At 62.3% G+C, this 55774-nt stretch carries 52 protein-coding genes (2 of these 52 only partly in view); 25 read left to right on the top strand and 27 right to left on the bottom strand.

Going from position 1 to position 55774, the window contains the following annotated elements; translation table 11 throughout:
- The 7 genes from ACYVL5_RS08610 to ACYVL5_RS08580 form a co-directional block, all read right to left on the bottom strand.
- On the bottom strand, window positions 1-246 hold the 5' portion of the coding sequence (locus ACYVL5_RS08610; protein WP_460595150.1) for a type II toxin-antitoxin system RelB/DinJ family antitoxin. The gene continues 39 nt to the left of window position 1, outside the view; 246 of the gene's 285 nt are visible here — the first part of the coding sequence; it begins with the start codon at window positions 244-246; the stop codon falls past the left edge of the window.
- 328 nt (window positions 247-574) lie between these two features.
- Window positions 575-2629, bottom strand: coding sequence for a bacteriohemerythrin (locus ACYVL5_RS08605; RefSeq protein ID WP_460595149.1), 2055 nt, complete (start codon window positions 2627-2629; stop codon window positions 575-577).
- A gap of 225 nt (window positions 2630-2854) precedes the next feature.
- Window positions 2855-3541, bottom strand: coding sequence for a cytochrome c biogenesis CcdA family protein (locus ACYVL5_RS08600; protein ID WP_460595148.1), 687 nt, complete (start codon window positions 3539-3541; stop codon window positions 2855-2857).
- Window positions 3538-3921: a thioredoxin family protein gene (locus ACYVL5_RS08595; protein ID WP_460595147.1), complete on the bottom strand. Its 384-nt coding sequence runs from the start codon at window positions 3919-3921 to the stop codon at window positions 3538-3540. Before ACYVL5_RS08595 ends, ACYVL5_RS08600 begins: the two co-directional genes overlap by 4 nt.
- 32 nt (window positions 3922-3953) lie before the next feature.
- Window positions 3954-4181: a thioredoxin family protein gene (locus tag ACYVL5_RS08590; RefSeq protein ID WP_460595146.1), complete on the bottom strand. Its 228-nt coding sequence runs from the start codon at window positions 4179-4181 to the stop codon at window positions 3954-3956.
- 84 nt (window positions 4182-4265) lie between these two features.
- The gene (locus ACYVL5_RS08585; RefSeq protein ID WP_460595145.1) at window positions 4266-5213 is read right to left on the bottom strand and encodes a permease; all 948 of its coding nucleotides are present in this window, start codon (window positions 5211-5213) and stop codon (window positions 4266-4268) included.
- Window positions 5214-5246: 33 nt separating this feature from the next.
- Window positions 5247-5561 (bottom strand): ArsR/SmtB family transcription factor, encoded by a 315-nt coding sequence (locus ACYVL5_RS08580; RefSeq protein ID WP_460595144.1) that lies wholly within the window; start codon window positions 5559-5561, stop codon window positions 5247-5249.
- Between the two features lie 399 nt (window positions 5562-5960).
- On the opposite strand from ACYVL5_RS08580, the gene ACYVL5_RS08575 reads away from it, so the two are divergent.
- The 4 genes from ACYVL5_RS08575 to ACYVL5_RS08560 all read left to right on the top strand — a co-directional run bounded on the left by ACYVL5_RS08575 (window position 5961) and on the right by ACYVL5_RS08560 (window position 11667).
- Complete coding sequence (locus ACYVL5_RS08575) at window positions 5961-6563, top strand: helix-turn-helix transcriptional regulator (RefSeq protein ID WP_460595143.1); 603 nt, start codon at window positions 5961-5963, stop codon at window positions 6561-6563.
- 555 nt (window positions 6564-7118) lie between these two features.
- Entirely contained in the window at window positions 7119-7562 is a 444-nt protein-coding gene (locus tag ACYVL5_RS08570; protein WP_460595142.1) for a hypothetical protein, read from the top strand.
- Window positions 7563-7797: 235 nt separating this feature from the next.
- Window positions 7798-8496: a hypothetical protein gene (locus tag ACYVL5_RS08565; RefSeq protein WP_460595141.1), complete on the top strand. Its 699-nt coding sequence runs from the start codon at window positions 7798-7800 to the stop codon at window positions 8494-8496.
- An 87-nt stretch (window positions 8497-8583) separates the two neighbouring features.
- The gene (locus tag ACYVL5_RS08560) at window positions 8584-11667 is read left to right on the top strand and encodes a hypothetical protein (protein WP_460595140.1); all 3084 of its coding nucleotides are present in this window, start codon (window positions 8584-8586) and stop codon (window positions 11665-11667) included.
- 314 nt (window positions 11668-11981) lie between these two features.
- Here the strand turns inward: ACYVL5_RS08560 and ACYVL5_RS08555 are convergent, their stop codons facing one another.
- A complete protein-coding gene (locus ACYVL5_RS08555; RefSeq protein ID WP_460595139.1) occupies window positions 11982-13355 on the bottom strand; it encodes a sigma-54-dependent transcriptional regulator in 1374 nt (457 codons plus the stop codon).
- A 405-nt stretch (window positions 13356-13760) separates the two neighbouring features.
- Between ACYVL5_RS08555 and ACYVL5_RS08550 the strand changes: the two genes are divergently transcribed.
- Window positions 13761-14276 carry a ferritin gene (locus tag ACYVL5_RS08550; protein WP_460595138.1) on the top strand — a complete coding sequence of 172 codons (516 nt, stop codon included), beginning with the start codon at window positions 13761-13763 and terminating at the stop codon, window positions 14274-14276.
- Between the two features lie 176 nt (window positions 14277-14452).
- Here the strand turns inward: ACYVL5_RS08550 and ACYVL5_RS08545 are convergent, their stop codons facing one another.
- Complete coding sequence (locus tag ACYVL5_RS08545; RefSeq protein ID WP_460595137.1) at window positions 14453-15478, bottom strand: peptidylprolyl isomerase; 1026 nt, start codon at window positions 15476-15478, stop codon at window positions 14453-14455.
- 211 nt (window positions 15479-15689) lie between these two features.
- Between ACYVL5_RS08545 and ACYVL5_RS08540 the strand changes: the two genes are divergently transcribed.
- Complete coding sequence (locus tag ACYVL5_RS08540; protein ID WP_460595136.1) at window positions 15690-15908, top strand: YtxH domain-containing protein; 219 nt, start codon at window positions 15690-15692, stop codon at window positions 15906-15908.
- 179 nt (window positions 15909-16087) lie between these two features.
- Here ACYVL5_RS08540 and ptsP read toward each other — a convergent pair whose 3' ends face one another.
- Window positions 16088-18424 carry a phosphoenolpyruvate--protein phosphotransferase gene (gene ptsP, locus ACYVL5_RS08535; protein ID WP_460595135.1) on the bottom strand — a complete coding sequence of 779 codons (2337 nt, stop codon included), beginning with the start codon at window positions 18422-18424 and terminating at the stop codon, window positions 16088-16090.
- A gap of 227 nt (window positions 18425-18651) precedes the next feature.
- Between ptsP and ACYVL5_RS08530 the strand changes: the two genes are divergently transcribed.
- On the top strand, window positions 18652-19446 hold the full coding sequence (locus tag ACYVL5_RS08530) for a tetratricopeptide repeat protein (protein WP_460595134.1): 795 nt from the start codon (window positions 18652-18654) through the stop codon (window positions 19444-19446).
- Between the two features lie 241 nt (window positions 19447-19687).
- Here the strand turns inward: ACYVL5_RS08530 and ACYVL5_RS08525 are convergent, their stop codons facing one another.
- Window positions 19688-20791, bottom strand: a complete 1104-nt coding sequence (locus tag ACYVL5_RS08525; RefSeq protein ID WP_460595133.1) for a Rossmann-fold NAD(P)-binding domain-containing protein — start codon at window positions 20789-20791, stop codon at window positions 19688-19690.
- Between the two features lie 188 nt (window positions 20792-20979).
- Here ACYVL5_RS08525 and ACYVL5_RS08520 point away from each other — a divergent pair, with 188 nt between their 5' ends.
- A complete protein-coding gene (locus tag ACYVL5_RS08520) occupies window positions 20980-21339 on the top strand; it encodes a YtxH domain-containing protein (protein ID WP_460595132.1) in 360 nt (119 codons plus the stop codon).
- Here the strand turns inward: ACYVL5_RS08520 and ACYVL5_RS08515 are convergent.
- The 3 genes from ACYVL5_RS08515 to ACYVL5_RS08505 all read right to left on the bottom strand — a co-directional run bounded on the left by ACYVL5_RS08515 (window position 21336) and on the right by ACYVL5_RS08505 (window position 24785).
- Entirely contained in the window at window positions 21336-21968 is a 633-nt protein-coding gene (locus ACYVL5_RS08515; RefSeq protein ID WP_460595131.1) for a DUF3047 domain-containing protein, read from the bottom strand. The two genes, ACYVL5_RS08520 and ACYVL5_RS08515, sit on opposite strands and share 4 nt — an antisense overlap.
- 188 nt (window positions 21969-22156) lie before the next feature.
- Window positions 22157-23047, bottom strand: a complete 891-nt coding sequence (locus ACYVL5_RS08510; protein WP_460595130.1) for a phosphoribosylaminoimidazolesuccinocarboxamide synthase — start codon at window positions 23045-23047, stop codon at window positions 22157-22159.
- 157 nt (window positions 23048-23204) lie between these two features.
- The gene (locus tag ACYVL5_RS08505) at window positions 23205-24785 is read right to left on the bottom strand and encodes a SurA N-terminal domain-containing protein (protein WP_460595129.1); all 1581 of its coding nucleotides are present in this window, start codon (window positions 24783-24785) and stop codon (window positions 23205-23207) included.
- Window positions 24786-25026: 241 nt separating this feature from the next.
- Between ACYVL5_RS08505 and ACYVL5_RS08500 the strand changes: the two genes are divergently transcribed.
- From ACYVL5_RS08500 to ACYVL5_RS08480, 5 genes are all read left to right on the top strand, one after another.
- On the top strand, window positions 25027-26073 hold the full coding sequence (locus ACYVL5_RS08500; RefSeq protein ID WP_250678287.1) for a rod shape-determining protein: 1047 nt from the start codon (window positions 25027-25029) through the stop codon (window positions 26071-26073).
- A gap of 35 nt (window positions 26074-26108) precedes the next feature.
- Window positions 26109-27146: a glycosyltransferase family protein gene (locus tag ACYVL5_RS08495; protein ID WP_460595128.1), complete on the top strand. Its 1038-nt coding sequence runs from the start codon at window positions 26109-26111 to the stop codon at window positions 27144-27146.
- 165 nt (window positions 27147-27311) lie between these two features.
- Window positions 27312-27893, top strand: a complete 582-nt coding sequence (gene gmhA, locus ACYVL5_RS08490) for a D-sedoheptulose 7-phosphate isomerase (protein ID WP_460595127.1) — start codon at window positions 27312-27314, stop codon at window positions 27891-27893.
- Window positions 27890-28459: a D-glycero-alpha-D-manno-heptose-1,7-bisphosphate 7-phosphatase gene (gmhB, locus tag ACYVL5_RS08485; protein ID WP_460595126.1), complete on the top strand. Its 570-nt coding sequence runs from the start codon at window positions 27890-27892 to the stop codon at window positions 28457-28459. The genes gmhA and gmhB overlap by 4 nt, the downstream gene beginning before the upstream one ends.
- On the top strand, window positions 28456-29217 hold the full coding sequence (locus ACYVL5_RS08480) for a sulfite exporter TauE/SafE family protein (protein WP_460595125.1): 762 nt from the start codon (window positions 28456-28458) through the stop codon (window positions 29215-29217). Before gmhB ends, ACYVL5_RS08480 begins: the two co-directional genes overlap by 4 nt.
- 162 nt (window positions 29218-29379) lie before the next feature.
- On the opposite strand, the gene ACYVL5_RS08475 is transcribed toward ACYVL5_RS08480, so the two are convergent.
- Entirely contained in the window at window positions 29380-30045 is a 666-nt protein-coding gene (locus ACYVL5_RS08475) for a hypothetical protein (protein ID WP_460595124.1), read from the bottom strand.
- Window positions 30046-30319: 274 nt separating this feature from the next.
- Here ACYVL5_RS08475 and ACYVL5_RS08470 point away from each other — a divergent pair, with 274 nt between their 5' ends.
- The 3 genes from ACYVL5_RS08470 to ACYVL5_RS08460 are packed head-to-tail and all read left to right on the top strand — an operon-like array spanning window position 30320 to window position 32717.
- Window positions 30320-30523, top strand: coding sequence for a SlyX family protein (locus tag ACYVL5_RS08470; RefSeq protein WP_460595123.1), 204 nt, complete (start codon window positions 30320-30322; stop codon window positions 30521-30523).
- Between the two features lie 9 nt (window positions 30524-30532).
- A complete protein-coding gene (locus tag ACYVL5_RS08465; protein WP_460595122.1) occupies window positions 30533-31483 on the top strand; it encodes an aldo/keto reductase in 951 nt (316 codons plus the stop codon).
- Between the two features lie 52 nt (window positions 31484-31535).
- The gene (locus ACYVL5_RS08460; protein WP_460595121.1) at window positions 31536-32717 is read left to right on the top strand and encodes a diguanylate cyclase domain-containing protein; all 1182 of its coding nucleotides are present in this window, start codon (window positions 31536-31538) and stop codon (window positions 32715-32717) included.
- Here the strand turns inward: ACYVL5_RS08460 and ACYVL5_RS08455 are convergent, their stop codons facing one another.
- The 6 genes from ACYVL5_RS08455 to ACYVL5_RS08430 all read right to left on the bottom strand — a co-directional run bounded on the left by ACYVL5_RS08455 (window position 32718) and on the right by ACYVL5_RS08430 (window position 42394).
- Window positions 32718-34358, bottom strand: a complete 1641-nt coding sequence (locus tag ACYVL5_RS08455) for a methyl-accepting chemotaxis protein (protein ID WP_460595120.1) — start codon at window positions 34356-34358, stop codon at window positions 32718-32720. It lies immediately after the preceding gene.
- 232 nt (window positions 34359-34590) lie between these two features.
- Window positions 34591-35193: an NAD(P)-dependent oxidoreductase gene (locus ACYVL5_RS08450; RefSeq protein ID WP_460595119.1), complete on the bottom strand. Its 603-nt coding sequence runs from the start codon at window positions 35191-35193 to the stop codon at window positions 34591-34593.
- 69 nt (window positions 35194-35262) lie between these two features.
- Complete coding sequence (locus ACYVL5_RS08445; protein ID WP_460595118.1) at window positions 35263-38463, bottom strand: TolB family protein; 3201 nt, start codon at window positions 38461-38463, stop codon at window positions 35263-35265.
- A gap of 189 nt (window positions 38464-38652) precedes the next feature.
- Window positions 38653-38982 carry a DUF6567 family protein gene (locus tag ACYVL5_RS08440; protein ID WP_460595191.1) on the bottom strand — a complete coding sequence of 110 codons (330 nt, stop codon included), beginning with the start codon at window positions 38980-38982 and terminating at the stop codon, window positions 38653-38655.
- Window positions 38983-39029: 47 nt separating this feature from the next.
- A complete protein-coding gene (locus tag ACYVL5_RS08435; protein WP_460595117.1) occupies window positions 39030-40076 on the bottom strand; it encodes an HD domain-containing phosphohydrolase in 1047 nt (348 codons plus the stop codon).
- Window positions 40073-42394 (bottom strand): hybrid sensor histidine kinase/response regulator, encoded by a 2322-nt coding sequence (locus ACYVL5_RS08430; protein WP_460595116.1) that lies wholly within the window; start codon window positions 42392-42394, stop codon window positions 40073-40075. Before ACYVL5_RS08430 ends, ACYVL5_RS08435 begins: the two co-directional genes overlap by 4 nt.
- A gap of 124 nt (window positions 42395-42518) precedes the next feature.
- Between ACYVL5_RS08430 and fliK the strand changes: the two genes are divergently transcribed.
- Both fliK and ACYVL5_RS08420 read left to right on the top strand, forming a co-directional pair.
- Window positions 42519-43481: a flagellar hook-length control protein FliK gene (gene fliK / locus ACYVL5_RS08425; protein WP_460595115.1), complete on the top strand. Its 963-nt coding sequence runs from the start codon at window positions 42519-42521 to the stop codon at window positions 43479-43481.
- Window positions 43462-43776, top strand: coding sequence for an EscU/YscU/HrcU family type III secretion system export apparatus switch protein (locus tag ACYVL5_RS08420; RefSeq protein ID WP_460595114.1), 315 nt, complete (start codon window positions 43462-43464; stop codon window positions 43774-43776). The genes fliK and ACYVL5_RS08420 overlap by 20 nt, the downstream gene beginning before the upstream one ends.
- On the opposite strand, the gene ACYVL5_RS08415 is transcribed toward ACYVL5_RS08420, so the two are convergent.
- Genes ACYVL5_RS08415 through purM form a run of 3 tightly spaced genes read right to left on the bottom strand, consistent with a single transcriptional unit; the run spans window position 43749 to window position 46343 of the window.
- Entirely contained in the window at window positions 43749-44663 is a 915-nt protein-coding gene (locus ACYVL5_RS08415; protein ID WP_460595113.1) for a ChaN family lipoprotein, read from the bottom strand. The two genes, ACYVL5_RS08420 and ACYVL5_RS08415, sit on opposite strands and share 28 nt — an antisense overlap.
- Window positions 44660-45274, bottom strand: coding sequence for a phosphoribosylglycinamide formyltransferase (purN, locus tag ACYVL5_RS08410; RefSeq protein ID WP_460595112.1), 615 nt, complete (start codon window positions 45272-45274; stop codon window positions 44660-44662). The genes ACYVL5_RS08415 and purN overlap by 4 nt, the downstream gene beginning before the upstream one ends.
- 22 nt (window positions 45275-45296) lie before the next feature.
- A complete protein-coding gene (gene purM, locus ACYVL5_RS08405; protein WP_460595111.1) occupies window positions 45297-46343 on the bottom strand; it encodes a phosphoribosylformylglycinamidine cyclo-ligase in 1047 nt (348 codons plus the stop codon).
- Window positions 46344-46449: 106 nt separating this feature from the next.
- On the opposite strand from purM, the gene rimI reads away from it, so the two are divergent.
- From rimI to ACYVL5_RS08375, 6 genes are all read left to right on the top strand, one after another.
- Entirely contained in the window at window positions 46450-46923 is a 474-nt protein-coding gene (gene rimI, locus ACYVL5_RS08400; protein ID WP_460595110.1) for a ribosomal protein S18-alanine N-acetyltransferase, read from the top strand.
- A 1-nt stretch (window position 46924) separates the two neighbouring features.
- Window positions 46925-47734: a dihydroorotate dehydrogenase electron transfer subunit gene (locus ACYVL5_RS08395; RefSeq protein WP_460595109.1), complete on the top strand. Its 810-nt coding sequence runs from the start codon at window positions 46925-46927 to the stop codon at window positions 47732-47734.
- A gap of 2 nt (window positions 47735-47736) precedes the next feature.
- The gene (locus tag ACYVL5_RS08390; RefSeq protein ID WP_460595108.1) at window positions 47737-48654 is read left to right on the top strand and encodes a dihydroorotate dehydrogenase; all 918 of its coding nucleotides are present in this window, start codon (window positions 47737-47739) and stop codon (window positions 48652-48654) included.
- Window positions 48654-49688 (top strand): KamA family radical SAM protein, encoded by a 1035-nt coding sequence (locus ACYVL5_RS08385; RefSeq protein ID WP_460595107.1) that lies wholly within the window; start codon window positions 48654-48656, stop codon window positions 49686-49688. The genes ACYVL5_RS08390 and ACYVL5_RS08385 overlap by 1 nt, the downstream gene beginning before the upstream one ends.
- Before the next feature lie 286 nt (window positions 49689-49974).
- On the top strand, window positions 49975-50133 hold the full coding sequence (locus ACYVL5_RS08380; RefSeq protein ID WP_460595106.1) for a hypothetical protein: 159 nt from the start codon (window positions 49975-49977) through the stop codon (window positions 50131-50133).
- A gap of 64 nt (window positions 50134-50197) precedes the next feature.
- Window positions 50198-50590: a TraR/DksA family transcriptional regulator gene (locus ACYVL5_RS08375; protein ID WP_460595105.1), complete on the top strand. Its 393-nt coding sequence runs from the start codon at window positions 50198-50200 to the stop codon at window positions 50588-50590.
- A gap of 3 nt (window positions 50591-50593) precedes the next feature.
- Here the strand turns inward: ACYVL5_RS08375 and ACYVL5_RS08370 are convergent, their stop codons facing one another.
- The 3 genes from ACYVL5_RS08370 to ACYVL5_RS08360 all read right to left on the bottom strand — a co-directional run bounded on the left by ACYVL5_RS08370 (window position 50594) and on the right by ACYVL5_RS08360 (window position 54425).
- Complete coding sequence (locus ACYVL5_RS08370; protein ID WP_460595104.1) at window positions 50594-51685, bottom strand: AAA family ATPase; 1092 nt, start codon at window positions 51683-51685, stop codon at window positions 50594-50596.
- 58 nt (window positions 51686-51743) lie between these two features.
- A complete protein-coding gene (locus ACYVL5_RS08365) occupies window positions 51744-53654 on the bottom strand; it encodes a SpoIIE family protein phosphatase (RefSeq protein WP_460595103.1) in 1911 nt (636 codons plus the stop codon).
- A 219-nt stretch (window positions 53655-53873) separates the two neighbouring features.
- On the bottom strand, window positions 53874-54425 hold the full coding sequence (locus ACYVL5_RS08360; protein ID WP_460595102.1) for an HD domain-containing protein: 552 nt from the start codon (window positions 54423-54425) through the stop codon (window positions 53874-53876).
- A 184-nt stretch (window positions 54426-54609) separates the two neighbouring features.
- Between ACYVL5_RS08360 and ACYVL5_RS08355 the strand changes: the two genes are divergently transcribed.
- A protein-coding gene (locus ACYVL5_RS08355; protein ID WP_460595101.1) for a sigma-54-dependent transcriptional regulator crosses the window boundary here: on the top strand, window positions 54610-55774 show its 5' portion. It continues 239 nt past the right edge of the window; 1165 of the gene's 1404 nt are visible here — the first part of the coding sequence; it begins with the start codon at window positions 54610-54612; its stop codon lies beyond the right edge, outside the window.

The following is a 55774-nucleotide window of genomic DNA, read 5'->3' as shown; positions in this document are numbered from 1 at the left end:
GACGTCTTCGGCAGTCGCGAAGCGGGCCTTGCGGGCGCTTACTATTGCGTCGGCCTCTTTCATGGCGGCGCGGGTTTCGGCATTGGGGACCTTGATTTCGAATGGCAAACGCTTTTCACTGACTACCTTGGTTAAAAAAACGCGGACGGCGTCAGAGACCGAGAGCCCCATGCTGGCGAGCGTTTCTGCCGCCTGTTCCTTCAAGTCCTCGTCCACGCGGACGTGGACCATCTTGGTGGTTGCCATACCTGCCCCCTTTTGAAAGTGTTCCCTGAGATACATCGTATCTCAAGTGGCTTCGCCTTTCAACACAGTCCACCTGGAGTCCCTGAATTTCTATCTCCTCTCGCCCCCACTACAAAAACCTCCCTCACCCGGCCTTCGGCCACCCTCTCCCCTGAAGGGGCGAGGGTATGACTCTTGTGGCCTTCGGCCACCGTCTGCCTGAATTCTTTTCCCCTCGCCCCCATTGGGGGAGAGGGGCGGGGGTGAGGGCAGGGGTAGAGTCAAAGACTACCCTCACCCGGCCTTCGGCCACCCTCTCCCCTGAAGGGGCGAGGGTATAATGGCCGGCTTACGCGGCCTGGCGTTTGAGGTGGAGCTTCTTGGTGAAGAACTCGCTGTACTCCTTGTCCACCTTGAGGATGTGCCCCATCAGCCAGTTGCTCAAAAGGTCCATGATGGTGGCCGGGGAGACGCGGTGGTTCTCGAAGTCGGCGATGGTCTCCTGGACCTTCTGCACGAAGGTGTCGTGTATCTTCTTGTGCAGCTGGTAATCGGGGTAGTGGTGCTGGACCATCAGTCTTTCTTCGTCGCCGAAGTGCTCGACGCAGTAGGTGGCGAGCCCCGAAAGGATCTTGAGGATCTCCCTGTCCCCGTGCCCGCGGGTGAAGGCGTCGTTAAGCTCTCCGATCATGGTGATCAGCTTCTTGTGGGCATCGTCGAACTGGGGCACCTGGACCGACATCCAGTTGTTCCACTTGATGATGGTCTGGAAGTGGTTGACCGAGCTGATCATCTCTTCCGCCAGCCGGTTCAGCTCGGCGGCGGCCTGGGCCAGGCTCGTGGCCTGCTCGCACTCGCGCCCGGCCAGGCTCGTGATCCGGTCGATGTTGGCGCTGATCTCCGAAGTGGTGGAGGTCTGCTCGCCGGCGGCCTGGGCGATCTGGTTGATCTGGGCGGTGACCTGGTCGACCTGGGAGAGGATCTGCCCGAGCGAAGAGCCCGAGCGGGCCGCCTCCTCGGTTCCCGCCTTCACCTGGAGCACTCCCTGGTTCATCGCCTCGACGGCCCCCTGGGTCTCCTGCTGGATCGCCTTGATCATCCCGGTGATCTCCCGGGTCGCCTTGGTGGTGCGCACGGCAAGGGATCGGACCTCGTCAGCCACCACCGCGAAGCCGCGTCCCTGTTCGCCCGCCCGGGCCGCCTCGATGGCCGCGTTGAGCGCCAGGAGGTTCGTCTGGTCGGCGATGTCCTCGATGGTGCCGATGATGTCGCCGATCTGGTGGGAACGGTCCCCCAGCACCCCGACCGTGGTCGCCGAGCTCTCCACCTGCCGGGCGATCTGGCCCATGACGGAGATGGTGTTGTCCACCACCTGACGCCCCTCCTGCGCGTAGGAGGCGGTGGTGCGCGAGGAATCGACCGCCATCATGCAGTTGTTGGCAATCACGCTGGCGGTGGCCGCCATCTCTTCACCCGCGGTGGCCACGCCCGCCGCCTCTCCCGCCACCCGCTCGGCCCCCGCGGTCATCTCTTCGGTCCGCTTCCTGATGTCGAAGGCGGCCTCCGCCACGTTGGTCGAGCACTTGCGGACGTTGCCGATCACCCCTTGCAGGTTTTCGAGGAAACCGTTGAACGCCTTGGCGAGGTCGCCGGACTCGTCGTTGCGGGTGATGGGGATCCTCTGGGTCAGGTCGGCGTTCCCCTGGGTCATCTCCTTGAGCTGGCCGATGACGGCGGCGAGCGGGCGGGTGATCCCGCGCCCGACCGAGTAGGAGAGGAGCAGCAGCATCAGTGACAGCGCCATGGCCGCCGCATGGATCCACCACTTGAGGGAGGCGGCCTCCTGCATGACGTCCTCCATGTAGACGCCGCTGCCGATGATCCATCCCCAGGGAGCGAAGAGCTTCACGTAGGAGACCTTGGGGAGCGGTTTCTCACCTTCCGGCTTGGGCCACAGGTAATCGACGAAGCCTGCACCCCTCTCCTTGCAGACCTTCACGAAGTCGACGAAGAGGTGCTTGTCCGCAGGGTCCTTGTTATCGGTCAGGTCCTTGCCGTCGAGCTCGGGCTTGTTCGGGTGGACCACCATCTTGGGGGTCAGGTCGTTGATCCAGAAGTATCCCCCTTTCCCGTAGCGAAGCGCCTTGACCGCCGCGATGCTGGCGGCCTGTGCGGAGGGGAGGTCCAGCTTCCCGCTTTTTACCTGCTGATCGTAACCGGAAAGAAAGCCATAGGCCACCTCGACCACGTGCCGGGTCTCGACCTTCCTGCTTTCCAGGATCCTGTTCACCATGAACGGGATGACCAGGCACTCGGTAGCGACCAGGGTGGCGACCAGCCCGATCAACGGGATAGCGAGAACCTTATTCTTAATGGACCAGTGTTTGTACTTTTTGAATTTCATGGATTGTCTCCGCTCGATGATCTCGATGGAACTCCTGGAATGGCCGCATGAATGTATGAGATTCATGTAATGTCGGCTCTGGTGTCTGCAGGAGAGGTAGGTTCAGCTATCGTATCGGTATTGGCATGATTTTCTTGAGAGTGGATTGGTAGGCGCTGGAGCATTCAAAGGGGGGCTGTGTGGATCAGGGAGGGAAACAGGGGAGAGTTGCTGCTTACCGGGGGATTAAAAACCTTGCCAGACAAACCATGCGCCCACCAGGGCGACGATCGTTCCGCTCACCCGTTTGGCCCACAGCGAGAAACTCGCCACCCCGCGTGCCTTGGCGAACCCCTCGACGAACCCGGTGAAGGTGCCGGCCAGGAGCATGAGCAGGCAGTGGCCGATGGCGTAGCAGAAAAGAAGGGCGATGCCGTAGAAGAGCTGCCCCTTCCCGGCCACGAGGGTGAGGAGTACGACGAGCACCGGCGTCGCACATGGCGAGGAGACGGCACCGAAGAACAACCCCAGCAGGAAAGAACCGGTCACTCCGCCCCGTTTGGGCTTGAAATCCCGCCGGATCGGCAGGCGGATCTCGTACAAGCCCATCATCTGGCCTCCCATGATGAGCGCAATGGCACCCGCGAAGAAGTACCACGCTCCTCCCGTGGTCCCGAACATGGTGCCCAAAAGCCCGGCGGCCGCGCCGAATGCGGTGAAGGTCACCGACAGGCCCGAGACAAAGGCCAGGGAGTAACGAAACGCCTTCCAGCGGTCGCCGTTGCTGTATCCACCGACGAAGCCTACCACCAGCGGAATAGTGGCCAGCACGCAGGGGGAGGCGGAAGAGAGCGCCCCGGCCAGAAACACCGACCCGAAGGCGACCACGGGATAGAGGGTGATGATCTGCTCGATGTTATCGAGGAAGGTCATTTAACTCCTGCCGCTCTCAGCGCATTGACCATTTCCGTTTTTTCCATGAAACCGATGTGACGCTTCACTTCCTTTCCCCGGGCGTTGAAGAAGATCTGGGTCGGGATCATCTGAATGCGGAACTTGTCGGCGGCGCCCCTGTTTTCATGGACGTCGATGAAGAGCACCGACGCCTTGCCGCGGTACTCCTTCGACAGGGATTCCAGGATCGGCGCCATTTTCTTGCAGGGGATGCAGGTGCGGGCACCGAGATCTATCACGACCGGTTTGCCGGAAACCAGAGCCCGCGATACGGCGTCGTCGTGCGCAGACGGCAATTCGGCCCGTGCTGCACCGTAAAACATCAGGAAAATGGCGGCGGTGGCGATGGGAAGTCTCATTGGCAACGTCTCCTGAGTTGAAGTGGGGGGCCTTACAGCATCCCCATGATCTCGACGACGGTGGCTACCTGTCCGGAAGATCTGACCTTGCCGTCGATGACGATGGCTGGGGTGCTCATCACGCCGTACTTCATGATCGAGGGGATATCCTCCACCTTCACCACCTCGGCGTCGACGCCGCTTTCGGCAACTGCTTTCTTCGCGTTCTCATAGAGGGTTTTGCACTTTGCACAACCGGTGCCGAGAATCTCGATTTTCATTTACGGTCTCCTTGTGATCGATGTGGTGCGGCCTTTAGCTTTTCCGGTGCTGCGGGCACCGGCGGGGAGCCCCAGCCGGTTATCTCAAAGAATGGCGTTGAACAGGTACCCGACCATGATGATCGCCACCGCTACGGTGCCGAAAAAGACGGCAAGCAGGCGGTTTTTCAGGACGTTTTTGAGGATGATCGCTTCCGGCAGGGAGAGGGCGGTCACCGCCATCATGAATGCCAGCACCGTCCCCATGGCCATTCCCTTCTCCATCAGTGCGTGGACGATAGGGATCACTCCGGCCGCGTTACTGTAAAGGGGCACTCCCAGCGCCACCGCCACCGGCACGGCGAAGAAGTTGTCCCGCCCGGCCCAGCGTGCCAGGTAGTCGGCCGGGACGTAACCGTGGATGAAGGCCCCCAGGCCGACGCCGGCCACCACGTAGGGCCAGATCTTTTTCAGCAGATCCGAAGTGTACCCACGGGCATAGGCGATCTTGTCCGGGAAGGTCATGGTGGTGATCTCGGTGTTCCCCACCTGCATCTCCCAGACGTAGTCCTGGACGTACTTCTCCATCTTCAGTTTTCCGATGACGATCCCGGCAGCGATCGCCACCAGCAGGCCGGTCCCTATGTAGATAAGGGCTATCTTCCAGCCGAAGAGCCCCCAGAGCATGATCAGCGCCACCTCGTTGACCATGGGGGAGGAAACCAGGAACGAAAAGGTCACCCCCAAAGGGACACCGGACTCGACAAAACCGATGAAGAGCGGCACGGCCGAACAGGAACAGAAAGGGGTGACGATGCCGAGCAGGGCGGCCAGCACGTTGCCGACGTACTCCCGCCGGTGGGAAAGCATCCGTTTGGTCTTTTCCGGGGGGAACGAGGAGCGGATGATCGCCACCACGAATATGATGGTGGCGAGGAGCAGGAAGATCTTCAGGGTGTCGTAGATGAAGAAATCGAGCGCCTCGCCGGCACGGGAACCGGGGACGAGGCCGATGACTCTGAACACGATGTAGTCGGCTAAGCTTTTCAACACCAGCGTACTCCTAAAAAGGGGTAGATAGATTACTCACACCGCATTCAGCAGACTGTGCCGTCCCTGGATTTCCTCTTTTACCACCGCGGTGATGAGGTCCGTGACCGCGAGGATCTCGGGATGCTTGATGGCATAGAAGATCTTCAGGCCGTCCTTGCGGCGGGAGAGGACCCCGGCGGCGAGCATCATGTTCAGGTGGCGGGAGGTGTTGGACTGCTCCTCGCCGATGGCGGGGAATATCTCGCAGACGCACCGCTCTCCGTCCCGGAGGAAATCGACGATCTTAAGCCGGGTGGGTTGGGCCAGGGCTTTCAGGATTTCCGCGCGGAGCTCGACCAGCTCTTTCATGGGTGACCTCCAGTATATATGACTATATAGTCATATAGTCCCGCTTCAGCGGCCTGTCAAGTGTTTTCCCGGCCGGCAACGCGAATGCCATACCCGGCCCGTTATATATAGAGAAATCCGCCAAAAATGACGGCATTGCCTGCCGGATTCCCCGGCCGGATTCCCGGGCGTTCCCGTTTCAATCAGTGCGATAAGGCGCTTGGCCGCTGATGCACCGGCTGGCCTTCTCTGGCGCACTTACTGCTAGACACGAGGGGCAAACCGCAGGTGCCCGCCAAGAAGGGGCGATACAAGGAGAAAGAAGATATCCAAGGGCCTCCGGGAAACATGGAGCGTACGACCGTCGCCGCTCTATGAATCTTCCGCGGGCTCGTTTGTATCGAGGAGAAAAATCGGGCTATGAATATCCTACTCAGCCTCAAGAGCCGGGTGTTAGGTGAAGCGTTGCAGGAGATCCTCGCCAGGGCGGAGCCGGCAGACAAGGTTTTCATCGATAACGGCAGGCACAGGGTAGCGGGAGAGTCTCCGGAGATCGTGATCGCCGACCAGAAAAACATCAAAGCCGAGGTCTTGGCGAAATGGGGTGCAGCCAAGGTTATCCTGCTGGACACGGGATTGCATCAGGACGAAGTGGTTAATACCATTCTGCTGCACAGGCTGCCGGGGGTCATCTCCATCGACGAGGATCTGGCGCTGATGAAAAAAGCCATCAGGGTCGTCCATGGCGGGCAGGTATGGATCAATAACCATAACCTCAAGGCACTACTGTGCAAAGCCGGAACCATGCTCAGAGGCGGCGAAATAGAAAGCGTTAGCCAAAGGGAGCGTGAGATCCTGAAACACCTTACCCTCGGCAAGACGAACCGGGAGATAGCGGAGTCGCTCTACATGAGCGAGCATACCGTTAAGACCCACATGACGCGTATCTTCAGAAAGTTCAAGGTCTCAAACCGCGCCCAGCTCGTCACCTGTCTGCTCGACTCCTCTCACCGATACTCATAAACGTCCCGCCGCGGCCCCCCTCAGGCAACGCCTCACTCCAGGCAACCAAGCAGCTACCGACAAAGACCCGCACTCACAACATAAAGATGATCCGCCGCTCATCTGTCTGCGCGCCTTCGGCGCGTTGTATGCCTTGTGTGTTGGTCTCCCTCCCCTTGGCCCCTTTTTCCCCTGCACGCTTTCCCCCTGCGGACCTCGTCTCCCCCCCCGGCTCTCACCCATTCCCCCCGCATAGTATTACTACCTTGGTCGCGGTTAGTAGTCCTCGCGCCACCGGACCAAAGTACCTGAAATACAGCCAAAAGTCTCATTGTCGGGAGTTGATTGTATGTAACTATAAAGGGGTCCTAGGATTCTGGATCTCGTTTTTGCATTGTCTCTGATTGTCACAGGCGGTTCCTCAAAGCTCGCAACACTAACAGGAGGTAGGTCATGAAAATGGTACTCGCAATGGTAGCTGGTTTGCTCTTACTTGGAATGGCAACGATTTGCGCGGCGGATACTACGAACTCCGCGACCGCCCGGGCCCACGTCAGGGTTGACCCGGACATCGCCGTGGCAGCGCTCACTCCGAACGTCGATATGGGGAGCATCCAGAGAGGCCTGATCAACGGCCAAGTGGACTTCCGCGTCGACGCGAACAAACAGTATGTCGCGCTCTCGGTAGCGGCCTCCAACCTCTACAAGGGCGATGACCCGCTGTACGCGGGCCCTGATGCAGTTGCCCCGATCGCCCTGGTTCCCACGGCGACCATCCAGCCGGATAACGGTACCAACCCCGACACCGGCCTGAACAAGGTTTCCGTGGCCCTCGGCACGGCCGGAACGATCGGTAACTTCCCGTCCTTCGGGAGCTCACCAGTGACCTTCGAGAGCGCCGCCAACGGCCATTTCAGCCAGATCGTGCACACGGCATTCCAGTGGAACCAGGACCAGGTGGAAAAGCCTGCCGGGGATTACAGCGGCGTGGTGCAGCTCGTGGCCACCGTGCTTCCCTGATCAATATAAGCTGAAGCTGGGTGAAGTGACGTAACACGTTTGTGCCGTACTAGATTTCAACAGATCGCGTAAACCGGCTGTGGCAATCGATGTAATTAAGCCGGGGATATGGGAGGAAATAATGAGAATCGCTGCCTTGGTAACGGGCTTACTTGTTTCGGCACTGACTCTTTTTTTCCTGGCGGGCACGGCGCAGGCCGGGCTATCCATATCCCCGGCATTTCTCGAGGTGGACATGAACAAAGGCATACCCTCGGGGCAATTCCAGATCACCAATACCGGCGAGGAGGTGGAAAGATACCGGGTGAAGATGGTGTATTTCACCTTCGGACCCGACGGCACGTTTCGGGAACTTCCCCATGACGAACACTCGCTGGCCCAATGGATGAAGTTCAACCCCAAGGAGTTCGCCATTCCTCCCAAATCGCGCCAGGCGGTGCGCTTTTACATACCGAGCCACGGCAAACTGAGAGACGGGGAGTACTGGGCGGCCATGCAGCTTGAATCCTTGAAGACCACCGAAGCGCGTGCCTCAGACGACCGGGGAAGAAACTTCCGGTTCCAGGTGATACCGAGCATCCTGGTGCCGATTTTCGCCACCTTCGGCGAGGTGAGGTACATGGGGGTGATGAAGGATACCAAGATAGTGAGCCGGGGGAACCAGCACGGGCTGGAGACGGTCATCGTCAACACCGGGCAGGGGCGCCTGTTCGTGGAGGGGGAGTATGAACTGCTGGGCGAATCCGGGGAGGTCGAGGCGAAGGGACCCCTGGGGAGGGCCTATGTGATGCCGAACTCGGAGCGCGTCATACTCGGGGAGATCAAGGAACCGATCTCGGACGGCATGCACACGTTACGGGTCATCTACAGGTCGAGCCAGTTGAAACAGCCTCTTTTCGAGGAGATCCGGCTGCACCAGGGCGCAAGCATATAAAAGCCATCGAAACGGTGCCCCGACGACCATGGGGCCCGATTGCCAACCGTAGGGGGGCCGTCCCCACCACGGCGCGGGAATTCCGCCATGCTCCGGGATCACCCCCAAAAAACCGTCATGGCGGCCATCGTCGCCTTCGTCTTGCCTTGGGGAGCGGTCCCTGTCTGCGCGGCGGCTCCGGGAACCGTGTCCGGCGGCAAAGCTGCGCAGTCAAACGTGACCTTGACGGTCGCACCATCTCCCCCCGACGGCAACAACCCCGCCAAAGCCGCCTCCCTTAACGAGTTGCAGGTGGTCGGATTTTCCATAAACGGCAACTCCCTCTGGCAGAAAAAATCGATCGGCGACCTGGATGTGATCGTAACCCCTCCGGGCAAACGTTACCTGCCGCTATTCAGGCTGCTGAAGCTCCTGGACATAGACAGGAAAGAGGATGGGGGCACGGTCACCTTCCAGCCGGACGGGATGCCCTTCGTCACCCTGGACCGTGTCGCCAAGACCTACGCCGTCGACAAGCGCACAAGGTCCATCGACCTCATTGAGGCCAGGTCCGAGGCCAGCAGGGAACAAGATATCTATCTGCTTCCCGAAGCCTTGGCCGAGCTTTTCGGCATCGAGCTGGCGTGGAGCGAGGCGAACTACGAATTCGTCGGCCATACGGCCCGGAAACTTAGGATCTGGAAAAGCTCCTCAAAGTCCGCCCACGAATTACTGGTCCAGGATGTCCCGACCAATCTCCCGGAAATGCACCCTCAAGCCACACCGAAAAGAAACGGTCTCGACTTCGCGGAACTCTCCTTCCGGACCAATTTCAGCGTCGACAACAACTTTGCGGCCAAGCAGGGGAGCCTGGACAACATGAATCAGGTTTTCTGGGGGAGTTTTCTGGGGAGCGCCTACAAACTTCATTTCGCGGAAAGAGAGATCGACTTCGGCGGCCAGAGAAGCCAGTTGGCCGGCGCGGGGGTGATGCTCTACCGAGGGGAGTGGAACAAGCGATATTCCAACCTGGAGCTAAGCGTAGGCGACAGCGCCTTCGGCTTGAGCGACCTGTCCTTTCCCAGCGTGCGGATCACCGGCGTCCGGATCAACGGCCTGGCGGGATATTGCGCGGCGGAGAACTTAAGCGACCGCTCCAAGCTCGGGCAACTCGACTACTTCGTCCAGCCCCAGGTTTTCGAAGGGGTCGCTCCCCGCGGCGCGCAGGTGGAACTGAGGGTGAACGGCAGAATGGTGGAGACGCAGGAAGCGGTGCCCGCCGTCGATTCGGAGCTCGGCGCCGGAGTCTACCGCTTCAGTGACGTGATCCTCGCGCCGGGTAGCCTGAACGAGATCCTGATCACCATCACCGACGGCAACGGCCTGAAAACCTATGTCAAAAAGGAGCTGCTGGGGAGCACCCTCTTCCTGCCGGCCGGCAAGCTGGCCTACCTCGCGGGGGCGGGGACCAACCGGGACATCCTCACCTGGCATACCCGCGGCATTTTCACCGGCGGACGCGCGCTCTACGCCGTCAACGACCACTTCACCATCGGCTCCAGCCTTGGCTATCAGCAGGATCTGTTCAGCCAGTGGGCGCTCGACCCGTTCAATCCGCAACGTCAGTTTCCGGATGCCGGCGGCAACGCGGGGGGGGAGTTTCTCTGGAAGCCGGTCAGCTACCTGGTGCTCGGGGGGGATTCCGCCTTCAGCAACGGCACCAACCGCAAATACGGCACCTCCTACGACGGCTTGGCGGCCAAGCTGAAGGCGAACCTTTATCCCAGCCGAGAGATGCAGATACTCACCCAGTACTTCCGCTACGGAGGCAATTTCTTCAACGGCCAGAACGCCCTGCTGCACGACCGCCAGGGGTACAGCGTGAACGGCAGTTGGAAGTTCCACCCCGACTGGACGCTCAGGGGGGTGCATGCCGACATCAGCAACAACCTGGCTCACAAGGAAGCACAGACTCTCGATATGAGTCTGCAAAACCTGGAAATCAGCTCCAATGCCATACCGCATACCACCGTCACCGCCTCGGTAAACAGGACGGCAGCCAATTGGGAGACGGAAAAGATCATTTACATACTGAAGCTGTACGCCCTGGTGACGCCCAGGGTCATGCTCAGCGGGGCGGTGGCGATGGGCGATTCCCAGTACCTGGCCGGCAATACGGATTTCGCCAACGGCATCAACATCACCGGCCTGGCCGTCGAGGACCCGTCGTCATTCGTGACGCTCGCCGTCTCGACCAGCGAACGAAACGAGCTGGACCTCACCTATGCCCAAAGCTTCCACCAGGAAAAGATCATCTTCACCCATAAATACAGAAACTCCCAATCGTCGTTGAGAACCAAAACCGATGTAGGTTACGACACGGTTGCCTGCAGCTCCATCGTCAAGAACCGGTCCACGTATCTGCTGGACCGTTTCGGAGACAAAAGTCTCGAGCTCACCACCAACTACGAGAACAAAATCCTGTCCATGGTGCTGTCCTTCAACTTCGTCGGGTTGTTCGATTTCCACAACCGGGTTCCCGCCCCGGTCACCAGCCGGTACATCCAGCCCGACAACGGTTCGGTGACGGGGAGGGTTTTCATCGACTACAATGCAAACGGGGAGCCGGACCCGGGAGAGCCGGGGCTGGCCAACGTGAAGGTGATCCTGGGGGGGAACAGTTGCCTGACCGACGCGAACGGCTATTTCAGGCTTCCCAATTCGGGTGAGATGGGAAGCGGCCGGGTGTTCATCGATCTCGCCACGGTGCCCGCCATCTACTCGCCGACCCACGGCCTGCAAAAGGCATACATCGTGCCCGGGATAGTGACCGAGGTCGACCTGGGCGTCACCCCGGTGATCTCCCTGTCAGGGGTGGTGGTCTCCGGGGGGGTGGGGGGCGAGAAGAGGAGCAAGCCGCTCTATGGTGTGCGTGTCTTCGCCACCAAGCCGGGGGACCGGAAGGTTTGGGCCGAATCGTCGACCGCAGGCGACGGCAGCTACTACCTGGGGGATCTGAGGCCGGGGAGATACTTGGTGCAAATCGACAAGGAGTCGCTGCCGGTCAACACCGCCGCGGAGAGCCCTGCCCGGGAAATCGAGATCGCTCCGGGCAGGGAGCCGCAGGAGCTGAAAATGGCCCCCTTCACCTGCACCGTTGCCCCGGCAAAGGTGATAGAGCCGCCTAAATGAACACCTCCCCCCCCTGAGGGAGGGGCCGGGAGGCTCCGCGTCGCGGATCTGAAAAAAGAGCCACCAGCCGGATACTATCCCCCCCTACGTTATTGCACGGCTGCTGCCTTTTCGGCGGTAGCTGCCCCGTAAACCACGCACTGTTTGCCGCCGGGACCCATGAAATATGGATGCCACATGGGGCCATACCGGCCACGGCCGTGATTGCGATAAACAATGGAGCTGGCCGTCCCGCCCATGGCGATGACCATCTTGATCATGGCGATACAACGGCGATTTGTGGGGGTGCGTGGTGGTGGGTGTTGTTGTAGGCCCTACAGAGGCATGCCGAGGCGGCGCATCTTCTCGACCAGGGTGGTGCGGTTGATGTTCAGCATGGTTGCGGCGCGGGCCTTGACGCCGCCGGAGAGCTGGAGCGCCTCGCTGATCATCCGCTTCTCGATCTCGCTGATGGTCCGCACCATGTCGATGCCGCTCGTGGTGACACTGGTGGTGCCACCTTCGAGGTAGTTCTTGGTCACGTTGGCGGGGAGGTCCCTGAGGGTGATGAGGTCCCCCTCGGTGAGGGCAACCACCCGTTCGATGATGTTCTCCAGTTCGCGGACGTTGCCGTTCCACGGGTAGGCCTCCAGCGCTTCCAGCGCCTCCTTTTCGAGCTGCATGATCGGGCGCTGCATGGCGTGGCAGTTCTTCTCCAGGAAGTGGCGGGTGAGGGGGAGAATGTCCTCGATCCGCTCCCTCAAGGGAGGGATTATCAGCGGGATGACGTTGAGGCGGTAGAAGAGATCCTCGCGGAAGTTCCCGCGGGTGACCTCTTCCTCCAGGTTGACGTTGGTAGCCGAGACGACCCTGACGTCGAGTTTGATCTGCTTGTTGGAGCCGACCCGCTCGACCTCCTGCTCCTGGAGGACCCGCAGAAGCTTGGTCTGCAGGTGCATGGGGAGTGTGCCGATCTCGTCGAGGAAGATGGTCCCCTGGTTGGCGGCTTCGAACTTGCCGACCTTCTCCTTGAGGGCGCCGGTGAAGGCCCCCTTGGCGTGGCCGAAAAGCTCGCTCTCCAGGAGGTTCTCGGGAATGGCGGAGCAGTTGACCGCCACGAACGGCTTGTCCTTGCGGCTGCCGTTGAAATGGATCGCCTTGGCGACCAGTTCCTTGCCGGTCCCGGATTCGCCCAGGATGAGGACGGTCGAGTCGGTCTTGATGATCCGCTTCATGCGGGAGAAGAGCTGCTGCATCGGCTGGGAATTGCCGATGATGTTGGAGAACTCGTAGCGCTCCCTGAGCTGCTTCTTCAGGTAGACGTTCTCCTCCAGGAGCGCACCCTTTTCGAGCGCCTTGTCGATGATGATGCGGAGTTCCTCTATGTTGAGGGGCTTGGTGATGTAGTCGAAGGCGCCCTTTTTCATCGCCTCGACCGCACTCTGCGCGGAGGCGTGACCGGTGACCAGGATGACTTCGGTGCGGGGGGAGTCCTGCTTGACCTTGGTGAGGATGTCGATACCGCTCAGGTCGGGGAGGAAGAGGTCGGTGATGATGATGTTGAACTGCTCGCCGGATAGGATCTCAAGCGCCTCTTTCCCGCTCGAGCACCCCTTCACCTGGAAGTTAGCCCCCTTCAACAGGATTACCAGCGCCTCCCGGCTTCCCTGCTCGTCTTCTATAATGAGAATCTTTGCGGTCGGTTTCATATTAAAAAGTCCCCATTACTTAAGCCTTGTAGATACCACAGGTTGCGGGGACAAGGCAACAACAAACAGGGGGATAAACAAGTTCTAGGTTCCATGTTCTAGGCTCTAGGTTACAACCATTGGCGGCCGGCCTTGCCGCCCTTATGAACGGTTCCGGGTTAGCAGCGTGTCGCGGATCCTCCCTCACCCGGCCTTCGGTCACCTGTCCCTGTGTTTATCTCCCCTCGCCCCCACCGGGGGAGAGGGGAGGGTGTGAGGGAAGGGGGCGAAGGGTTTATGTTTGGGGGCCGCAGTCAACCTGGAACCTGGAACCTGTTCCTGGAACCTGTTTCAAGTATTGCTTTGCCGATGGGATAGGATATTATTGATGGCGGCAAGGTCATGTAATCACAAGGGGGAAATCGAATGTTCACCGACAAGCTGCGCACGGCCATGAACAAACAACTCAACAACGAGTTCTACTCGGCCTATCTTTACCTCTCTATGTCTTCCTATGCGGGGGCTATCGGGCTGAAAGGTGCCGCCAACTGGTTTTACGTCCAGTACCAGGAGGAGATGGTTCATTGCATGAAGTTCTTCTCGTTCATAAACAGCCGCGGCGTGAACGTGGAGCTCGGCCAGATAGCGGCACCTCCCACCAAGTTCAAGAGCCTTTTGGACATGTTCCAGAAGACTCTCAAGCACGAGGAGTCCATTACCGCCTCGATCAACGACCTGACCGACCTCGCGCTTTCCGAGAAGGACCACGCGACCCACATCTTCCTGCAGTGGTTCGTCACCGAGCAGGTCGAGGAGGAGGAGAACGACCGCGACATCATCGGCAAGCTCAAGCTGATCGGCGACAACGGACAGGGGCTTTTGCAACTGGACAACGAACTGGCCACCAGGGTTTTCGTCCCGCCGCCGACCACCGCCGCCTAAAAACCTCCCTCACCCGGCCTTCGGCCACCCTCTCCCCTGTTTTTATCTCCCCTCGCCCCCATCGGGGGAGAGGGACAGGGTGAGGGGGCGGTTGGGGCGAGGGTATAAATAAAAAGAAAGGGCCGGGAGATGTCTCCCGGCCCTTTGCCGTTTCAAATGGTGGATCGAGCGCCCCGTTACGATTTCACGATCTTGGCGTTCTTCTTCAGCTCTTCGATGAAGGAGGAAAGGGCCTTCTGAACCTTCTGCCGCTTCAGGTAGGAGTCGATTTTCTCCTTTACGTCCTCGAACTTCTCGGTCTTTCCTTCCTTCTTCTCGACCAGCTTGATGATGTGGTAGCCGAAGGTGGTCTCCACGACGTTGCTGATCTCGCCCGGCTTCATGGAGAAAACCGCCTCGTCGAACTGGGGGACCATCTGGCCGCGGGTGAATTCACCAAGGTCGCCTCCCTGGGCGGCGCTGGGGCAGCTCGATTCCGCCTTGGCCAAGGCCGCGAAGTCCTCGCCGGCCTTGACCCGTTTCAGGATCGCTTCCGCCTTCTCCTTGGCCTTCTTGCGGTCCTCGGGGCTCGTCTTCTCGTCGGCGCCGATCAGGATGTGGCTGGCACGGGCTGATTCCGGCTTCTTGAAGTAGGCGTCGAGGTTCTCTTTGTAGAAGGCCTGCGCCTCGGCATCGGTCACCGTTGCCTGACTGGCGAACCGGGTGTCGATGAAGTTGGAGATCATGATGTCCTTGCGGGTGAAATCCAGCATGTCCTGCGGGGTAAGTCCGACCTGGGACAGGGCTTTCTGATACTCTTCGTCGGTGGCGAAACGGCTCTTACTCTGGGCCAGTTTCTCCGCCACCTTCTTGTCGAGGTCTTTTACCTCGACCTTCTGGGCCTGCTCGTACATGAGCTGGGCGGAGATCAGCTGCTCGAGGGCGGCTGCGGTCGCCTGCTCGCGGATCTGCGCCACGGCTGATTCGGGAACCTTGTTTTGCATCAGGAGGACTTTGACCGCCTGGTCGAGCTCACGGCGGGTAATGGCGACCCCGTTGACGGTGGCCACCGGGGAAGATGGGGCTGCCGCGGCTGCGGTTTCGGTGCCCTTGGCGGCTTGGGCGGGTGCCGTCTTGGCGGCCGGCTCTTCGGCGAGGGCGGGTACGGTAGTCATGAACAGCAGGGCGAGCGCCGCGGGGGCGAGTCCTTTGAAGGAAAGCATGCGATCTCCTTTATTGATTGTGATTTGGCGATACTAGCATTTGCGGGTGAGAATTTACACTCTAAAGATTTCTCCCCATTGAAAAAGGGAAGGGGAGAGGGCAGTGACAATATTTTTATCGTGATAGGGGGTTTAATTGCGCCGCGGAATATGGTAATGAATATGCGTCATGACAGGCTGGACCATCTCAACTACACACGGAGCGAACAACATGTCCAAGAAATCCGAGCAGGCTCTTTTAGCATTTCTGGCCGGGGCTGCGGTGGCAGCTGGTGCGGCACTTCTCTTCACTCCCAAGACCGGCCGCGAGGTGCGGGAAAAGCTGGGCGAGGCCAAGGACGAGGCGCTCGATAAGCTGAAACAGAAAATCAAGGGACGTGGCCGCAAGGGCGAACAGATGAACTACGACGGCGGCGACTGCTGGATCTAAAGGCCAGAAACTGTTCTACGTCTAAACGCTAAAAACTGTTCTACGTTCTATGTTCTTGGTTCTAAGTTAAAGGGCAGATGCTCCACCTGGAACCCGAGCCTGAACTTAGGACCTGTTTTTGAGGCCGATGGTCTCACAACTTAGAACGTAGAACATAGAACCTTATAAGAAGTCGTCTCTTATAACTTGTTTTCCCTCTTCACCCTTTCCAGGTACTCCTTGATGGCCAGCGGGCTCTCCATGGCCAACACCTGATCGGCGATCTCCCTGGCGCGCGCCAGGGAGATCCGCCTGATCGCTTCCTTCACCCTCGGGATGTTGGGCGCCGAAAGGCTGAACGTCCTGATCCCCAGCCCCATCAGCAATACCGCGTCCACCGGGTCTCCCGCCATCTCGCCGCAGACGGTGGCCGGCTTTCCTGCCCCGTCCGCCGCTTCGGCAACCCGCCGTATCGATTTGAGCACCGCCGGGTGGTGCTGGTCGTACCACTTCTTCACCCGCGGGTTGTTCCGGTCGCACGCCAGCGTGTACTGGATCAGGTCGTTGGTCCCGATGCTCAGGTAATCCACCTCTTTCGCCAGCATGTCCGCCACCAGCACCGCTGCCGGCAGCTCCACCATTACTCCCAGCCCGATCTGCGGGTCGAACGGCTTTCCCTCCCGCGTCAGCTCTTCCTGGATCTCGGAGACGATCTCCTTGATCCGCCGCACCTCGTCCACGCTGGAGATGAGCGGGAACATCATGTTGCACTTTCCGTAGGCGGAGGCCATCAGGATCCCGGCGACCTGCTCCCGGAAGATGTCCTCCCGCTCCAGTGATATCCGGATGGAGCGCCACCCCAGGAAGGGGTTGTCCTCCTTGGGGTGGGGGAAATATGACAGTCCCTTGTCGCCGCCGATGTCCAGCGTCCGGATGGTGACGGGAAGCCCCTCGAATCCCTCCAGCATCTTCCGGTAGATCCCCGCCTGCTCGTTTCTCCCCGGAAAGGCGCTCCGCGCCATGAACGGGAATTCGGTGCGATAGAGCCCCACCCCCTCCGCGCCGTTCAAAAGCGCCACCTTCAGCTCGCTGATCAGTCCGACGTTGGCCAAAAGGGCGATCCGGTGGCCGTCGGTGGTCTCGGCGGGAAGGTCGCGGATCTCCTCCAGCTCGCGCTGCTTCTGGTCGAACTCGCTAAGGAGCCTTTCGTATTCGGTCTTTACCGTGCTGTCGGGGTTGACGAAGACGAACCCCGAGGTGCCGTCGATGATCACCTCGCTTCTCGCCCCCACCTGCTTCAGGAGCCCCTCGACGCCGAAGACCGCCGGGATTCCCAGGGCGCGCGCCATGATCGCCGCGTGGGCGTTGGCGTTCCCCTTCTCGGTGGCGATGGCGATCACCTTGCCGCGGTCCATGTAGGCCATGTCCGAGGGGAGGAGTTCGCGGGCGATCAGTACCCGGTTGTCCTTGAGTTTGCCGCGGCTTCGGTGGCTGCCGTTGAGCGCGTTGCAGATGCGGCGGCCGATGTCCTCCATGTCCGCGGAACGCTCCCTGAGGTAGGGGTCCTCCATCCGGTTGAAGGCGGCCACGTAGTCGGCCACCACCTCACCGACCGCGCGCAGGGCGCCGAGCCCCCCTTCGATAAGGTTGGTGATCTTCCCGATGAAACTGCGGTCCTCGAGGATCATGAGGTGGCTGTGGAAGATGGCGGCATCCGCCTCCGAGAGGATCTGGCTGACCCGCTTCTCCATGTAGATGGTCTGGATGCGGGCCTTTTCCAGCGCCTGGAGGAAGCGCTGATGTTCCTCGGCCTTCGGGCGCACCCGCTCGATCACCGCCTCCTCCGGCCCGGGGCTCAGTACCGAGACCTTCCCGGCGGCGAATCCCGGGGAGATGGCGATCCCGAGCAGGGCGGTCTGTCCGGCTGCGCTCCTGCGCTCCTTTTTCGGGGAGAGGATCTCCTTCCCTTTCTGGAGGCGTTCCACTTCGGCCTGGAAAAAGGCGCGCTCCTCCTCCTTCTTGTGGACGGAGTCGAGGAGCTTGGCGTTGGAAACGATGGTCGAGATCTGCCAGGCGATGGTGGAGACGGCGGAGATTTCCTGCGGGGTGAAGGTGCGGGCCTCGCGGTTCTGGATGACGATGACCCCCATCGGGTTGTTGCGTTCGAAGAAGGGGACACCGAGGAAGGAGAGGACCTTCTCTTCCTTGGTCTTTCTGAAGTACTTGTAGCGGGGGTGCAACGGGGCGTTGTCGGTGGCCACCACTCCCCGCTGCTCGACGGCGAGGCCGGTGAGACCCTCGGAGATCTTCATGGTGATACCGACCGAGAGCCGGGAGAGGCCCCTGGTGGCGTGGAGCTTCAGGGTTTCCCCATCCTCCTCCAGGAGGTAGATCGAGCAGACGTCGGAGGCGAGCCGCTTGGCTACCAGGTTTACGATGTTGTCCAGTGTCTCCTGCAGGTCGTGGGAGTGGAGGATCAGTGCGCTGATGTCCTCCAGCGTCCTCAGTCCCAGCTGCTCGCCGCTCTCCTCAGGCATTCGCTCCCCTTCATCGCGACCTCCGCCCGGTAACGGTGCTCACGGGCCGGAGGGTTCTGTCATTGCTGCACGTGCGGCGGATCTCTGTGGTAGGCCGGACGTAGTATCATATACGTAAAAGAAAATGTGAAGCGTTTTATTGCCGATTTCTGCCTGATTTCTTGGAAAGGAGGAGGTTCTCTGTTATAGTGTCCGCCAATGATTGACAGTTCAATGGGGAGGTGGCAATGGCACCGACATACGAGGATGCGCTGGCAGACGGCATTGCCCTGATGGAATCGGGAGATTACGCGAAAGCCGTCGAGGCGTTCAAACGTTGTGTATCGCAGGACCCGGCCAACGCCGAGGGATATTTCTACCTGGGCGAGGCGCTTTCGGAAGCGGGGAAGGGCGAGGAGGCGATCGCCGCGCTGAAGAAGGGGCTCGAGCTTGCCCCCGGGGACCTGGACGGCCTCACCGCCCTGGGTGACGTCTATTTCGAGGCGGGCCGGCACAAGGAGGCCCTCGGCTGCTACCGGAAGGTGACCGAGCTGCAGCCCAAGGAGTGCGACGGTTACGTCAGCATGGGGCTCGTCTACAACGCCATGGAGCGGACCGACGAGGCACTGAAAGCCTTCGAGAGGGCGCTAGAGCTCGATCCCAATAACGTCTTCGCCCTCAACGCCATGGGGGATCTGTACTACGGGCTGGGTGACAACGACAAGGCGATCGCGAGCTACAAGCGCGGCATCGAGATCGATCCCAACGACGCCACCGCCCGCTTCAACCTGGGGGAGCTCTACTACGACATGGAGGATCTCGCTGCCGCCGAGCGGGAGACCCTGGAGGCCATCCGGCTCGATCCCGACTTCACCATGAGCTACCTGACGCTCGGCAACATCTGCATCGACCAGGAGCGGACCGCCGACGCCATCAAGTTCTTCGAGACCTACCTGAAAAAGGAGCATTCCCCCCAGGCCCGCGAGATGATCGCCGAGGTCAAGGCGGTGGTGGAAGGGCTCAAGGAGGAGCTCAAAGGGTAGGGCAGGGGCACCGACAACCCCATCCTCACCCTGTCCCTCCCCTTGAAGGGGAGGGGACCCGTTGTCTTACAAGAGACCCCATGTGGTCGCCTCCTCTTCTTTAGAGGGGGCGGCACATGGGGTCTTTTCGTAGGGTGGGCACCCCGTGCCCACGCGGTCTCTGCACACCACACCTACTCTCCCTCCCCTTCAAGGGGAGGGTGGGGGTGAGGATGGGGGGGCCGACGACGGTGTGGTCCGGCTACCCCTTGATCTTCCCCCTGATCGCCTCGATGACATGGTGGGCGTCGTTGACCGCGGTATGGATCAGGTTGGGGTGGCGCTCCTCCTGGATCGACCCCTGGCTGATCCGCATGTACGAAGGGGAGATGGCCCCGCCGATCACGTAGACTCCCTTCCTGGTGGATTCGAATTCCGAGGTCAAAAGGAGCAGCCGGTCTCCTTCCTTGGCCACCTTGCAGACCCCCTCGGCGCAGGCGATGGTCTGCACCCCGACCCGGTCGAAGACGGAAATCGGTCCCTGGCTCCCGATGCAGGCGATCACGTTCTTCATCGGGAAACTCATGGCGTGATAGCGCTCGATACCGCCGGGGAGCTTGTCTTCGCTCACCCGGATCACCAGCCGGTCCACCCCCTCGTCGTCCACTTCTCCGATCCTCGGGGTAGCGCCCGGCAGGAGCCTGATGTTCCCGCCCAAAAGGATCTCTTCGCCCAGCCTCTGGGCCGTCTCCTTGTTCACGTCGAAGGTCTCGGCCACGTGGGCCCAGTAGACCGGTTCCTTGTCGTTTTCGCTCCGCTTGGCCTTCAGGATCGATATGATGACGTCGGCCGCCGAGTTCCCGCCGCCGATCACCAGGGTCCGCACCCCGAGGTATTTCCTCGGATCGTCCAGGGTCTTGGCCACCATCTTGGCGTCGCCGTAGACGGAGAGCTCCTTGGGGATCGAGCTGCCGAAGGCGAGCAGCACCTTCCTGGCCCGGAAGATCCCCTTGCTGGTGACCACCTTGAGGTGATCCCGGGCGTCCTCGATGTCCTCGAAGGCGGTCTCGGTCACCACGTTGAGATTTTCGTGCTGGACGAAATGCTGCACGTACTGGATGTACTTCTCCACGGTGACCGGCTTGTCGGGGGGGCGTAACTCCTCCACCAGGAAGGGCTCCGGATCCTCCTTCGGCTTGGAGGGGTAGACGTTTTTTCCTTCCGGATAGGTAGTCGATATGCCGTGGAAGACGGCTTTGCCGGCTTCGATCAGAAGGTGGGAGAGGCCGTTTTTGTGGGCGAGGTAGGCTGCCGCCACCCCACCGGGGCCTCCGCCCACGATGACTACGTCGTATGTCTTTTCCATGGTGCTCCTTGGATTAATGGGTTTCTCTCCGATTATACACTCATGAGATGTTTGCCGCCAGAAGAGAAGCGCCCCGGGCTTAGGCCGTTAACAGGGGAGGGGAGGGGGGCGGGTCCGCTTGGCAAAATCGCGCCATAGGGTACTATTTACCCATTGCGACACCATCAGACGGTTAAAAGGAGGACCGTATGGCTGAAAGAGAGAGCAACAACATAATGACCGGCGCGATGATGCTGATCGTCGGCGGCCTGATCGGCGCCGGGGTGGCACTGCTTTATGCCCCGCAAAGCGGTGACAAGACCCGCAAGGAACTCGGCAAGTACGCGAAGAAGGCCCGCAGGAGGACCCGTGACGCGGTCGAGGCGGTGGAGGATTTCACCGAGCAGGTGACCGACATGGCGGAGGCCGTGGGCGACCGCGCCGCCGAGATTCTCGATAAAGGGAAAGATATGGCCTACGGCGCCAAGAAAGGGCTCCTCAAGGCGATGGCGGAGGGTGAGAGCCGCCTGGAAAAACAGCGTAACCGCCTCATGAAGATGATCGGCTAAGGCTTTTCGGCGCCACGCAGGGTGATGTCGCCGTACCAGGCGGTGACCTCATCCTGCGTGTCGTCGGTATCGGTCATGATCGCCACCCCCCCCATGAGGGGGGGCTCCTCTCCGAAGATCCTCTTGTAATCCTCGTAGACGTTCCGCTCCTCGCTGACCCACTTCCCGACCTTTTCGTCCCCGCTTTCCACCGCCACGATCACCGAATTCGCGGCGTGCGGGCTCTTCGCCTCGCTTCCTTTCGGCATCTTGGCGCTCCAGACGTAGTTGATGGCCCGCATTCTCCAGAAGAAGGTGCGGGGGAAGATCACGTAGACGCGCGCGGCGAAGTCGTTTCCCTGCTTCTTGGAGACGTCCTCGCGCTGAAGGGTGTGCTCGATCTTCCAGCTCCAGGAGAGGAGAGGGTACTTCCTGGTGTCGACCGAAAGCTTCTTGATCTTGCCGGAGGCGGCCTTGTTGGCGTGGGCCTTGAGGACGCCGTCCTCGATGGTGTAGACGGTCTTACCCTTGACCGCCTTGTCGCTCCAGCCGGTCATGTCGGCATGCGAGAAGCGCCCCACCGGGATGTCGGCGGCGGGAGTCGAGGTGGCGGCAAGGATCAGGGCGGAGAAAAGGAGATTGTTCAACATGGCGTGCCTTTCCGTTTCCCCTTCGCTGGGAGGGGGGAGCCATTTCTTCTGGAGATTGGCAACGGTTGCGATGGAGGTCTCTTCTCCTTCATGGAGAAGGGGAGGATGAGGATGAGGTTGGGAGCATCCCCCTCCCGGTTGCCACGCCTTCCGGGAGGGGGATGTGAGTCACGGACTGTGGAGGGGGATTAGATCCCCTTGCCGGTCAGCTTGACCAGCGCCTCCATGTACTTGTCGGCGGTCTTCTGCACGATTTCGGCGGGAAGGGGCGGGGCCGGCGCGGTCTTGCCCCAGTCGAGAGTCTCCAGGTAATCGCGCAGGAACTGCTTGTCGAAGGAGGGCTGCGGACCGCCCGGCTTGTAGCTCTCCTTGGGCCAGAAGCGGCTGGAATCGGGGGTCATGCACTCGTCGATGATGATCAGCTCGTCGTTGTAGATGCCGTACTCGAACTTGGTGTCGGCGATGATGATCCCCTTCTCGTCGGCGATGTCGCGGGCCTTCTCGTAGATGGCCAGGGTTACCTCGCGCACCTTCTCGGAGATCTCCTGGCCGCAGATCTCGGCCATCTTCTCGAAGGAGATGTTCTCGTCGTGGGTCCCGAGCTCGGCCTTGGTGGAGGGGGTGAAGATCGGCTGCGGGAGACGGTCGCTCTCCTTGAGCCCGGCCGGGAGCTTGATGCCGCAGATGGCGCCGGTCTGCTGGTAGTCCTTCCAGCCGCTACCGGAGATGTAGCCGCGCACGATGCACTCGGCCGCCAGGGGCTTGGCCTTTTTGACCAGCATGGAGCGGCCGGCCAAGACGTCGGCGTAGGGCTGGCACTCCTTCGGGAAGTCGGCCACCTCGGTGGAGATGATGTGGTTCTTGATGATCCCTTCCATCTGGCGGAACCAGAAGGCCGAGATCTGGGTCAGGACGTACCCCTTGTTGGGGATCCCTTCGTTCATGATGACGTCGAATGCGGAGATCCGGTCGGTGGTGACGATGAGCAGCGCCTCGCCCAGGTCGTAGATGTCGCGCACCTTGCCGCGGGCAGCCAGCTTGAGTCCGGGGAAGTCCGTGGTAAGTACCGGTTTCGTCATTTGTTTTTCTCCTTTGCCTTTGTATGCATGTGCTCGTGAAACGATGAAAGGTGAAGAGCGAACCTTTCGCCCTCCACCTCGCAACGTAAAAAGAACCAGCTGTTTTTACCGATACGGCCCGTTACTACTCGCCGAAAACGGCGGTGTTGATCTTGTGCTACTCGCCGAGTACGGCGGGGTTGATCTCGATCTTGGCCTTGGCCCTGAGGTCCTTCAGCCACGCTTCAAGCGCCTGCTGCTGCTTCTTCGGAAGCAGGCTCTGCCTGATGCTTTCCTTCTTGCCGGCCAGGTCGGTGAGCGGGGCCTCGATCCTGTTCTTCAGCTTGACGGCGTACCAGGTATCCCCCACCTTCACCGCCTGCTTGGCGACCGGCGCCGCGGTGGTCAGGGCGAAGGCCTGCTCCATCAGCTCGGGAGAATTGCCGATGCCGGGGATGGAGCCCTGCGGGTTGTAGCCGAAGCTCGCGGTGTCCTTGGTGGAGATCCCCCCCTTGGCCAGCTGGGCGAGCGCCTCCTCGGCCTTCTTCTTGGCGACCTCGGCGGCCTTGGCTGCCAGCGCCTTCTGCTCGACTGCGCTCCGGATCTGGGCCAGCGGAGGTACGGCGGCCGGCTTGCGGTCGGTCACCTTGAGGATGTAGATGCCGTCGGCGGTTTCCACCGGGCCACCCAGCTCACCCTGCTTGAGGGCCATGGCGCGGGAGACGAGCTCGGTCTCGGAGGCGATGGCGGCGGCGGGAGCCTGGGCGGTGAAGAGCGGGGTCTGCTGGACCTTGGCCCCCAGCTCGGCGGCGGCGCCGTCGATGTCTGCCTTGGTCTTGAACTTGTTCGCCGCGTCGGCGGCCTTCTCGTAGGCCTGCTTGGCGGCCTTCTGTTTGATGGCGTCGGCGGTGGCCTTCTCCTTCACCTGTTCGAACGGGAGTATACCACCCTTCCCCTGGTAGCGATCGATGTTCTTCTGGTAGTAGGCCTGGGCCTCCTCCGGGGTCACGGTGACGTTGGAGGCGACCTGGGCCGGGGTCACCTTGGCAAAGGCGACGCTGACCTGTTCCGGGGTCTTGAAGTCGTTCTGGTGTGCCTGCAGGTAGCTGGTGAGCTCCTGGTCGGTCAGCTTGATGCTCCCCTTGACGTCGGCCGGGGAGTAGGCGACGTACTGGAGCGACAGCTTGTCGTTCTGCTTTTTGTAGGCGTCGGTGACTTCCTGATCGGTCACCTTGGCGGCGTCGGTGATCTTGGTGCGGGCCTTCTGGACGAGGAGTTCCTGCTGCTGGGCCTCCTCGAAGGCGGCGGGGGTCAGGCGGTTGGCCCTCAGGGTAGCCTGGTACTGGTCGAAGTTGAAGGCGCCGTCCTTCTGGAAGGCCGGGACCTTGGCGATCTCGGCGGCGACCTCGTCGTTGCCGACGCTGATCCCCATCCGCTTGGCTTCCTTCATGATCAGCACGTTGTCGATCAGGGAGTTGAGGGTCATCTTCTTGAGACCCATCTGCTTTTCCATCTCGGGGGAGAGTGAGCGGCCGTAGATCTGCTCGTAGACGTTGCGGTTGCGGTAGTAGGCCTTCTCGAACTCATCCAGCGAGATCTTCGTTCCGTCAACTTTGGCAGCGAACCCGGCAGGTCCGCTCTGTTTGTCGCCGCCCCGGCCCCAGACCAGGAAGATGGTGCCTATGAAGGAAAGCACGATCACAATGAAGACAATTTTGATGACAGGCGACTCTTTGTACTTTCTCATTATGCCAAGCATTGACGATGGGACTCCTTTGGAGATAGTATTGCGCCGAGGCTTCAGACAAGAGTCTGGAACTATAATATAGTCTAATCGCAATTGCAACAGCAGAATGCGTTGCGGACGGTCGCCCCGCGTGGCGCGTAAACGGTGCGTACGGGGTTTTCTTTGTTGCAAGGGTGCGGAGTTTTTGCTATTCTTCGTCCTTTACCGGACGCGGCCCGTGCCCGGTGCAGATAATTAAAAGGAGTTTTGAAAAATGCTCAAGATCTTCGATGCCCTCTTCGGCATGTTTTCCAACGACCTCGCCATCGACCTCGGCACCGCCAACACCCTGGTCTACCTGAAAGGTAAAGGGATCGTGGTGCGGGAGCCCTCCGTAGTCGCGGTGCAGAAGGTGCAGAGCACCGGGCAGAACAAGGTGCTGGCGGTCGGCATGGAAGCGAAGAAGATGCTGGGGCGCACCCCGGGCTCCATCACCGCCATCCGTCCCATGAAGGACGGGGTCATCGCCGACTTCGACATCACCGAGGAGATGCTCCGCTACTTCATTCACAAGGTTCATAACAGAAAGACCCTCGTCCGTCCCCGCATCGTCATCTGCGTCCCCTCCGGGATCACCCAGGTGGAGAAGCGTGCCGTCAAGGAATCGGCCGAGTCCGCCGGCGCCCGCGAGGTTTACCTGATCGAGGAGCCGATGGCCGCCGCCATCGGGGCCGGGCTTCCCATCACCGAGGCGTCCGGCAACATGATCGTCGATATCGGGGGGGGCACCACCGAGGTGGCCGTGATCTCCCTGGCCGGCATCGTCTACACCAAGAGCGTCAGGGTGGGGGGCGACAAGATGGACGAGGCCATCGTCCAGTACATCAAGCGCAAGTACAACCTCCTGATCGGCGACCGCATGGCCGAGCTGATCAAGATCGAGATCGGCGAAGCCTACCCGGGCAACGAGGTGGTCCACATGGAGGTCAAGGGGCGCGACCTCGTCTCCGGCATCCCCAAGACCACCGAGATCGACTCCAACGAGATCCGCGAGGCGCTCTCCGAGCCGGTAACCGCCATCGTGGACGCTGTCCGCAACTGCCTCGAGCGTACTCCCCCCGAACTGGCCGCCGACCTGGTGGACAAGGGGATCGTGCTGGCCGGCGGCGGCGCGCTGCTGCGTCACCTGGACGTCCTTTTGCGCGAGGAGACCGGTCTGCCGGTGGTTACCGCCGAAGACCCGCTCTCCTGCGTCGTGCTCGGCTCCGGCAAGGTGCTCGACGAATTGACCCTGCTCAGGAACGTTGCCGTCAGCAGCTAAGGTACCTACCAGTCCCAGCCTTCCCAAGGACCACAATGACCGCTAAAGATGAGTACATCGTCGATGTCGTCATACCCGTCTGGAACAGGCCCAATGAGACCCGCAACTGCCTGGTTAATCTGATCAACTTCACCCCGCGGGCGCGCTTCATCATGTATGACAGCGGCAGTGACCGTGAGACGGAACGGCTGTTGGAGGATTTCGCGGAAGGGCTCGATGATCGAGCCCTTCTCATGCGAGATGACACCAACGTCGGCTTCGTACGTTCGGCCAATCGTGGGTTGAAGAGGTCGGAGGCGCGCTTTCTGGCCCTGGTCAGAAACAGCACCCTGGTGAGCGATAAGTGGCTCGAGCCGCTGCTTGATTTCGCGGCCTCCCATCCGGAGGCGGGCATTCTCCTTCCCTGTCTGACCAACGGCGAGTCGACCGCCACCTGCCGCGCCCCTATCGAGGTCGCCAGCGGCTCCTTCGCCGCCATGGTGATCTCCCGGGAAGCCTACGAGGCCATCGGAGGGCTCGACGAGGCGATGGATGGCGGAGAGTGGTGCCTCAGGGATTACACCAGGCGGGCCTGCGCCAACGGTTTCCTTTCCTACCGGGTGCCGGGGCCGCTGGTCAACTACCAGGATGAGGTGGTGCTCGGCTCCGAACGGCGACGCCGGGAAACCCTCGAGCGGAGCCGGGCTACCTTCGCCGAAAGATGGGGAGACGGTCTCGACTACGTCCTCCATGTGCCGAAGGGGGTCGACCTCGGGCTCTTGAGCCAGAAGCTCGAACTCTTGGTGGTCGGTGCCCGCCACGGCGACCGCTTCACCGTCTTGTTACCTGCGCCGCTCCACAAGGCCGCCCTCCAGGCCGGTCTCGGGGGACTTCACGAGCATGTGACGCTTCTCCCGCTGCCGCGGCTCGCCTTGGAGATGAGCAAGCGCAAGGTCTTCGAGAAGGTGCTCGCCCATTCTCCCCGCTGCATTCCGGTCACCGCCGTCGACGGTTTCGCCTTCCCCTGGAGCCCCTCGTACCTCACCTTCACCGAACTGAGCGACAGCATCCGGCGCAAAGCCCAGCCGGCGTAGCCATACACTATCCCCTCTCCCTCCGGGAGAGGGGCAGAACTTTATTATTCCCTCTCCCCAAAGGGGGGCGAGGGTATAAAAAGTGGCGGCCTTCGGCCACCCTCTCCACTAGGGGGCGAGGGTAATCAGTCTAAATGTTGGCAGTCCTGAACCTGAGGAGGTTCGATGTTAGCTGAGATCAAGTTGCAGTTGGAGAGTCACCGCCAGGTAGTCGAGGCGATGGAGCGTGACCTTGCCACCGCCATCGAAGTGGCCGTCGGCTTGCTGGTCGATGCCTACCGGGACGGGAAGAAGATGCTGGTGATGGGGAATGGCGGTTCCGCTGCCGACGCCCAGCACCTGGCCGCCGAGATTATCGGGCGCTTCAAGATGGAGCGGCGGGCGCTGCCTGCCATCGCCCTTACCACCGACACCTCCATCCTCACCGCGGTGGGCAACGACTACGGCTTCGACCGCGTCTTCTCCCGCCAGGTCGAGGGGCTCGCCCAGCCCGGCGACGTGGTCATCGGCATCTCCACCAGCGGCAACTCCCCCAACGTCGAGATCGCGCTCAAGGCCGCCGCCGAGATCGGCTGTAAGACCGTCGCGCTCCTTGGGCGGGATGGCGGCTCCATCGGCAAGTTGGTGGATCTCCCCCTCATCGTTCCCAGCCACGATACCCCCCGCATCCAGGAAGGACACATCACCATCATCCACATCGTCTGCGACCTGCTCGAGAAGGCGCTCTTCCAGGCGGCCAAGTCTTGACCAGCCAGCCGAAGAGAAAGGCGGTCTTCCTCGACCGTGACGGGACCATCAACGTCGACGTCGATTACCTGAGCCGGGTGGAGCAGTTCGAGTTCATCCCCGGCGCCCCGCAGGCCTTGAAGAGCCTTCAGGACGCCGGCTTCATGCTGGTGGTGGTGACCAACCAGTCCGGCATCGGGCGCGGCCTTTACGACGAGGCGGCGCTGGAGGCGGTCCACGCCCACATGCACGCGGAGCTTGCCCGCTTCGGCGTCACCGTCGATGCCTGCTATTTCTGCCCCCACCATCCGCAGCATGGAATAGGCGACTACCGACTGGAGTGCGCCTGCCGCAAACCGCTTCCCGGGATGCTGCAGCAGGCGGCCGGCGAACTCGGCATCGACCTGGCCTCCTCCTTCATGGTCGGCGACAAGGTCGGGGACGTCCAGGCCGGCATCGCCGCCGGCTGCACCTCGCTGCTGGTTCTCACCGGTTACGGCGCCGCCGATGCCGCCAAGCTTCCCGAAGGGGTCCAAAGCTTCCCCGACCTCGCCTCCGCCGCCCAGGCGATACTGGCCCGTTCATGATGCATTATTCTCCGCTGCTTTTGCTGGTGCTCTTTGTCACCGGGGTCGTGGCCGGGCTGATCGATTCCATCGCCGGCGGCGGTGGGCTGATCACCGTGCCGGTCCTGCTCGGCGTCGGGCTCCCTCCCCAGGCCGCGCTGGGGACCAACAAGCTTCAGTCGAGCTTCGGTTCGGCCAGCGCCATGTTCCATTTCGTGAAGGCCGGGACCGTCCGGTTGCGCGACGCCCGCACCGGCATCATCTGGACCGCGGTGGGTGCGGTGGTTGGCGCCTACACCGTCCAGCAGCTCGACCCCGGTTTCCTCAAGCGTTTCATCCCGTACCTTCTGCTCGTCATCCTCTGCTACACGATCTTCACCCCGAAGCTGGGGGCCGAAGAGGTGCATCCCCGCATGCCGCGGGAGCTCTTTTATCCCGTCTTCGGTCTCTTGCTCGGCTTCTACGACGGCTTCCTGGGACCCGGCACCGGCTCCTTCTGGGTCATCTCGCTGATGCTCGGGCTGGGGTTCGACATGCGGAAAGGGACCGCCTACACCAAGGTCTTCAACTTCGTGAGCAACATCGTCTCACTGGTGCTTTTCATCGCCGGAGGGCAGGTGGTCTTCGTGGTGGGGATCTTGATGGGGCTTGGCCAGGCGTGTGGCGCCCGCATGGGGGCGAAGCTGGTGATCAAGAAGGGGACCCGCTTCGTGCGGCCTGTCTTCATCTGTTCGGTGCTGGCGGTCACCGCCAAGCTCTTCTTCGACAACTATAAATAATAGCTCGTCCACGTTTGGAGCTTCAGGCCTCCCTCACCCCTGCCCCTCTCCCGGGGGGCGAGGGGGAAGGTGGAGTCCGTGTTACCATTGGTCCTGGTTGATCCCCTCTCCCTCCGGGAGAGGGTGGCCGGAGGCCGGGTGAGGGTGCTTTTCCTCGATCCCCTAGATCTCCCTGATGGTCCCCGCCTCCTCGGCCTCGCCTGCCCCCATCGCCTCCAGTTCGCCTTCCAGGTGCGCGACCATGTCCCCCGCCAGTTGCAGGAAATTGCCGGCATCCGGCAGCCCCCGCAGGGCCGCCTCCAGCCTTTTGGCCGCCGAAAGCGCCGCCTTCAGCGGAGCCAGCGGATTGACCTCTTCCCGTAAAGCCGCCACCTCCTTGAACTTCTTCAGCACCGTCGGGTGGCTTCTTTCCTCCTCCACGATGCTTTTCCTGAGATCGCCGTACTCCTCCTCGGTGAAAGCCTTCTCCTCCTTGGCCTGACGCAACAGATCGATGGAGCGGTAGTCGGGAAGGGGGCGGAGCTCCTGCCGGTTGGCGATCAGCTGCGGCTCCTCCTTCTCCATGAAGCGGTAGGCGGTGGTCAGCTTCTCGGCGGTTCCCCGTTTGATCCGGATCTCCTGGACGCAGTATTCCTCGAAACTCTGGTACCCCCAGTCGCGGAACTGCGCCTTGCGGCTCACCTCCAAAAGCTTTTCTCCCAGCTCAACCCAGGAAGACTTGAAGCGTTTCGCGCGATCCAGGATCTCGTACCGCTCCGATCCCGGTTCCACGTGCCTCATCAGCTCATCTATGTGCCGCTCGCTACTCGTTTTGGGTGCCTCCGACATCAACCACCTCCGTATTCGGTCTGCCCGCCAGGGCGTCGTCGAAAATTATCAGAATATGCCGTCTTTTTGAAGTTTTTTATCTTGGCTGAAAAGCACTTTGGAGGTAAAATCCGCGCTGCCTCCCCCTCCCGCACGTTCTTTACTGTCAAAGTGCCATCTCCCGTCCGGTTTTCACGCCACCAAGACAGCTGAAACAGGTTTTTGTAGAGTACCTGGCAACACGGGAAGAGCGGAGCGCCACTAGCAAATTCTTTTTTCACAGGAGAGCCACCTAATGGAGGAGCGTCTGACTGACATAGAGATCCTCGTCATGCACCAGGCGCATGTCATAGAGCAGTTGAACGAGATGGTCACCAGTCACCAGGCGGCCATAGACAGGCTGACCCGGGAAATGGAGCTCATCAAGGAGCACCTGAGAGGGATCATGCCCTCCCAGAACAAGCTTCCTTCCGAGGAAGAGCCGCCCCCTCACTACTAGGAACAGGTCATGAAACGTATCGCGCTCGGCACGACCGGACTTCACATCCACCCCCTGGTTTACGGGACCCTCCCGCTTGGCCCCCTGCAGGCCGCCGTCACCCCCGAGGAGGGGGGGCGACTGATCCGCTACGCGCTCGAGCGCGGGGTCAACCTGCTCGATACCGCCGAACTGTACCAGAGCTACCCGCACATCCGCTCGGCCCTCGACGGCTACCCGGGCGAGGTGGTGATCGCCACTAAGACCCACGCGAACGATGCGCAGACCGCCCGGGCCCACGTGGAGCGCGGCCTACGTGAGCTTGGGCGCGAGACCCTCGACATCGTCCACCTGCACGGCGCCCGGGTGGCCGACCCCTTCACCGAGCGCCCCGAGATCATCGCGGAACTGGTCAGGATGAAAGGGGAGGGGAAGATCCGCCACGTCGGCCTCTCCTCGCACTTCGTCTGCGCTATCCGCAAAGCCGCCGCCTCTCCCGACATCGAGGTGGTCCACCCGCTCATCAACCGGACCGGGATGGGGATCATCGACGGCACCCCCTTTGAGATGGCCTCCGCCATCGCCGCCTGCGCCAAGGCAGGGAAGGGGGTCTACGCCATGAAGGCCCTGGCGGGGGGAAACCTCATCTCCACCGCGCGGGATAGCCTCCGCTTCGTCCTCGGGCTCGACGGTGTCCACGGCGTCGCCGTCGGCATGCTCTCCGAGGGGGAGATCGACGGCAACATCGCCCTCTTCGAGCAGGGGGTGGCCGAAGAGGGGCTCTGGAGCAAACTGGAAGGACGGCGCCGCAAGCTGAGGATTATGGAGGCCTTCTGCAAGGGGTGCGGTTTCTGCGTCCCCGCCTGCACGAACGGCGCCCTCGAGCTGGTTAATGGCAGGGCCAAGGTCGACGAAGGGGAGTGCATCCTCTGCGGTTACTGCGGGGCGGCCTGCCCGGAGTTCATGATTCGCGTTGTTTGATGGAACGGTTTTTCCTCCGGGACCATCCGGAGGTTGTAATGGAAGGTGCGGCATGGAAGGTGGAAAAGGGACGACGAGGAAAAAAAGGGGAACCGTGACCGAACTGGCAGCCGGTGCGCGGCAGCGCGATCGCCAGATCTCCCACGCCGACCGGCCGCTCCCGATCATCGTGGTGACCGAGAACGAGGAGGAAAAGGTGGCCTGGGAGGCGCTCAAGCGGGGGACTCCCGGGTACCTCCCGGGGGATCTCGAGATCGGCGACCCGGAAACCGCCTCCGGTACCCTCGACCGCCTCCTCCAGGAACTGCTGGCCGACCAGGCGCTGGCCGCGCTCCGCGAGAGCGAGGAGCGCCACCGGCGGATCGTCGAGCTTTCCCATGACGGCATCCTGATCTGCAGCGGTTCCCGCATCGAGTTCGCCAATCCCGCCGCCGGAAGGCTCCTGCTGGGAGAGGGTGCCTCCGGTACGCTCCTGGGAGCGTCCCTGCTCGACTTCCTTTCCCCCGCCACCAAGGCCGCCTTCCGGGCCCAACTGGCCCACATCGAGAAGAGCGGGCTGGAGCTTACCTGGGTGGAGGATCGTTTCATCCGTTCCGACGGCCAGGAAGTCGCCGTCGAGGTCGCTGCCGTTCCCTTCTCGACCGCCGCCGGCCGGTCGGTCCAGATCACCTTCCGGGACATCACCGAGCGGGTGAGGGCCAAGGAGCTCCTGGAGCGCCTCGCCTACTACGACCAGCTGACGTCGCTTCCCAACCGCGCCCTCTTCGCCGACCGCCTGGAGATCAACCTTGCCCAGGCCCGCCGCTACGGCTTCCCCTTCGCGGTCCTCTACCTCGACCTCGACGGCTTCAAGGAGATCAACGACACCATGGGGCACGCCATGGGGGATCGCCTGCTGATGGACGTCGCCGCCCGGCTTAGGCACTGCACCCGCGGCTCCGACACCGTCGCCCGGCTCGGCGGGGACGAGTTCATCATCCTCATGTCCCGCATCCGGGAGCCTTCGGATGCCGCCCTGGTCGCCCGCAAGCTCCTCGTCTCGCTGAGCGGGAAGTTCGTGCTGGCCGGACAGCCTTGCCGCATCGGGGTCAGTATCGGCATCAGCCTCTACCCGACCGACACCGAGGACGCCGAAGAGCTCATGAAGAACGCCGACATCGCCATGTACGGCGCCAAGCAAAAGGGGGGGAACCACTACCTCTACTACCACCAGTTGAGCGGCCCCCCGCCGTGATCAGAGCCTGAACTGGTTCACCAGCCGCTTCAGCTCGCCCGCCTGCTCGCGGACGTGCCGCGATGCCGCCTCGGTGCCGCCGATAGCCGCGTTGTTGACACCCGCCAGCTCGTTCAAGGTCGCCACGTTGTGGCTGATCTGCCGCGTGGTCGCGGTCTGCTCCTCCGCCGCCGTTGCGATCCTGCTGATCTGCTCGGTGACGCTGGTGATGATCTCCAGGATCTGCTGCAACGCCTCTCCCGAAGCGGCCGCATTGCTGCTGCCGTCCTCTACCTGCTGAACGCTGCTCTCCATCGTCTTGACCGCTTCTTTCGTCTCCTGCTGGATCGCCTTGATCATCTCCCCGATCTCCCGGGTCGCCCGGGTGGTCCGCTCCGCCAGTGCCCGGACCTCGTCGGCCACCACCGCGAATCCTCTACCCTGTTCCCCGGCCCGGGCCGCCTCGATGGCGGCGTTCAAGGCGAGAAGGTTGGTCTGATCGGCGATCTCCTCGATGGTCCCCACGATGGTCCCGATCTGGTCGGAGCGGTTGCCGAGCGTGGCTACGGTCTGGGCTGCGCTTTGCACCCGCTGCGCGATGGCGTTCATGATGGAAATGGAGGCGCCGACCACCTCGGCACCCTGGGCCGCCCTCTCCGAGGCGGAGCGGGCGTTACCGGCGGCCTCATGGCAGTTTCCGGCGATGTCGTTGGAGGTGGCGGCCATCTGCTCTCCCGCCGTCGAGAGGGAAAGAACCCGCGTGGTAAGGTCGCCGACGCCGCTCGTCATCTCCCTGGATGCCGATTCCACCGCCTCTGCCGACCCTGACAGCTGAGCCGCGCTTCCCGAGACCTGGGTGACGATCCCGTGCAACTTCTCCACGAAGGTGTTGAACCAGCGGCAGAGCTCACCCACCTCGTTGTTCCCCTGGATCGGAAGCCTCCTGGTCAGGTCTCCGTCTCCCCGTGCGATATCCTTGATGCTCTCGACCACGGCGTTGACCGGCCTGGCGATCGACCGGGAGATCCCCCAGGCGAGCCCCAGTCCCAAAAGGAGCACCAGGAAGAGTCCTCCCCCGATAGCCATCTCGATCGCCCGCATCTCCTTGTCGACCTGGTTGATGTAGACCCCGGTGCCGATCACCCACCCCCACGGTTTGAAAAGCATTGTGTAGCTCAGCTTCGGTTGCGGGTTGCTTTCGTTGGGCTTGATCTGGCGGTAATCGACGTAGCCGCCCCCTTCGGGCCCGGTGGCGGCCTTGGTGAATTCCGGATACATCGCTTTTCCGTCGGCGTCCTTGAAGGAGCTCATGTCCTTCCCCTCCATCTCCGGACGGAGCGGATTGGCTACCAGCCGGCAGTCGAGGTCGTTGATGAAGAAGTACTCCTTCTTGTCATAGCGCAGCCGCTTCACCTTTTCAGCCGCCTCCTTCTGGGCGGCTTCCTTGGTGAGGACGCCGGAAGCGGCCAGTCTCTCGTAATCGGCCAGTACCGTCACCGCTTCCTCGACGAGGTAGCGCAGAGACTGTTTCTTCTCGGTCATCACGACACCGCGCAGATAGGGGACCAGCACGAAGGTGGTCGCCAGTAACAGCACGAGCCAGGTCAGCAGCGACAGACTCATGACCTTCGCGAAGATCCCCCAGTCCTTGTACATTTTCATTGTCACAGTGCTCCTTTCATGCCTGATACTGTCAGAGTTTCCCACCGCACAGCCGTACAGAACCACTTACCGGCCCGCGACGTTCTTTCAGTTATCGGTTAGCACCCTAATTACTTTAGCGGTTAGCTGTCTGCATGATCAGGCGGACAAAAAAAGGCCCGGGAGGATGATATCGTCCCGGGCCTGCTTGCTCGTTCACACTTAGTGGCGATGCGTAATTCAGTCTTAGTGGCTATGCATAATCCCTCGCGTTGATGACCACCCCGGAGCGGGTGCCGGTGAGACTTGCCAGGTAGGCGTGGGCCACCCGTTCAGCGGGCATGCCGCCGGAAGAGTCCATTCCGAGAGCCACCAGGGTCTCCTTGACCCAGGGCGGGCTCACCACGTTGATCCGGATACCCCTGGTCAATTCGAGCGCGGCGGCCCTGACGAAACCTTCGATACCCGCGTTGATCATGCTGATCGAGGAACTCCCCGGCATCGGCTGGTGGCTCAGAATTCCGCTGGTCAGGGTGAAGGAGCCGTTGTCGTTGATGCGCCCCAGTCCCATCCGGACCAGGTTGATCTGTCCCATGAGTTTGCCGTTGAGGCCGAGCTCGAACTCTTCCTCGCTAAGCTCCGCCAACGGCCCGAATTTGGCGACCCCGGCCGCGCAGATCAGCGCGTCGAAGGGGCCCATCTCGCTATACATCCTTTCGATGGAATCGGTCCGGGTCATGTCGACCCGTATATCGCCGCTGTGGGAGGCGGCCCTGATGACCTCGTGCTCCCTGGCCAGCAGCTTGACCACCGCCTTCCCGATCGTGCCTGTTGCTCCCACTACGATCACTCTCATCTTGGTACCTCCCTCTTACGACCAGGCGCTGCGCCGGCAGGGAAGGAAGGGGATGGCTACCGGACGCGGCTAGTACTGGCTGTACACGTTCAAGTATACCTGACTTTCACCACCCCGGTTGAAGCCGCGCGCGACCCCGATGGCGGGGGTCAGCTTGGCCCAGTAGCCGAGCGTGATGTCGGCCCGCACCTCGACCCCGCCGCCGGTCTTGATTTCGTCGCCGCGGAAGGAGCGGTTGGTTCCCCAGACCTCCCCGGCGTCCAGGAAGATGGCGCCGTGGACCTTTTCGGCGAAGAACGGGAAGGTTCCCGGTCCCCGCATCGGGTTGAAGAGGGGCATCCGGTACTCGAGCGTACCGGAGACCAGGTAGTTGCCGGCCAGGGAGCGCGACGGATACCCCCGGAGATAATAGGGGTTGAGGTCGGAGGGGGTCCCTCCCAGCTGGAAGGCCTGTTGCGCGTAATCCGCCCCGCGGGAGACCGCCCCGGCGAGCCGCAGGTACACGACGTGGTGCTTCAGCGGCTCGGACGGCATCCGCAAAAACTCCTGGTACTGGGCCGAGTACTCCGAGAGGTTCACGTCGCCGCCGAGCGCCTTGTCGAAGCGGTGGTAGAGCAGGGTGAGGTTCCTCCCCTCCTCGTAGCTGATCGACCAGGGGTAACGGAGTGCGTCGCCGAAGGTCACCCCGGCAAAGACAGCGGTCCGTTTGCCGCGGAAGACATTCAGGCCGTTGAAGGTTCCATCCGGCTCCAGGGCGCTCAGGGCCTGCTGGTCGATCAACGTGTAGCCCGCCAGGAAGAAGTAATTCGACTCCAGCGCGTAGATGGGGACCGTCACCTGTGCGGTGAAGCCGCGGTTGAGCTCGTAGTAGTCGGCCCCGTGCTGCAGGAGGTTTCCGTACACAAACGGCTGCCCCCAGGTCTGCAGCGTGAAGGTCGGGTACCAGGTGTCGTTGTCGTAGATGAAGTCCCAGTACCCCCGCTTCCGGCCGATGCTGTAGTCGGCGGCCAGGAGGTAGGAGTGGTAGCCGAGGACGTCGGCGCCGGCGGTGAAGGCCCCGAGCACCGGCTTTCCCGACCCGTCGGCAGATACCCGGGGAAGCCAGAAGCGGGGATAGAGCGTCTTCAGCGGCGAGTACGGCACCGCCCCGACAGGTGCCTCGACTCCGGCAGTTCCCCAATTCTCCCCGGTTCCCCCTAGGCCTGCGGTCTCCCCTGTGCCAGCGGTTCCCCCGGTTCCCCCGGAAGCTGCCAGCCCGGCACCGCCCAAGGTACCCTCCCCTTCAAGGGGAGGGACAGGGTGAGGATGGGGTTCCCCCGGAATCCCCCGTACCTTTGCGGCCTTAGGCGCCGGCACCCCGCCCCCCGCCGGCTCAGGCGACCCGGCAGCCGGTGATTCGCTTCCCGCTCCCGTGCTTCCCGCTCCCGTGCTTCCCGCCGCCGCGGCCGCCGCCTCCACACCCGTGAGGGGAGCCGGAAGATCCCGATAAAGGGGGAGCGAGGGCCCTCTTCGCTCCGACCACCTCGAAGGATCGAGGGAGACCCGGGCGATGGTGAAGCCGCGCGAATTGTAGAGGGAGATGGCGATACCTTTGCCGTCCGGGGAGGGATCCGGATGCTGTGCCCCGCTCAAAAGATGGCTCACCTGGTAGCTCTTCCCATCGGCCAGCCGGAGGGCAAACAGGTTATAGACGCCGGTTTCATCGGAGATGTAGAAGATGGTGGAGCCGTCGCGGGACCAGACCGGGTATTCGAGGCTGTTGCTGGCCGCGAGGATGGTCCGGTCGGAAGCCGTCTGCGGGTCGTAGACCTTCAGGAAGGAGTGCCCGGCGTTGTCCCTCAGCGAGTAGCAGATCTTGGTCCCGTCAGGCGACCAGCGTGGCGAGGCAACCCTCTGCATGAGGTACCTCGTCACCGGCCGGACCCCGGGTTCTTGCTCCCCGTCGGGGACCTCGAAGATGGCGAGATTGCGGCTTCCGCGCGAGCTGACCACGGCGGTGAACCGTCTGCCGTCGGGGGAGAGGTCGATTTCGCTCAGCCGCTGGCTGTGGCTCAGCCGCGTGGTGGCGTCCCGGTCGAAGCGGTAGCTGTAGAGGTCCTGGTAGACGTCGAAGCCGTGGTTGATCTCGGCCTGGGTGAAGTAGATGGTGCCGCCGTCCGGAGACCAGGCGATGGAGCCGTCCGAGTAGCGGCGCCGGATGTGGGCGACCGTGTTGCGGCCGAGGTGGTCGGTGACGGTTATTTCGGTATGGTCGTTGGGATCGACCCTGGTGAAGGCGATCTTGCTCCCGTCGGGCGAATACCTCGGGTTGGAGAGCTGCTCACCCTCGTTGGAGATCCTGGTGACCGGCGTGAAGGGGAGCTTGGAGAGCTCGCGGATTCGTTGCCGCTGCTCGGTGATCATAGCCCTCAGCATATCCTCGTACAGGTCGGCGTAGCTCTTGCCTCCGGTCAGCTCCTCAGGAGGAGTCCCGATGAAGTAGGGGAAGCGGCCGGAGTGGGCGATACTGAGGCGTCCCAGGGCCTCCTTGCCGTAGCGGTCGGCGATGTAGCGCTCGAGGCGGTAGCCGAAGATGTAGGGGAAGTCGCCGTTAGGCCAATAGGGCGGGTCGCCGTTGATCTCGTCCACCCGGGGGAGATGATCCTCGGCCACCGCCGTGCGGAAGACCATGTCGAAGTAGCTTCCCTTGCCGCGCCCTTCGCCGGTGAACTGGGTCTCTCCCCATACCGCGTTCCCCTCGTGCCACCAGCGGGGCATGAAGGTGTTGGGCGGGGCGGTGACCAGGAACATGAGCTCGGTGAAGGGGTCCCCCAGCATCGGGAGCGGCTTGCCGAAGATGGCCCGGGTGACGCGCCAGTAGCCGCGGGCGGGGTCGGAGGTAAGGACGTGGGTGTACTCGTGGGTGATGAGCTCCCTCAGCCAGTCGTCGTACTCCCCGAGGGTCGACGCCAGGGTAGGGGGAGTCACCTGGAGGTAGACGGTGTTGTAGGGGATGGTCACCGTGAGGCCGTTGGTGAAGTCGCTGTCGTCGATCAGCACGAGCTGGGTCTTTTCGGCTGGCTCCCAGAGGAACTCGGGCACGAGCCTCGTGTGGATCTCCTCCGCCATGACCGCGGTCTTGGCCGCGATCCTCTCCAGTCCCTGGTGATAGTGGATGGAGAAGTGGGTGGTCTCGATGGTCGAGAACCGGAACGAGGTGTCGAGCCTGGCGCCATAGGCGTGGGAGGCGATCATTAAAAGGAGCACGAACGACAGGAAGGTGGATCTCATGAGGGTCCCCGGGGGTGTGGATATAAGTAAAATCGGTGGTGAAGAAAGGGCAGGGCTTTTGCGGGAAGTCGCCAATGGCTGGCTCCAGAGACGACCAAATTTCCCATGAGAGAGGCTTATACTACATGGATGGGGGATCGGCAAGGAACAACTCGACATGAAAAGGGCCGCTCGCGCGGCCCCTCGGGATTAATGCAGTGGTGGTGCCCCCGGCTGCTGCGAGGGCGCCGTAAGGGGAGGCCCTGTGAATTCGATGACATCGGCCCGCAGCGTTATCTTGGGAAGCGAGAAGAGGACGAAATAGGGGGCGGTATCCTGCTGGGCGATGTTGGCGATGGCGAGCGCCCTCCCTTCGGTGATGCCGGCCTCTTTGTAGAGGTGCTGGACCGCCTTGATGTAGTTGGGGGAAACCACCGTGATGAAGCCGAGCAGGCTGAACCCCCTGCTGCTCCCGGTGACGTTGGTCTTCACGATCCGGTAGTTCTGTCCGTTTAGTTGTACCAGGGTATTGGTCTGCAGCTGTTGCTGCTGTTGGGTTGGAGATCAAGGCGCGGGGGAGGGAGCGGCTACAGGAGCTCCTTCCCGGCAGCCTTTTCCCACTCCGCTTTCGGGATGCTCAGGAAGACCTCCACCAGGGCGGGATCGAACTGTTTTCCGCTGCACCTGATCACCTCGTCGCGCACCTGCTGGTAGCTCAAGGCCTTACGGTAAGGGCGATCCGAGGTCATGGCGTCGAGGGTATCGACCAGGGCGAAGATGCGGGCGCTGATGGGGATGGCGTCCCCTTTGAGGCCGTGCGGGTAACCGCTGCCGTCGTAGCACTCGTGGTGGGAGAGGACGAGCTCGGCCGCCCCCTCGAAGTACCTGATTCCCGAAAGGATCTCGAACCCCACCGCCGGGTGCTGGCGCATGATGACCCACTCGGCCTCGTCCAGCTTGGCCGGCTTGAGAAGGATGTTGTCCGAGATGCCGATCTTCCCGATGTCGTGCAGGAGCGCCCCCTTGGCCAGGATGCCGCAGGCCACCTCGTCGATGCCGGCGGTGCGGGCCAAAAGGGTCGCGTAGTTCATCACCCGCTCCGAATGGGAGCCGACCTCCTTCTCGCGGGCGTCCAGCGCCCTGATCAGCGCCGCCAGGGTATGCTCGTAGGCCTGGTTGATCTCCCCCATCACGGTCCGGATGGTCTCGGTCTGCTCCTTCACCTTGAGTTCCAGGTTGGCCTGGTACTCGCGGTTCTCCATCACGAGGCGGCGCTTCTCCATGGTGTTTTTAACCGTGAGGAGCACCCGTTCCAGGTTGAACGGCTTGGTGATGTAATCCTCCGCGCCGAGATGGATGCAGGAGAGGGCGGTATCCATGTCGTTCATGGCGGTGATCATCAGCACCGGGATGTCCGGGGTGATCTTCTTGATGTCCTTCAAAAGGTCGATTCCCGAGCGCCCCGGCATCATGATGTCCAAAAGCGCCATGTCCACCGGGAGGCGGTTCACGACTTCCAGTCCCTCTTCGGCGCTGGAGGCCTGGTGGCAGGTGAACCCTTCCTTGCTGAGGGTTATGTTGATCAGATCACGGATCATCTCCTCGTCATCTGCTATCAGGATGTTCCCTTTCAATTGCTACCTCCTGAGGATGCTCCCGTGGCACCCCCCTGCGCTTCGTCGAGGGTCTCTTTGATCTTGCGTGCCAAGGTATCGCTGGTGAACGGCTTGGAGAGAAACTGCATCCCCTGCTGCTGGATCTTGTCGAAATTGACGCGGTTGTCGGTATGCCCTGACATGAAGATTACCTTAAGCTGCGGATTTTTCCCGACCAGGATGTCGGCGAGCATCGGACCGCTCATGAACGGCATCACCACGTCGGTCAAAAGGAGGTCGATCTCCTCCTGGTGTTCTTCGAAGATGTTCACGCCCAGTTCGGGATCGACGCTCTCCAGCACCCGGTATCCGTGCTTTTTGAGGGTGTGCACCACGAAGTTGAGCACCCCCGGCTCGTCCTCCACCACCAGGATGGTGTGGCTACCTTCGTTGCCGTCGGCGGCCACCGGCCGCTTGGGGGCCTCCGCCTGCTGGTAGACGCGGGGGAGGTAGACGTTGAAGCGGGTGCCGCAGCCGGGGTGGCTGTCGACCTCGATATAGCCGCCGCACTGCTTGACGATGCCGTAGACGGTGGCGAGCCCGAGGCCGGTTCCCCTCCCCATCTCCTTGGTAGTGAAAAACGGCTCGAAGATCCGCCGCTTGACCTCGTCGCTCATCCCGGTCCCCTGGTCGGTCACCGAGATCCGGACGTAGTCCCCCTGGGTGGCGCCGGGGTGGAGCTGCACGAAGGCGTCGTCCAGGTGGCAGTTGGCGGACTCGATGGTGATGCTCCCTCCGGGCTCCGAGGCGTCGCGGGCGTTGACCACCAGGTTGACCAGCACCTGCTCGAAGTGTCCCGGGTCCATCTTTATGAAGCCGAGGTCGTCGGCCAAGAGGGAGGTGAGCGGGAAGTCCTCCCCGATCAGGCGGGTCAGCACCTTCTCGAAGGAGCGGATCTGCTGGTTCAGGTTGAGGACCTTCGGTTCCAGGATCTGGCGGCGGCTGAAGGTCAAAAGCTGGCGGGTCAGTTCGGCGGCCCGCTCGCCGGCCTTGAGGATCTGCTCCGCCTCCCTGCGCATGGCGGAACCGGTATCGAGCCCCCTGATGAGGAGCGTGCTGTAGCCGTTGATGACGGTCAGGAGATTGTTGAAGTCGTGGGCGACCCCGCCTGCCAGCTGGCCGACCGCCTCCATCTTCTGGGCCTGCCTCAGCTGCTCGACGGCCAGCCTCCGTTCGGTGACGTCCTCCTTGAGGGCGACGAAGTGGGTGATCCGGCCGTCCCCGTCCTTCACCGCCGATATCGAGCCGCTCTCCCAGAAGAGGTCGCCGTTTTTCTTGCGGTTTTGCAGCTCGCCATGCCACTCGCGTCCCGAGCTGATGGTCTGCCAGAGGTCCTGGTAGAAGGCGTCTTCCATGTGGCCGGACTTGAAGACGCTCGTCCGCTTACCGATCAGTTCCTTCTCAGTATACCCGGTCACCTCGAGCACCTTGGGGTTCACGTACTCGATGATCCCCCTGAGGTCGGTGATCACCACCGACACCGGGCTTTGCTCGACCGCCTGGGAAAGTTTGCTCAGCTCGGCCTCGGCCCGTTTGCGTTCGGTGATGTCGAGGACCGTCCCGATGACGGCGTGGTGGCCGTCCTGGTCGGTCGGCGCCCCGTTGACCTCCAGGTCGACCAGGAGGCCGTCCTGCCGGATGCCGCGGAAGAAGCAGTGAAGACTGCCGCTCCCCTGGCGGAGCTGGTCGAGAAAATGCCCCTTCACCCTGATCTGGTCCTCCCCGGCCACGAGGTCGAGGAGGGTCTTTTTCCCCATCAGCTCTTCCGGCCGGTAGCCGAAGATATCGCCGAACTTCGGGTTGACGTAGGTGAGGAGGCACTCCTGGAGCATGTAGATGCCGACCAGCGACTGTTCCACCAGGCTCTTGAATCGCGCCTCCGTTGCCGACAAGGCCGACTGGGCCTCGCACCTCTCCCGGCGGACCTGGGCTTCCTTAAGCTCCCTCTTGATGGCCGGGACCAGGCGGGAAAGGCGGTCCTTGATCAGGAAGTCCTGGGCACCGGCCCGCATCGCCTCGACGGCAACGTCCTCGCCGAGCTGCCCGGAGACCATGATGAACGGCAGGTCCGAGCCCCGGTCACGCAAAAGTTGCAGCGCGGCCAGCCCGGAAAACTCCGGCATCAGGTAGTCGGAGATCACCAGTTCCCACTCTTCCCGGTCGAGCGCCTCCTGCATCTGGGGGGCGGTGTCCACCCGCCGGTAAAGGGGGGTGAACTCCTTCTTCAGGTGGTGCACGATGAGGAGAGCGTCTTCCGGAGAGTCGTCAACGATCAGGATGCGCAGTTGGTTTTTCATCGGAAAGGCGGCCTTCCTGCAGTGAAAAAACATAACATCTGGCTTCATTTATCGCTTATCGGCTGTAGAAAAGATATATTTAGCCGAAATGGAAGGGAGTAGAGGACGTAACGGGGCAGACCGCATGTTCATCAACGACGAAGCTCAAAAACAGGTTCTACCGGTACTGGCCCGGACCACCTCGGTCAGCCCCTCCGCCGACCTCCAGCAGCGCGCCGGCGCGCTGTTGCAGATGAACCCCGGCCAGCAGGTCAAGGCCGAGATCATCGCCAACCTCCCGAACAGCCTCTACCTGGCCCGCATCGCCGGGGAGCTCTACCAGCTGGAGATCCCTCTCAACGTGCAGCCTGGCGAGACCATGGACATGACCTTCGTGACCGCGGAGCCGCGGATCACCTTCCAGATCCTCCGCTCGCCGGACGGGGGGGCGTCGGTCAAGCTGAGCTCCATGGGGAGATGGCTCTCCAACGTGGCGATGGGCGCAGGTCCCATGGATGCCCCCCAGGAGCCGCTTTTGGAGGGGGCGCCCCAGGCGCCGACCCTCCTGGCCGAACGGCTCAAAGCGGCCCTGACCCAGGTGGGGCTCTTCTACGAGTCGCACCTCGCCCAGTGGGCGGCGGGAGGGCTGCAGCTCTCCGAACTCCTCAAGGAGCCCCAGGGAAAGCTTTCCAGGATCTTCAAGGGGCGGGGAGAGGGCGACGACAAGGGGAAGGAAGGGGAGGGGGAGATTGCCGATCAGGCGACCCTTCCCATCGTGAAGGAACAGCTGCTCCTTCTCAACTCCGGCGTACTGAACTGGAAGGGGGAGGCCTGGCCCGGGCAGGGGATGGAGATCGCCATCAGGCGGGGGGACGAGAGTGAGGAGGGGAGCGTCGAGGCCGACCTATCCCTGGTGCTCCCCCACCTCGGTGGCGTGCGGGCGAAGCTCGCCCTCGGGCGCGAAGGGCTGTCGCTTGAGCTCGTCTGCGACCAGCCGGGCGTGGCAGGAACAATGAGGGAAGAAGGGGATCGGCTGCGCTCGGCGCTTGCGGTGGCCGGCGTGAGTCTCACCAGGATGGCGGCTAAGGATGTCGAAGCGGAACGCTGACATGAAGCGGGCGGTGGCCATGGCCTACGGGGCGGAAGACGGCGCTCCGCGGGTGGTGGCCAAGGGGACCGGCATCACCGCCGAGGCGATGATCTCCCTCGCCAGGGAGCATGGCGTATACGTCCACAGCTCACCCGAGCTCGTCACCCTTCTCATGCAGATCGATCTCGACCAGGAGATCCCTCCCGAGCTGTACCAGGCGGTGGCCGAGCTCCTCGCCTGGCTCTACGCCATCGATCAGCAGATGGCCCACAAGATCGACTCCATTCACAGAAGCGGCTCCTCCAAAAGGTAATCCCCGTCCTCCCTGGTGACTGTGTCCCGGGTCAGGCCGGGGACCGGAGGGAGGAGCACCTTGTAGCGAAGCCCCGAGAGTTCCTCGGGAATCCCCCCCTTGATCCTGGCATGGCCCCCTCCGGCTACCACCACCATGACCGCGTTCGGCCGGCGGGCGAGGTACTCCTCGATCTTTCTGGCCATCACCCGGTTTCTCAGCATCTGGGCTTCGCAGAGGTAGCGGAAGGAGTCGCCGGAGCGGCCGTGAGGGGGGTAGGCCGAGGCGATGAAGGCCTGGTACTCCTCGCTCACCGTGGCGTCGGTGCCGGGGGGGAGCAGGGAGCGGTCGTGGCTGTCGAGGGCGGCGAATCCGCGGGTGGCGACCTTTTCCACGATGCGGCGGGGTGCGTTGAGCGCCACCACCGGGATGTGGCCTTCCCGGGCGAAGAGGAGGATGTCGCGGTACTGCGAGTAGGGGATGTTCCTCCACTCGATGGCGAAGAGCCGCTCCATGGTCGGCTCCGGGAGCCTTCCCGAACTCCAGGCGTCCAGCGCGGGCTGGCTGGCCTGTTCGAACATCTCCATCCCGATCGCCAGCTCCTTCCCCTGTCCCTGGAGCGATTTCAGGACCTCGAGCTGTAGTTGATGGTGGGATGAGGAGTTGTGGCGCTCGCCCACGAGGACGACGCGGGCATTGCGCAGGTCGTCGAGCATGATCGCCACCGGGACGACGGCACCGTCCTTGACGCGGACAGCCCTGGTGATGGAGCAGGCGCAGAGGTTAAGCAGGCAGGTGAAGAGGAGGAAAAGCCGGATGAGCTGCCGCCGGAACCGACCTTCGTCAGAGATGTCCGACAGACAGGTTGCTGAATTGCCACCCTGGTGCAGCGGCCGGTAGTCGTTCACCGCTTCACCAGCACCCGTCTTCCTTGGAGGGTGAGGCGCCCTTCGGCGTAGAGCCTGATCGCCTCCGGGTAGATGCGGTGCTCTTCCTTCTGGATGCGGGCCGAGAGGCTCTCCTCGGTGTCCCCCTCCAGTACCGGCACCGCGGCCTGCATGATGATGGGCCCGGTATCGCAGCCGGCATCCACGAAGTGGACGGTGCAACCGGCCACCTTGGCTCCGTATTCGAGGGCTTGGCGCTGGGCGTGGAGTCCGGGGAAAGCCGGAAGTAGGGCGGGGTGGATGTTCATGATGGCCATCGGGAAGGCGTCGATGAGGACCGGGGTGATGATCCTCATGAAACCGGCCAGGACCACCAGGTCGACCTGAAACTCGCGTAGAGTCGCCACCAGCGCCTCGTCGAAGGCCTCGCGGCCGGTATAGGCGCGGTGATCGAGGTGGACGGCGGGTATGCCGGCGTTTCTCGCCCGCTCGAGCGCGTAGGCGTCGGTCTTGTTGCTGACCACGCAGGCCACTTGGCCGGGGAGGTCGCCGCGGGAGCAGGCGTCGATGATCGACTGGAGGTTGGTCCCGTTGCCGGAGACCAGCACTCCTATCTTGATGTCGTTCGCCATGGATTTTCGAAAAGCGGGAGCCCTAGACGAGCTCCACGCACTCCTTGCCGGGGTCGCACTTGACTACTTCGCCGATGTGGTAGGCGGTCTCGTTGAGACCGGAGAGGCGGATCATGACGTCTTCGGCCTCGCGTTCGGGGACGATGAGCACCATGCCGATGCCGCAGTTGAAGGCCCTGAACATCTCGGATTCCTCGATGTTCCCCCCGTCCTGGATGACCTTGAAGATCTCGGGGATCTCCCAGCTTCCCTTCCTGATGACCGCCTTGCAGCCGTGGGGGAGCACCCGGGGGACGTTTTCCACCAGGCCGCCGCCGGTGATGTGGGCCAGGCCGGAGATGTTGAAGTCGCGCAAAAGGTTCATGACCGAGCGGACGTAGATGCGGGTGGGGGTGAGGAGCTCCTCGGCCACCGTTTTCCCCAGCCCCGGGATCTCCTGGTGGATGCCGAGACCCATCCGCTCGAGGATCACCTTCCTGGCGAGGGAGTAGCCGTTGGAGTGCAGACCGGAGGAGGAGAGCCCGATCAGGTGGTTGCCGACCGTGATGGAGGAGCCGTCGATGATCTTCTCGCGCTCGACCACGCCGACCGCGAACCCCGCCAGGTCGTACTCGTCGCCGCTGTAGAAACCGGGCATCTCGGCGGTCTCCCCGCCGATCAGGGCGCAGCCGGCCTGCACGCACCCCTCGGAGATCCCCTTCACGATGGAGGCACCTTTGGCCGGGTCGAGTTTGGCGGTGGCCAGGTAGTCGAGGAAGAACAGCGGCTCGGCACCCTGCACGATGATGTCGTTCACGCACATGGCCACCAGGTCGATCCCGATGGTGTCGTGCTTGTCGGCCAGGAAGGCGAGCTTAAGCTTGGTGCCCACACCGTCGGTGCCGGAGACCAGGACCGGGTGCTTGTATTTCCCCATATTTAATGAGAAAAGCCCCCCGAATCCGCCGATGTCCGCGAGGACCTCCGGGCGCGAGGTTGCCTTTACCAGGGGCTTGATCATCTGCACAAAGGTGTTGCCGGCGTCGATGTCGACCCCTGCGTCTTTGTAAGTAATTTTAGTATTTTCCAAGGTATACCTCCGTCCTGTAAGGGGGTAAATCTAGCGCATATCCCTCTAAAAGTCAAAGTGAAAAAGTTGTTTACTTCGCCTTGACCTTTGCTTATCATGCCCTGTCGTGCCCAGCTTTCATGAGAAAATAGAGCTCCGTCGGCTGGTTGAGAAGGATCTCGACAAGGTGCTGGAAATCGAGTCATCCTCCTTCTCCCGCCCCTGGACCCGCCAGCATTTCCTCGACGAGATCGGTTCTTCCTTGAGCACTCCGGTGGTGGCCGTGACCGGGGAGGGGGGCGTGGCCGGCTACCTTTGCCTTAAACAGATAGTGGACGAGGCGGAGATCCTGGACGTGGCGGTGAACCCGGCCCTGCGCGGGCGGGGGATCGGCCGGCTGTTGGTGGAGCATGCCCTGTCGGAAAGCCGTGACAGCGGGGCCCGGGTGGTCTGCCTCGAGGTGGCGGCCGGCAACGGAGGGGCTATCGCACTCTACCGGTCGCAGGGGTTCACTGAGGTTGGTCGGCGTAAGAAATATTACCACAATGGCGACGACGCCATACTGATGGAATATACCTTCAGCGCGCAGTCAGAGGAGTGAGATGCAGTTCAAATCAATGGTGCTATCGAACGTGGAAGTCTCTCCCGGGTACTTCCGAATGAGAATGACCGCCCCGCAGGAGCTTCAGGAATCCTCCCCGGGGCAGTTCCTGATGCTCAAGGTGGTCGATGCCATCGATCCCCTGCTCAGGCGTCCGTTCGGCCTCTTCGACGTGGGAACCTTCGCACCCGAGTACGCCGGTTGCGGTACCCAGTGCTACACCGAGATCCTCTATAAGGTGGTGGGGAAGGGGACCAGGATGCTCTCCGCCCTGCACCACGGCGACCTGGTCGATCTCCTCACCCCGCTCGGCAAGGGGTTCACGGCCGGGCCCGCCGGGGAGGAGAAGGTCCTGGTCGGTGGCGGCATCGGCCTCGCCCCGCTGTACTACCTCGCCAAGGACCTGGTCCTCAAGGGGGAGAAGGTCAGGCTCTTCGCGGGCGGCAGGAACCGGGACGACATCCTCTGCATCACCGAGTTTGAGCGGCTGGGGGTGGAAACCTACGTCTCCACCGACGACGGTACCCTCGGTGAGCGCGGCCTGGTCACCCAGGTGCTGGAGCAGCACCTGGGAAGCGGCATGCGGATCTTCGCCTGCGGCCCGACCCCGATGCTGAAGGCGGTGGCACTCATGGCCCAATCCCGCGGCGTTCCCTGCCAGGTCTCCATGGAGGCGGGCATGGCCTGCGGGGTGGGTGCCTGCCTCGGATGCGTCCTCAAGGGAGCCAACCACACCGACGAGACCCCTGACTACCGCTGCGTCTGCAAGGACGGCCCGGTCTTCGACAGTTTTGAGCTGCAATGGAGTTAACGATGACTAGACCCGACATGTCCGTGGAAATCGCGGGGATCAAGATGCGCAACCCCGTCATGACCGCCTCCGGCACCTTCGGCTACGGCGCGGAGTTCGCCGACTACCTGAACCTGGAGAGCATCGGGGCCATGGTCAGCAAGGGGCTTTCTCTGAAGCCCAAGGCCGGCAACCCCACCCCGAGGATCGTGGAGACCCCGGGCGGGATGCTCAACGCCATCGGCCTGCAGAACGTGGGGGTCGATGCCTTCATCAACCAGAAGCTCCCCTACCTCAAGGACGTCAACACCCCGGTGATCGTCAACCTCTACGGCAACACCCTCGAAGAGTACGGCGAGGTCGCCGCCCGCCTGGACGGCCAGCCGGGTGTGGCGGGGATCGAGGTCAACATCTCATGCCCCAACGTCAAGCAGGGGGGGATCGTCTTCGGCACCGACCCGCAGGCGGCCCAGGAGGTGGTGCGGCTGGTGAGGAAGAACACCACCAAGCCGATGATCGTGAAGCTTTCCCCCAACGTGACCGACGTGGTGCTGATGGCGAAAGCCTGCGCGGACGCCGGGGCCGACGCCCTCTCCCTCATCAACACCCTGACCGGCATGGCGATCGACCTCGACAAGCGCCGCCCGGTACTGGCCAACGTGACCGGCGGCCTCTCCGGCCCGGCCATCAAGCCGGTGGCGCTGCGGATGGTCTGGCAGGTGGCCAGGGCGGTGAAACTGCCGCTCATCGGGATCGGCGGTATCATGAACGCACGCGACGCCCTGGAGTTCATCCTGGCCGGCGCCACCGCCATCCAGGTCGGCACCGCAAGCTTCCTCGACCCGGGCGCCGCCGAGCAGATCGCCCGCGGGATGGAAGCCTACCTGGCCGAGAAGGGGATTCCCTCCATTGCCTCCATGATCGGGGCGCTCGAGGTCTGATGGAAAGCTGGGAGAGAGAGCTTAAACGATGCGTTACCAGCCCGGAGGAGCTTTCCGGGCTTTTTCGCATCGACCAGGCGCCGCTTGCCGAGGTGGCCACCCGCTACCCGATGCGGATCACCCCGTACTACCTCGGGCTCATCCGCGAGGTGGGGGACCCCATCTGGCGCCAGTGCGTCCCCGATCCCGAGGAGCTCTCCGATCTCTCCCAGTCCCCCGATCCCCTCGACGAGGAGCGCCTCTCCCCGGTTCCGGGGCTGATCCACCGCTACCCGGACCGGGTCATCTGGATCGCCTCCGCAGCCTGCGCCGTCTACTGCCGCTTCTGCATGAGAAAGCGCGGGGTCGGCTGCTGCGGGATGCGGTCGGCCCCCCTAGAGGAGGCCGCCTGCTACATCGAGTCCCGGCCGGAGATCCGCGACGTGGTCCTTTCCGGCGGCGACCCCCTCCTCAATGCCGACGACCGCATCGAGGCCATCCTCTCCCGGCTGAGGAAGATCCCGCACGTCGAGATCATCCGGGTCGGGACCCGGGTCCCCGCCACCTTCCCCCAGCGGATCACCCCGCGGCTTTGCCGGATGCTCAAGCGGCACCATCCGCTGTTCGTCAACACCCACTTCAACCATCCGGCGGAGGTGACCCCCGAGGCGGCGGCCGCCTGCGCCCGCCTGGCCGATGCCGGCATCCAGCTCGGGAACCAGACCGTGCTCCTTAAGGGGGTCAACGACGACCCGTCGGTCATGCGGGAGCTGATGCGCCGGCTGCTCGCCATCCGGGTGCGCCCGTACTACCTCCACCAGATGGATCTCGTCAAGGGGACCGCCCATTTCCGCACCCCGGTATCCCGCGGCGTCGAGGTCATGGAGGCGCTGCGCGGCCACACCTCCGGCCTCGCCGTCCCCCACTACGTCATCGATCTTCCGGGGGGGAAGGGGAAGGTCGAGGTCCCGGCCGGTCAGGTTCTCCGCGACGGCTCGCGCCTGCAGGTGAGAAACTACCTCGGCGAGGAGATCCTCTACCAGGATCTCGAATAGGGGCGGAACCTCCCGCTCCAGCCCCCGTCATCACCACTCCAAACTTTCGTCTGCACTCACTTTCGCCGCTTCGGCGACTTACCCAATGTACTTGTTTTCCCTCCTACTGACTGCACTTGGAAGAGGAGAGCTAAGGTGCTGTTGAATCCCCCAAGAGGTGGTATCATGGTGGTATTCAAAAACAGTTACTGTGCTCGATTCCGATATCTGTGGGTGCGTCGCCGGGCGGCCCCGCTTGGGCTAGTCAGTGGCGTGGTCGTCTGTCTTGAGTAGGGGAGGAGACGAAATGAGAAGGCTCTCCATAGAAGAACAGATCAGGAAGGATCGCACTGTCGTCAACAATGTGAAGCCACCGGTGTGCGGAGTGTGCGGTGCGGTACTGGAGCTGGACAACGAAAGCGGCCAGTACCAGTGCCCGGTTTGCGATGCCGACGAATCACCCTGAGGCTGAGGGATAACGTGGTAGCGACCGAGGCGCAATAGGTGCCGCACGGTCGGGGAGGTGGCAGATGGAGGGGAGGCTTGAGGGAGACGCACTAGAACTACGGAACCTGTTGGCCGAACAGAAGAGGCGACTGTGGGCTTCGCTTCGCGAGGAGATCTTCGAGCGGGCGGGCGAGGAGATCCACGCCCAGTACGACATTCCCCAGGACATCGGGGAGCAGAGCATCCTCGACCTCCTCTCCGATGCGGGGCTCGCGGTGGCCGACATCAGGAAAGGCCAGCTGACCCAGCTGGAGGAGGCTCAGAAGAGGCTGGAGGCGGGGACCTACGGAAGGTGCGAGTCGTGCGGAGAGCCGATCGGCGTCGAGCGGTTGAGGGCGGTGCCTTTCGCCCCGTTTTGCGTGGGGTGCCAGCGCGCGCAGGAAGCTCCCCCTAAGGGGCCGGGAACCACCCTGTAGCTGCTACAGCAGGGCGTCGATGGCGGCGAAGTCCAGGTGCTGCTCGGCGTTGGCCATGATCCAGTCGAGCTTCTCCTGGTCCTCGAAGGTGATCTTGGCGACGTCGTCGGAAAGCGCGGTGAAGACGTCGGCGGTGGTCTCCTCCACCCTGATGTAGGGGATATGGCTGTCGCTCAGGATCTGCTGGCTGATGCTGGAGACCGGGCCGTGGCCGGCGATCACCAGGCCGGCGATCTTCTCCTTGTAGGCCGGTATGTGGTAGAGCGAAGAGAGGGTGACGATCAATTCGTCGCGGGAGCTCGTCACGATCATCAAGGTGGAGTCCAAAAGGCCGTCGATCACCCGCTGGGAGGAGGCGGCACCCAGCTGGATGTTGTAGATGATGCGGCTCTTCTCGTTGGGATCGCCGTGCAGCGGCAGGTCGAAGAGCTTCGAGATGTGACCAAGCGTCGGGTTGGCCAGGAGCGGAGAGAAGTTGAAGCCGTCGATGACCGCGAGCCCCGACGGCTGAAAGGCCCGCTTCAGGTAGTTGCGGGTCAGCTCCTTCTTGGCGGGGATCAGCTTGTTGACTATGATCCCCCGGACGTCCGCCCCCTCGCGCTGGTAGAGGGCGAGGTTGAGGTGGACGGCGTCGATCACCTTCCCGATGCCGCTCTCGGTGACGATTATGACCGGGGCGCCGATCAGCTGGGCGACCCTGGCGTTGTTGAGACCCACCACCGCCCCCACGCCGCCGTGCCCCGCCCCCTCGATGATCAGGAAGTCGTACTTCTCCTCCAGTTCCCTCACCGCCTGCACCACGCAGTCCGAAAGCGAAATGTCGTCGAGTTTGCCTGCCAGGTAGTCCTTGGTGAAATCCTTGTGCAGCGCCACCGGGGACATGAGGGCGATGTCCTCCTCGAGCCCGAACGCCTTGGCCATCAGGAGGGCGTCCATGTCCACCATGAAATCGTCGTAGAGAAGGACCTTGGGGCCGAACGGCTTCATGAAGCCGACCCTCCGGTACTTCTTCCTCGCCTGGTGCATCAGGGAAATGCTGATGGTGGTCTTACCGCAGTTCTGTCCGGTTGCCGCCACAAAGATCTTCTTCGCCATCGATAAACCCCTCGCTCGAGATGGCGTATGTTTACACGACCGTATCGGTGCCGTCAAGTCACATGAACTTCAACAGCAAAAGCGAAATGTCGTCCTGGACCCCGCCGTTGCCGGCGAAGCCGCGGACCGTCTCGATAACGGTAGCGATGATGGTGGCGGCTGGCTCCTGGTGGTGCTCGGCAAGAACCTTCCTGAGCCGTTCGCTGCCAAACTGCTCCCCTCCCTCCCGCTCGGCCTCCACCACGCCGTCCGTGTAGAGCACCAGGAGGTCCCCCCGTTCCACCTGGATGGACGGCTCCTCGAAGTTCACCCCCTTCTTGATCCCGAGAATCAGTCCCTCGCCGTCCAGTTCCATGAAACAGTCGGCGGCGGGACGGTAGAGGAGGGTGGGGGGGTGCCCCGCGTTGGCGAAGGCGAGGCGGCGGGTCCCGATCTCGAGGCTCAGGTAGGTGAGGGTGATGAAGAGTTCCGAGCGGCTGAGGTCCTCGTGCAGGAGGTCGTTCAAGGCGGAGACGATGTCGCGGGGGCGGCTGAGGGATTTCAATTGGGCCCGCAGCACGCTCCTGGCCTCCACCATGATGAGGGCGGCGCCGACGCTGTGGCCGGAGACGTCGGCGATCACCAGGTCGAGGTGGCCGTTGTGGAGAAAGATGTCGTAGTAGTCCCCGCCGATGTGGCTGGCCGGGACGCAGCGGCCGGCACAGTCTATCCCGGTGAGGGGGGGAGGTGCGGGGGGGAGCAGGGAAAGCTGGATCTGCTTGGCGATCTCCATCTCCTTGAGCATGCTGGCGTTTTCCAGCAGCGCCCGCTCGGCATCCTTGCGCTCGGTGATGTCCTGCTTGATGCAGACGAAGTAGCGGATCACTCCCCTTTCATCGGTCACCGGGGTGATGGTCTGCTCCTCGGGATACAGGGTCCCGTCCTTTCTCCGGTTCACCATCTCCCCCTGCCAGACTTCACCGGCGTTGATGGCGCGCTTCATCTCCTGGAAGAAATGGGGCGGGTTCAGGTCGCTTCTGAGAAAGCTTAAGTCCCGCTGCTTGGCCTCCTCGGGATGATAGCCGGTCATCCTGGTGAACGCCTCGTTCACCCAGATCACCATCCCGTCGCTGTCCGTGATCACGATGGCGTTGGCGGCGGCCTGCAGCGCGGCGCTTTGCAGCCTGAGCGACTCCTCCGCCCTCTTGCGCTCGGTGATGTCGGAGATCAGGCCATCGTAGGCGATCAGTTCCCCCTGTTCGTTGTAACGGGGGACGATGGTGTTGATGACCCAGCGGAGCGAGCCGTCCTTGTGCCGGATGCGGTGCTCCAGCGAGGGGATGTCGTGGCCGGCCCTGATCTCCTCGGTGAGGCGGGTGACCGCGGGACGGTCCTCCTCCAAGATCATCTGATACCAGAGGAAGGGGTTCTCCTGGTACTCCCCGGAGCTGTAGCCGGTGACCGTGAGGCAGCCGGGGCCATGGGATGTGTTGACCACCTGTCCCTCGCGCAGGGTCACCGTGTAGATGTAGTCGGTGACCGCGGCGACCAGCCGTTTGTAGCGACGCTCGCTCCTTATCAGGGCGGCCTCGGCCTCCCGCCTCTTTTTGCGGACTTCGGCCTCCTGCATCTCCCGCTCGATGGCGGGGACCAACCGGGAGATGTTCCCCTTGATGAGGTAGTCGTTGGCCCCCTCCTTCATGGCGTTGACGGCGGTGTCTTCGCCGATCTTGCCGGAGACGATGATGAAGGGGAGATCGAGGCCGCTGCCGCGGACCATCCGGAGGGCCTCAAGGCCGCTGAAGCCGGGAAGGACGTAGTCGGAGATCACCAGGTCCCAGCGCTCTTCCTTGAGGGCCTTGGCCAAGGTTTCGACGCCGTCGACCCGGGTGAAGATCGGTGAATAGTCGCCACGGCGCAGTTCGAAGACGAGGAGCAGGGCGTCATCTTCGGAGTCTTCCACGATCAGGACGCGTAGCGGCTTTCCCATCGCGCACCTTCGCCAAAGGGTTGGGGGCGTTGGCCCCGGATGACGGTCTGTGGAGGGGGATACTACGGGAGAAACGGAAGAAGTATAGCACAGTTTGCCGTTTTCTTCGTTTCGGGGAAAGGGAAAGGTGGTGTACCGCCTGGCTGCGGCCCTCATCGTCTTGCCGCTCCCGTCGCAGACGACGGCCGGTTGCCATGGCCGGCCCCACTTTGCGTGGGGTCAGCGGACTGCGAACTGCTCGAGCCAGCTTTCGAAGATGGTGACCTTCTGGCTGCCAAACACCGCCAGTTCGTTACGCACCTGGTCGGGGCTTTTCTCCCTCTCCAGTTCGCCCGGCCTCTTGGAGAAGAAGAGGTCCGCCATGGCCACTACGCGCTCGCAGGCGCACTCGGGGGACATGTCGCGGGAGGGGAGGGGGAGCTTCTGGATTTCGACGTCGCTTGCGGTGAGCCCCACGCCGATGTGGCGCTCGCAGACCATTGCATGGCGAGGGAATCCCTCCGCCTCGAGGATCGCTCGGCCGATGACGCCGTGGCAGATGTATGGGGCGGCGCCGAAGCACTTGAGCTTGGGTGCGTCGACCCGGCAGATGCCGATGTCATGGAGAAGGGCGGCCTCTTCGATGAAGGGAAGGTCCAGGCTGAGGCCGCTGTTGCCGGCGATGGCGAGCGCCTTGTCGGCGACCTTGCGGCTGTGGCGGTAGACGATGTCGAGGGCTTCCGGCTGGCCGTCGAAATATTTTTCCAACAATTGCCGTGGGGTGGGGGACATGAGAGGGCTCCTTTGCTGTCGCCAACAGATTAGGACGATTCGCGGCCGGATGCAACAGGTTCCCTGCACGGTCAGGAGCCCCTTGGGGAGAAAAAATGCCGGGGGGGATTGAAATAAGTTGAAGATAGTACATATTGACGCTATTATTTGAAACTTCTAAATCAGTCTTCCCGGACGGTACCAGATGACAGTGCAATCGGTTAACCAAAAGCATATGCTGGTGGTCGATGACGAACCGACCATCCTCACCGAAGTTTCGCTGCTGCTCGCTTCCAGCGATATCCAGAACGTCACCACCATCTCCGATAGCACCTCCGTCCTCCCCTTCATCCGGGAGCATCAGGTAAGTGCCGTCATCCTGGACTGGATGATGCCCCGGATGAGCGGTTCCGAGGTGTTGGCCGCCCTCGCGGCCGACTACCCGGAGGTCCCGGTGATCGTGATGACCGCCATGGGCGACGTGGAGACTGCCGTCGGCTGTATGAAGCAAGGGGCCTTCGACTTCTTGACCAAGCCGGTCGACCCCAACCGGTTGGTCGCCACCGTCAAGAAGGCGCTCCAGGTGAGCGACCTCGGCAACCAGAACAAGATCCTGAAGGATTACCTGCTGGCGGACAAGCTGCGCCACCCGGAGGCCTTCGATGGCATCGTGACCAACGCCAAGAAGATGCGGGGGATCTTCCAGTACATCGAGGCGATCGCCTCCTCGCGTCTCCCGGTGCTGATCACCGGCGAGACCGGGGTTGGCAAGGAACTCTTGGCCCGCGCCATCCACAAGGTGTCGGGTGTGAAAGGAGATTTCATCTGCCTCAACGCCGCCGGCCTCGACGACATGATGTTCTCCGACACCCTCTTTGGTCATAAGAAGGGAGCCTTCACGGGCGCCGACAGCCAGCGGGAGGGGCTCATCGCCGCCGCCGCCGGCGGAACCCTCTTCCTCGACGAGATCGGCGACCTCAACATGGCCTCGCAGGTGAAGTTGTTGCGCCTTTTGCAGGAGAAGGAATACTACCGGATCGGCTCCGATCTCCTCTTGAAGAGCGATGCACGGGTGATCGCCGCCTCCAACGTCGACTTCACCGCGCTCAGGGCGGAGGGAAAGTTCAGAAACGATCTCTATTTCAGGCTCTGCGCCCACGAGTTCCACGTGCCGCCGCTCAGGGAGAGGATCGAGGATGTGGGGCCGCTGGTCGATTACTTTGCCCACATGGCGGCCGAAGAACTCGGGAAACCGAAGCCGGCGCTGGCTGCCGGCCTGATGGCCACCCTGGAGCAGTACAAGTACCCGGGGAACGTGCGTGAGCTCTACAACATGGTGCACCACGCGGTCACCTGCAGCGAAACCGGCA

The organism is Geomonas sp. Red276 (assembly GCF_054784495.1).
This window is presented reverse-complemented; position numbering and strand designations above follow the sequence as displayed.

What these genes read in the sequence shown, in the direction of transcription:
- ACYVL5_RS08545 (WP_460595137.1), bottom strand. Translation starts at nt 15,478, where the DNA reads ATGCTTTCCTTCAAAGGACTCGCCCCCGCGGCGCTCGCCCTGCTGTTC.
- ACYVL5_RS08600 (WP_460595148.1), bottom strand. Translation starts at nt 3,541, where the DNA reads ATGACCTTCCTCGATAACATCGAGCAGATCATCACCCTCTATCCCGTG.
- ACYVL5_RS08365 (WP_460595103.1), bottom strand. Translation starts at nt 53,654, where the DNA reads ATGGGAAAGCCGCTACGCGTCCTGATCGTGGAAGACTCCGAAGATGAC.
- ACYVL5_RS08590 (WP_460595146.1), bottom strand. Translation starts at nt 4,181, where the DNA reads ATGAAAATCGAGATTCTCGGCACCGGTTGTGCAAAGTGCAAAACCCTC.
- ptsP (WP_460595135.1), bottom strand. Translation starts at nt 18,424, where the DNA reads ATGCCTGAGGAGAGCGGCGAGCAGCTGGGACTGAGGACGCTGGAGGAC.
- ACYVL5_RS08595 (WP_460595147.1), bottom strand. Translation starts at nt 3,921, where the DNA reads ATGAGACTTCCCATCGCCACCGCCGCCATTTTCCTGATGTTTTACGGT.
- ACYVL5_RS08505 (WP_460595129.1), bottom strand. Translation starts at nt 24,785, where the DNA reads ATGCTTGGCATAATGAGAAAGTACAAAGAGTCGCCTGTCATCAAAATT.
- ACYVL5_RS08580 (WP_460595144.1), bottom strand. Translation starts at nt 5,561, where the DNA reads ATGAAAGAGCTGGTCGAGCTCCGCGCGGAAATCCTGAAAGCCCTGGCC.
- ACYVL5_RS08370 (WP_460595104.1), bottom strand. Translation starts at nt 51,685, where the DNA reads ATGGCGAAGAAGATCTTTGTGGCGGCAACCGGACAGAACTGCGGTAAG.
- ACYVL5_RS08515 (WP_460595131.1), bottom strand. Translation starts at nt 21,968, where the DNA reads ATGTTGAACAATCTCCTTTTCTCCGCCCTGATCCTTGCCGCCACCTCG.
- ACYVL5_RS08385 (WP_460595107.1), top strand. Translation starts at nt 48,654, where the DNA reads ATGGAAAGCTGGGAGAGAGAGCTTAAACGATGCGTTACCAGCCCGGAG.
- fliK (WP_460595115.1), top strand. Translation starts at nt 42,519, where the DNA reads ATGTTCATCAACGACGAAGCTCAAAAACAGGTTCTACCGGTACTGGCC.
- purN (WP_460595112.1), bottom strand. Translation starts at nt 45,274, where the DNA reads ATGGCGAACGACATCAAGATAGGAGTGCTGGTCTCCGGCAACGGGACC.
- ACYVL5_RS08495 (WP_460595128.1), top strand. Translation starts at nt 26,109, where the DNA reads ATGACCGCTAAAGATGAGTACATCGTCGATGTCGTCATACCCGTCTGG.
- ACYVL5_RS08380 (WP_460595106.1), top strand. Translation starts at nt 49,975, where the DNA reads ATGAGAAGGCTCTCCATAGAAGAACAGATCAGGAAGGATCGCACTGTC.
- ACYVL5_RS08420 (WP_460595114.1), top strand. Translation starts at nt 43,462, where the DNA reads ATGTCGAAGCGGAACGCTGACATGAAGCGGGCGGTGGCCATGGCCTAC.
- ACYVL5_RS08540 (WP_460595136.1), top strand. Translation starts at nt 15,690, where the DNA reads ATGTCCAAGAAATCCGAGCAGGCTCTTTTAGCATTTCTGGCCGGGGCT.
- ACYVL5_RS08360 (WP_460595102.1), bottom strand. Translation starts at nt 54,425, where the DNA reads ATGTCCCCCACCCCACGGCAATTGTTGGAAAAATATTTCGACGGCCAG.
- ACYVL5_RS08525 (WP_460595133.1), bottom strand. Translation starts at nt 20,791, where the DNA reads ATGGAAAAGACATACGACGTAGTCATCGTGGGCGGAGGCCCCGGTGGG.
- ACYVL5_RS08555 (WP_460595139.1), bottom strand. Translation starts at nt 13,355, where the DNA reads ATGAAACCGACCGCAAAGATTCTCATTATAGAAGACGAGCAGGGAAGC.
- ACYVL5_RS08450 (WP_460595119.1), bottom strand. Translation starts at nt 35,193, where the DNA reads ATGAGAGTGATCGTAGTGGGAGCAACAGGCACGATCGGGAAGGCGGTG.
- ACYVL5_RS08445 (WP_460595118.1), bottom strand. Translation starts at nt 38,463, where the DNA reads ATGAGATCCACCTTCCTGTCGTTCGTGCTCCTTTTAATGATCGCCTCC.
- ACYVL5_RS08510 (WP_460595130.1), bottom strand. Translation starts at nt 23,047, where the DNA reads ATGACGAAACCGGTACTTACCACGGACTTCCCCGGACTCAAGCTGGCT.
- ACYVL5_RS08605 (WP_460595149.1), bottom strand. Translation starts at nt 2,629, where the DNA reads ATGAAATTCAAAAAGTACAAACACTGGTCCATTAAGAATAAGGTTCTC.
- ACYVL5_RS08395 (WP_460595109.1), top strand. Translation starts at nt 46,925, where the DNA reads ATGCAGTTCAAATCAATGGTGCTATCGAACGTGGAAGTCTCTCCCGGG.
- ACYVL5_RS08375 (WP_460595105.1), top strand. Translation starts at nt 50,198, where the DNA reads ATGGAGGGGAGGCTTGAGGGAGACGCACTAGAACTACGGAACCTGTTG.
- gmhA (WP_460595127.1), top strand. Translation starts at nt 27,312, where the DNA reads ATGTTAGCTGAGATCAAGTTGCAGTTGGAGAGTCACCGCCAGGTAGTC.
- ACYVL5_RS08455 (WP_460595120.1), bottom strand. Translation starts at nt 34,358, where the DNA reads ATGAAAATGTACAAGGACTGGGGGATCTTCGCGAAGGTCATGAGTCTG.
- ACYVL5_RS08480 (WP_460595125.1), top strand. Translation starts at nt 28,456, where the DNA reads ATGATGCATTATTCTCCGCTGCTTTTGCTGGTGCTCTTTGTCACCGGG.
- ACYVL5_RS08530 (WP_460595134.1), top strand. Translation starts at nt 18,652, where the DNA reads ATGGCACCGACATACGAGGATGCGCTGGCAGACGGCATTGCCCTGATG.
- ACYVL5_RS08475 (WP_460595124.1), bottom strand. Translation starts at nt 30,045, where the DNA reads ATGTCGGAGGCACCCAAAACGAGTAGCGAGCGGCACATAGATGAGCTG.
- ACYVL5_RS08560 (WP_460595140.1), top strand. Translation starts at nt 8,584, where the DNA reads ATGCTCCGGGATCACCCCCAAAAAACCGTCATGGCGGCCATCGTCGCC.
- ACYVL5_RS08430 (WP_460595116.1), bottom strand. Translation starts at nt 42,394, where the DNA reads ATGAAAAACCAACTGCGCATCCTGATCGTTGACGACTCTCCGGAAGAC.
- ACYVL5_RS08470 (WP_460595123.1), top strand. Translation starts at nt 30,320, where the DNA reads ATGGAGGAGCGTCTGACTGACATAGAGATCCTCGTCATGCACCAGGCG.
- ACYVL5_RS08460 (WP_460595121.1), top strand. Translation starts at nt 31,536, where the DNA reads ATGGAAGGTGGAAAAGGGACGACGAGGAAAAAAAGGGGAACCGTGACC.
- ACYVL5_RS08550 (WP_460595138.1), top strand. Translation starts at nt 13,761, where the DNA reads ATGTTCACCGACAAGCTGCGCACGGCCATGAACAAACAACTCAACAAC.
- ACYVL5_RS08390 (WP_460595108.1), top strand. Translation starts at nt 47,737, where the DNA reads ATGACTAGACCCGACATGTCCGTGGAAATCGCGGGGATCAAGATGCGC.
- ACYVL5_RS08500 (WP_250678287.1), top strand. Translation starts at nt 25,027, where the DNA reads ATGCTCAAGATCTTCGATGCCCTCTTCGGCATGTTTTCCAACGACCTC.
- ACYVL5_RS08465 (WP_460595122.1), top strand. Translation starts at nt 30,533, where the DNA reads ATGAAACGTATCGCGCTCGGCACGACCGGACTTCACATCCACCCCCTG.
- ACYVL5_RS08565 (WP_460595141.1), top strand. Translation starts at nt 7,798, where the DNA reads ATGAACAAAGGCATACCCTCGGGGCAATTCCAGATCACCAATACCGGC.
- ACYVL5_RS08520 (WP_460595132.1), top strand. Translation starts at nt 20,980, where the DNA reads ATGGCTGAAAGAGAGAGCAACAACATAATGACCGGCGCGATGATGCTG.
- ACYVL5_RS08575 (WP_460595143.1), top strand. Translation starts at nt 5,961, where the DNA reads ATGAATATCCTACTCAGCCTCAAGAGCCGGGTGTTAGGTGAAGCGTTG.